Below are 55,524 nucleotides of genomic sequence, written 5' to 3' on the forward strand. Positions count from 1 at the left end.
GTCAAACCGCCGAAAAGCGTGGCGGTTTGACACCCCTTCTCTCATGCAGCAAGAGCTGTGGCGCGACTCGTGATGGGACCCCACCGCCTGGACCGCTTGCGAAAGACGAAGGACGGACGGCTCGCCTTCGGCCTCGCTGTGTCAGGCGTATTTGGCTAGCAGGGTTGCTAGTTCTTCTGGCTTGCTCAGTGAGGCGCAGTGGCCCGCTGCCAGCTCTACCGGCTCGATGCCCAGGCGGGCTGCTATTACCTTGCGCATGAAGGTCGGGGGGAAGAAGCGGTCCTCTGTGCACAGGATGAAGTGTGTTGGTACGTCTGGCATTGCGTCTAGCGGCCATGGCTTTGCCATGGGGTTTTCGGCCATGCCTCGTTCCCGCTTCTGTGCCTCTTGAGCCAGGGGTGGTGGGACGTCGTGGAAGAACTGGTCTTCCAGGCCCGAGTCGGTGTAGCCGGTGTTCTCCCACCAGTCGTTCGGGGTTTCGCCTGGGGTGGGGAGCATTGCCGTTACGTAGACCAGGGCCTTGGCGTTGATCTTTGCTGCTGCCAGTGGGGCTACCAGGCCTCCGAAGGAGTGGCCCACCACCACTGCGTCCTCAGTGGACGGGAGGGCTTCTATCAGTGTTGTTGCCCAGTCGGTGAGGTCTTTGTCTTCGTCCTCGATGGGGAGGTCCGGGGCGATTGTGGTGTGGCCCTTGGCTTCTAGCGCTTGTGCTACCAGGTGCCAGGACCAGCCCACGTCGCCGCCTCCGTGCGCTATCGCGAAGGTCGTCATGGGGGGAGCCTATTCGCGGCGTTCGATTGGTAGGCGGGAACGGGTGAAGAGGGCTGCTCCCAGCATTGCCACTGCTGGTACCAGGAGTAGTGAGATGGCTATGTTCGGCCAGGGGATGGTCAGTGGGTTCAGTTCTGGTTGTGGCCAGATGGTGGCGTAGCCGGAGTTCAGGGCTGTTAGCAGTGCTAGGGCTGAGGCTGTTCCTGCTGCTGTGCCCAGGAGGCCGCCCAGGCCTGCGATCACTCCTGCTTGGCTCAGTGACAGGAGTTTGCGCAGGGTTGGGGTTGCGCCTACTGCCGCTAGGGTTGTGAGGTCTCGTTTTCCGTCTGCTGCTGCCAGGCCTGTGGCCAAGGCCGCTGCCGCGAGGGTGATGAGGCCTGCTACCAGGCCGAGGATGGTCAGGGCCTGTTGTACGTCTGATTCTGTCGGGCGGTCTACGTGTACCTCGTACTCGCCGCCCAGTGCTGCTGTCAGGGCGTCTTGTTCTTGCTCTGTGGGCATTCTTGTCGTGGTGGCGTACATGATGAACGTGGCCACGTCGAAGCCCAGGGAGCGTGCGGTTTCTTCTGTCATCACGGCCAGTGGGGCTTTGTGGCGTTGTGGGGTGGCGTAGCCCGGGACCGGAGTGGTGGTGGTCTTGATGCCGGTGGCCAGGAGGACCTTGTCGTTGGAGACGAGGTTCGGGTTGTTGACCACCACCTTGCCCTCGCGGAGGGCCTTTTCGGCTGCCGGGACGTCGTCTTGGGTTAGGTGGAGGAGGGACTGGACTGCTTCTGGGCGTGCTACCACCAGGAAGCCGTCCGGGGTGGTGTAGGTGCCGAAGTAGCGGTGGGTCTTGCCCGCGCCGGTGCAGCGGTGGTCGGCCAGGGCCGATTTTTGTTCTGCTTCTGTGGGTTCTCTGAGCAGTACGTCGTAAACGTACGGGCATTCGCGGTCCGCTGGTGGGCGGATGTGGGCGAAGCACTGGCCGCCGTCGCACGAGAGGAGTTTCAGCTCGTGGGCTTCGGTTGCCGGGGTGGTGTTGCGGATCGTGGCGGCCACCGAGGGGGAGATCGGTGTCGTGCTGATCTTGGAGAGGTCGTCCAGGCGGAAGACGCTCACGTCGCCCATGTTGCCCGCCAGTTGGGCCGCCTCCTGCTGGGACTGGGAGGTCAGCATGACGCTGACCGCCACCGCGCTGATCACCGCGGCCATGACCGCTGAGATCGCCGGGGCTGCCGCTGTTCGGTTTCTGGAGGCGTCTCGCAGGGCTATGCGGAGTGCTACCGGGAGCCAGCGGCCTGTTTTCGCCAGCAGGCCCAGCAGGGACGGGGTGCAGAGGACCAGGCCCACCTCGGTGAGGATCAGGGCTGTCAGGATGCCCACGAACTGCATCTGGAGCGCGCTGAAGACGCCGGTGGTGATGCCTGCCGCGATGAGGATCAGGCCCAGTGCCAGCCAGCGGCGGCGGGAGCGGGTGATGCCTCGTCTGCCTGCCAGGGCGGTCACCACGTCCTGGCGGGACGAGATCCAGGCCGGGACGAGGGCGGCCAGGACGCCGGTGACGATCGCCAGCAGGGCCAGTGCCACCAGGGCGGACGGGAAGAAGCGCTGGGCGCCGAAGCGTTCGGCCAGGAGGTGCTCGACCAGCGGGCGCGTGGCCGCCGCGGTGACGATGCCCAGGACGACGCCGCTCAGTGCGGCCAGGGTGCCGAGGACCACGCCGTCCGCCAGGACGATGCGGCGGATGTGGGCCGGGGAGCCGCCTACCGCCGCCACCAGGGCCAGGTCGCGTTTGCGGCGGCGGGCGCCCACCGCCATGGCCGAACCCGCCAGCAGGGACATCTCCAGCACGGCCAGGCCCGCCACCAGGACGAGGATCTCGGCGCCCACCTCGTTGGAGTCCGGGAACTGGGGGTAGCGCTCGGAGGCAGTCGGCAGGTTGTGCAGGACCGTGCGGGACAGGGCCGCGATGCCGGACTTGTTGAGTTCCTTGACCTTCGACCACGGGAGCGGTGTGGTCACGAGCCAGGAGCGGTCGGTCTGCTCGAACGTGCCGGGGAGCGCGACGACTGTGGTGTTGTCGAGCCTGTCCGGTTCCTCGATGACGCCCACGACGGTGAACGTGCGGTCGTCCTCGGTGGTCAGGGTGCCGTTGAGGGTGGTGCCGGTGCGGTCCATCGCCTTGCGGGACAACGTGATCTCGGTCTTGGTGGCTGCCGGGCGGCCCTCCAGGACTGTGATCATGCCGTGGGTGAGCGGGTTGTTCAGGTCGAGCATGCGGACCGCCGCGCGGCCCACGCCCGCCGTGGTGCGGATGTTGACGCCGCCGCGTTCCACCGGGACCAGTTCGGTGCCGGGGAGCAGCGCGCGGAGGCGGTCCTCGGACGGTTGTTCGCCCTCGGTGTTGGTGATCGGGATCGCGTAGTCCCTGGTCGGTTCCTGGATGACGGGGCCGCGGTAGGGCCAGTTGACCAGCGCCTCGGCGGTGCCCATGCGGCGGGCGGCGTCCTCGTCCGGGGTCAGGTTGGTCGAGTCCTGGACGATCGCGGTGAACGTGAGCGCGGCCACCGGGACCGCGATCAGGGCGACGACGAGGGCCGAGCGGCCGGCGGAACCGCGGGTCTCGCGGGAGGCGATGCGCAGTGCTGCGCGCCATCCGGTCACGGGGTGCTCAGCAGTTCTTCTGGCTGGTCGCGGGACGAGACGTCGACGACGACGCCGTCGCGCAGGAAGACGACCCGGTCCGCCCAGGCGGCGTGACGGGCGTCGTGGGTGACGAGGACGGCGGCGGCTCCGGCGTCCACCTTGGAGCGGAGCAGGCGCAGCACGGTCTCGCCGGTGCGGGAGTCGAGGGCGCCGGTGGGTTCGTCGGCGAGGACGAGGCGGCGTTCGCCGATCAGGGCGCGGGCGATGGCGACTCGTTGCTGCTGGCCGCCGGACATCTCGTCGGGGAACCGGTCGGCGTACCCGTCGAGGTCCACTTCGGACAGTGCCTGCTCCGCCTGCCGGCGGGATCCGCGGACGCCGTCGAGGTCGAGTGGGAGCGCGATGTTCTCGGCGGCGGTGAGGCTTGCGATGAGGTTGAGGTTCTGGAAGACGTACCCGATCCGCTTGCGGCGCCAGGCGGCGAGTTGCTTGCGGGACAGGGACTGCAGGCTCGTGCCGTCGACCAGGACCTGACCGCTCGTCGGGCTGTCGAGGCCGCCGGCGAGGTTCAGCAGCGTCGACTTGCCGGAGCCGGACGGGCCCATGACGGCGACGAGCTCGCCCGGTTCGACGGTCAGCGAGATGCCCTTGAGGGCGTTGACCGCCGTCTCGCCGGTGCCGTGGACGCGGTGCACGTCGCGCAGTTCGAGGACGGTCATCTCGGCACCTCGACGTCCGTCGCCGCGGGGACGGGACGCGGTTCGTAGCGCACCAGGCTCGCCTCGCAGTGGTCGAGCCAGCGCAGCTCCGCCTCCGCCTGGAAGATCATCGCGTCGAGCACGAGCAGCCACGGCAGGTCGCCGGGCTGGGTCTTGAGCCTCGTGTACTCCTGCAACGTGCGCATGGTGGCCGTGCGCTGCGTCATCACGACCTTGGCGACGTCGACGCCTGGTGTGGTGATGGCGAGCGCGAGTTTGATCGCCACCTCGTCCCGCGGGCGGTCACCGCGCTGGACGGGCGTGGCGAACCACTTCTTCAGCTCGTCCCGGCCCTGAGCGGTGATCTCGTAGGGCCGCTGGCCCTCGGTCTCGGGGAGTGCGGCGACCAGGTCGTCGCGCTCCAGGCGCGACAACGTCGTGTAGACCTGCCCGATGTTCAACGGCCACGTACCGCCGGTGGCCGAGTCGAACGCCACCCGCAGCTGGTAGCCGTACATGGGCCCGCGCTCCAGCAGCGCGAGCAGACCGTGTTTGACTGACATACCTACTGAGTATGCATACTGAGTATGTTCCTGGCAAACGGTGACGCCGGAACATGCGTGCGAGCAGGCCTGGCATCAGGAACCCTGGACGGTGCCGGAGACGTCCGGCGGGAAGCGGACCGGGGGAGGCCGTGGTGGACGCCGCGCGGGGGCGAACCGGGGAGGTGCGCCTGCTGGGGGCATCAGGCAGGTCCAGGGGCACGCCGGGACGTCCCGCGGAGATCAGGAGCTACGAACCGGCGGACGAGGCCTCGTGGCTGCGGTGCCGGGTGCTGGGATTCCTCGCGACGAGCTACCACGACGACGTCTGGCAGGCCAAGCGCCGCACGGACCTCGAACTCGTCGCGCTCGACGGCGACGTGGTCGCCGGGATCCTGGACGTGTCGGTACCCGGCGCGGAGGCGACCATCGAGACGCTGGTCGTGCACCCCGACCACCAGGGCAGGGGCATCGCGACGGCACTGCTCGCGGAGGCGGTGCCGCGCCTGGAGCGCTGCGGCGTGCGGACGCTCGACGCCTGGACCCGCGAGGACCGGCCCGCACTGAACTGGTTCGCGCGCAACGGTTTCGCCGAGGAGCAGCACTACCTGCACGTGCACGCGTCCGCCGCCGAGGCCGCCACGGCGGTCGTCGTGAAGCACGGGCTGATGCCGGCCGGGGCGTTCCTGCACGCCCGGATCGAGCGGGAGGCCGAGCTGCGCCAGCGGTTCGAGCGCGTCCACGTGTGCCGCAGGGCGGTGCGCGAACTCAGACCGTGATGCCGGTGAGCCGCGGGATCGTCGCGGAACGCCCGGCGAGCAGCATGACGAGCGCCTCGATCGGCCCGCTGATCTCGGCGCCGGAGCCGGCGGACCAGTCGGCGTCGGTGGCGACCAGCCGGTGTCCGGCGAACCGGCGGCGCGCGTGGAACGGGAACCCGATCCGCCACAGGTCGTCCGCCGCGACGACGGCGGCCTCGACGGGCATGTGGCGTTCGATGCCGAGCGGCAGTGCGATGTCCTGTGAGTGGACCATCGAGTCCATCAGCGCGTTCTTGAGCGTCTGGCCCGGAGCGAGCCGGTGGAAGCCGACCGCTCCGCGCAGTTCCTCGATGATGTCGGCCGTCGGTCTGCGTGCCTCGGCGCGTGCGGTCTGGTCGACCATCCGGTTGAAGCTCCCGCGAGCCCGGACGAACGCCTTGAACGCCCCGCCGACGCCGATCCGGTGTGCGAGCGACAGGTGGGCGGCGACCTCGCGCACTGTCCAGCCCGCGCACAGCGAAGGGTAGGTCCACTCGACCTCGGTGAGACCCGCCAGCAGGTCCGCCGTCGCCGCGCGCTCGGAGTCGATCGTCTGCCAGATCGTCGTCTCGTCCATCGGTCTCTCCTCTTGATTTAGTTCGAGAGGCTGACTACTTTAATCAGAGAATCTGACTAGAACAAGTGGGGGAAACGGGTGAACATCGGGCTGCTGCTCTTCATCCCGAGCCGCGAGGTGGAGAACCGGATCCTGGCCGCGGTCGTCGAGGCGGGCTTCGAGATCACGCAGGCGCAGGCACGGGTCCTGATGCGCGTCGGCCCGGACGGGACGCGGCTGACCGAGCTCGCCGAGGCCGCCCAGGTGACCAAGCAGACCGCCGGGTTCCTGGTGGACCAGCTGGAGAAGGCCGGCTACGTCGAACGCGTGCCCGACCCCTCGGACGGCAGGGCGCGGCTGGTGCGCGTGACCGAGAAGGCGAAGGAGGCCGTCCCCGTCGCGAACGCGGAGATGGCCAGGATCGAGGCGGAATGGGAACAGCACATCGGCAAGCGCCGCATGACCCAGCTGCGCGAGGCCCTGGAGATGCTCGGCGAGATCACCGATCCGTACCGCTGACCCGCGTGGTGCCGGTGGCGTTCGACCCGGTCGCGCCGACGACGGCGGCGGTCTACCGGGTGGTGTCGGCGGGGGAGCCGGCGTTCGTGAAGATCCTGCGGCGGCCCTTCGTCCCGGCGCGGTTCCGGGACGTGGTGGGTGACTTCCCGTGGCGCGACGAGGCGGACTTCCTGCTGTCGGAATTCGTGCTGCCGCCGGGGATGCGCCGGCCGCGCGTGCTGAAGGTGGACGACCTCGGCGACCGGATCGCGTTGTGGCTGGAGGACGTGCGCTGCGCGGACGTCGAGTGGGACCTGCCGCGGTACCGGCGGGCCGCGCTCGCCCTCGGCAGGTGGGCGGGACGCCGGTTCGGTGGCGCGCCGGGACGGGCGTTGCGCGCGTTGTACGAGGGAGGGCTGGTCAGGGGCGCGTTCCTGCGTCCGCACCGCACGGCGCTCGCCAACCGCATGCCCGAGCTCGTCGAACGACTGGAGGCACTGCCCCAGGCCATCGGGCACAACGACGCCTGCCCGCAGAACCTGTTGGTGCCGCGGGACGATCCCGAGTCGTTCGTGGTGATCGACGTCGCCTGGCAGAGCCCGACCCCGATCGGCGCGGACCTCGGTCAGCTGCTCGTGGGACTCGCCCACGCCGGGCGGACCCCGGTCTCGGACCTGCCGCGCATCCGCGAGTCGATCCTCGACGCCTACCTGGAGGGGCTGGAGCTCGAGCACCGTTCTGTGCCGAGGGAGCAGGTCGTGCTGGGGTGCGACGGGATGCTGGCGGTGCGCAGCGCGTTCCACTCGGCACCCGAACTGGCCGAGTACCTCGTGGAACGCGCCATGGCCCTCTAGGAAGCGAGCAGCTCCGACACCCGTGAACGCACCTCGGGCGAGTCCAGGCCGCGCACCATCACGGTGGTGCGGCGGCGCAGCACGTCGTCCACTTCGGACGCCCACTCGGTCCGGCGGGCGTGCTCGACCTGCGCCCAGATGTCCGGGCCGTCCGGGTGGACGCGCTCCAGCAGTGCCGGGTTCTCCAGACCCAGGGCGACGACCTCGTGCGACGTCGTGCCGTAGTGCGTGGCGAGGTGGCGGACCACGTCGTCGGGCAGCGCGTCGAAGGCGTGGCCCAGCACGGTTCCCACGGTGTCGGGCGACGCGGAACCGGGCAGTGCGACGCCGTCCAGCGGGCCGTCGAAGGTGCGGCCGAGCTCGGAGTTCACCCGGGCCAGGACGGTGGCGCCGATCTTGCGGAACGTCGTCCACTTGCCGCCGGCCACGCTGATCATGCCGCCGGACCCCGCGGTGATCACGGTCTCGCGCTTGGCGTGCGAGGTGTCGCCGGGGCCACCGGGCAGGACCCGCAGGCCCGCGAACGTGTACGCGATGCGCGAGCGGTCCAGGCCGGACACCGCGACGCCCGCCTCGCTCAGGATCTGGTCGATGTCGGCGTCGGTGCACGCGACCGCGGCCGGGTCGCCCTCGTAGGCCTCGTCGGTGGTGCCGAGCAGGAGGTGGCCCTCCCACGGGATCGCGAACGACACGCGCACGTCGTCGACGGGGATCGTCAGCGCGGCCTTCCACTCCGAGGTCTGCTTCAGCACCAGGTGCGAGCCCTTGGAGAGGCGGATCGACGGGTCGGCGCCGGAATCCTCCATGCGCCGCAACACGTCGAGCCACGGGCCGGTCGCGTTCACGACCACGCGGGCGTCCACACCGAACTCGCCGAGCGAGTCGCGCAGGTCCACACCCGTCACCTTCGCGCCGGTCTTGCGCAGGCCCACGACCGAGATGTGGTTGAGCAACACGGCACCGGCCTCGGCGGCGGCACGGGCGGCGGTGATCGCCACGCGGCTGTCGTTCATCTGGTGGTCGTAGTACATCGCCGCGCCGCGCAGACCGTCGGCGCGCAGGTCGGGCACCCACTCCCGCGCCTTGCGCGCGGACAGGACCTTGCCCATGCCGTCGCCGAAGCCCGACAGCGCCGAGTACAGCGTGACGCCCGCGCCCAGCACGAACCGGCTGTGCGGGCCGCCCTTGTAGACGGGGACGAGGAACGGCAGCGGGCGCACCAGGTGCGGGGCGAGGTGGTCGCCCAGCGCGCGGCGTTCCTTGTGGTTCTCGTGCACCATCGGCACCGCCGACGGGCCCATCGCGAGGTAGCGCAGGCCGCCGTGCACGAGCTTGGACGACGCGGACGACGTGGCGCCCGCGAAGTCACCGCTCTCCACGAGCGCGACCCTCAGTCCCGAACGCGCCGCGGCCCACGTGGTCGCGATGCCCAGGATGCCGCCACCGATCACGACGACGTCGAACTTGCCGTGCTGCAGCTCTTCGCGAGCCCTGTCCCGTTGCGAAAGATCAGTCATCGTCCTCGTCCATCCACCCGACGGTCCGCTCGACCGCCTTCTTCCACTTCCGGTAGCCCTTGTCGCGGACGGCCGGTTCCATCGACGGCTCCCACTCGGCCGCCTTGTGCCAGTTGGCCTTCAGTTCGCCGGTGCCGCTCCAGTAGCCGACCGCGAGACCGGCCGCGTACGCCGCGCCCAGGCACGTCGTCTCGGCCACGATCGGGCGCACCACCGGCACGTCGAGCACGTCCGACAGGAATTGCATGAGCAGGTTGTTCGCCGTCATGCCGCCGTCGACGCGCAACGTCGTGAGGTCCACACCGCTGTCGGCGTTCATCGCGTCCACGACCTCACGGGTCTGCCACGCCGATGCCTCCAGCACGGCCCGTGCGAGGTGCCCGCGCGAGATGTAGCCCGTCAGGCCGGCGATCACGCCACGCGCGTCACTGCGCCAATGCGGTGCGAACAGACCGGAGAACGCGGGCACGAAGTACGCACCGCCGTTGTCGTCCACGGTCCGTGCGAGCGTCTCGATCTCGGCCGCCGACGAGATCAGCCCGACCTTGTCGCGGAACCACTGCACCAGCGCGCCCGTCACCGCGACCGCGCCTTCCAGGGCGTACGCGGCGGGCTGGTCGCCGATCTTGTAGCCGACGGTCGTGAGCAGGCCGTTCTGCGAGTGCACCGGCTTGGCGCCGGTGTTGATCAGCAGGAACGCGCCGGTGCCGTAGGTGCACTTGCCCTCGCCGGGCTCGAAGCAGGTCTGGCCGAACAACGCGGCCTGCTGGTCGCCGAGCGCCGACGCGACGGGCACACCTTCGTAGCTGCCGTACACCTCGGAGGAGGACCGGATCTCGGGGAGCATCTCGCGCGGCACGCCCATCGTGTCCACGAGCTCGGAGTCCCAGTCGAGGGTCTCCAGGTTCATCAGCATCGTGCGCGAGGCGTTCGTGACGTCGGTGACGTGGCGGCCGGTCAGGTTCCAGATCAGCCAGGTGTCCATCGTGCCGAACAGGACCTCGCCGCGGTCGGCCCGTGCGCGCAGCCCGTCGACGTTGTCGAGCAGCCAGCGCAGCTTCGGGCCGGAGAAGTACGTCGCCAGCGGCAGGCCGGCGCGGTCGCGGAACCTGTCCTGGTCGCCCAGGGTCCTGATCAACGCGTCCGTGCGCGTGTCCTGCCAGACGATCGCGTTGTGCACGGGCTCGCCGGTCGCTTTGTCCCACACGACCGTGGTCTCGCGCTGGTTCGTGATGCCGAACGCCGCTATGTCGCTGAACGAGAGAGAGGCATGGGCGAGGGCGTCGCGCACGACGGCCTGCACGTTCGTCCAGATCTCGGTCGCGTCGTGCTCCACCCAGCCCGGCTTCGGGAAGATCTGGCGGTGCTCGCGCTGAGCGACCGACACGATCCCACCTGACTGGTCGAACACGATGCACCGGGACGACGTCGTGCCCTGGTCGATCGCCGCGATGTAAGCCACGTGCACTCCCTTGTGCGAGCCATTCGACATTGTCGAACGATTCCACACTACTACCAGGAGAGCCCGCCAAGCTCGCGGGAGACGCTGCGAGCTGCCTCACGTACGTAGGAGACGAGTTCGAGACGGGGCGGCTGGTCGGGGGAGTCGCAGAGCCGTTCGACCGGCCCGGAGATGCCGATGGCACCCACGACCACGCCTCGCCGGTCGCGGATCGGGGCGGCGATCGACGCCTCGCCCTCGACCAGTTCGTGCAGGTCGTAGGCCCAGTCGCGGTCGCGGACCTCGTGCATGGCGAACGCCAGCTGGTCCGGGTTGAGCGTGTGCCGGGTGAAGGCCGTCAGGTCGCCGTCGGGCCAGTCCTCACCGAACGCGACCAGCGCCTTGCCCAGGGCCGTCGCGTTCCACGGCAGCAACGCCCCGGTGTCGAGCGTCTGCCGGCTGTTGTCCGGCCGGAACACGTGATGCACGACGAGCACGTGCTTGCCGTGCATCACCCCGATGCGCACCGCCTCGCGCGCACGCATCGCCAACGTGTCCGACCAGTTCAACGCCTTGGCGCGCAGCTCGTTGCCGTCCAGGTACGACGTGCCGATCTGGAACAGGGCGGCGCCCAGGCGGTACTTGCCGCCCTCGACCTCCTGTTCGACGAACCCGACCTCCTGCAACGTCCGCAGGATGCCGTGCACGGTCGGTTTCGCTAGGTCCAGGGCACGGGAGATCTCGCCGACGCTCAACTGGTGCGCGCCGCCGTGCGCGAGCAGCTTCAGGACCTCGGCCGCGCGCTGAATGGACTGAATGGGTCCGGGCACGCACCCCACTCTAGCTGCGCACGTTCGACAATGTCGAACACTTACGGCCGATAGATGCCCAGCGCCGCCGCACGCGAGCGGAACTTGAAGTGGTTGCCCCGCTCGCGCACCTCGCCGTCCGTCGCGATGGAGATCGGCGCACCGTGCACCTCGACGTTCAACGAGGCGACTTCCAGGTGCTTGTACATCCGCGAGTGCTCCAGCGCCCCGAGCAGCGCGCCGATGAAGAACCGGGTCCGCGAGTACTTCCGGTCCGCCCGGACGTACCGGACGTCGAGCAGGCCGTCGTCGAGCCGAGGCCGCATCGTGGGCGCGAAGCCCTTCGGCCGGTACGGCCCGTTGCCGACGAACAGCAGCCAGACGAGGTGCTTGTCGCCGTCGATGGTGATGTCGAGCGGCTTGGCGCGTTGCAGCACGCGGAACAACGCCAGCCCGGCCGCGGGCCACTTGCCCCAGCGCTTCTCCATCTTCTCGCGGATCCGCACCATGTCCGGGTAGCCGCCCAGGGACGCCGTGTTGACGAACCACTGGTCGTTGACCTGCGCCAGGTCGACCCGCACGCCCACGCCGTCGGCCACCGCCTGTGCCGTGTCGTGCAGGCCGGTGATGCCCACGTCGCGCGCGAAGTGGTTCAGCGTGCCGGACGGGATGAGCACCATCGGCAGGTCGCGTTCGGCGGCGATCGCGGCCACGGCGGCCACGGTGCCGTCACCCCCGGCCACCCCCAGCGCCTTCGCGTCCGGCAGGTCGTCGAGCTCCTCGACCGACACGATCTGCGCCTTCGGCCACTCCTCGGTGATCTGCGGCGTCGGGTCGGGGCCGACGCCGGAGAAGGGGTTGACCACCACGACCAGGCCGTCGCCGTCCTGCAACGACGTCAGGTCGGCGTGTTCGTAGGCCGAGGCGGGCTCGTTCAGCCCGAGCGGCCACCAGCGGCGGGTCAGGTACGCGGCACCGACACCGACCGCCGCGCCGGCCGCGACGTCCGTCGGCCAATGAACGCCCGTGTGAACGCGTGAATAGGCGACGGCGGCGGCGATCGGCGCCACCACAGCGCCTGCTTTGGGTGATTCCAGCGCCACCGCCGTGGCGAAAGCGGCCGCTGACGCGGAGTGACCGGACGGGAATGACGACGACGTCGGCCGCTTGGAGAGCCGGCGCTCCATCGAGAGCAGATCAGCGGCGGGCCGGCGGCGCGGGAAAAGTGACTTCCCGACCAGGTTCGCGCTGGCAGAGGCCCCGGCGATGGCCGCAAGCCCCCGCAACGCACCACGCCGGAACGGGCCTTTCCGCGTTCCCAGAATCGCCGCGATCACGAACCACAGCAGACTGTGGTTGGCGGCTTTGGAAAGTCGCTTCAAACCCCTGTCGAGCCTGCTCGCAGGCAGTCCGGCAGAGGATGCCATGAGCTTCTTGTCGAGAGCGCTGACCCGTTTCCACACACCACCGACACTAAACCGCAACCGGCGTGCCGCCCGAACGGATCACCCTGCTCCGCCTGAGAGTCGCCTACTGTTGAGGCATGCAGCGGCGGATCTTCGGCATTGAGACAGAATTCGGGGTGACCTGCACCTTCCACGGGCAGCGTCGTCTGTCCCCGGACGAGGTCGCGCGGTACTTGTTCCGCCGGGTCGTCTCCTGGGGGCGTTCTTCCAACGTCTTCCTGCGCAACGGCTCCCGGCTCTACCTCGACGTCGGCTCCCACCCGGAGTACGCCACGGCGGAGTGCGACGACCTGGCCCAGCTCGTCACGCACGACAAGGCGGGTGAGCGGATCCTCGAGGACCTGCTCGTCGACGCCGAACGCAGGCTCGCCGACGAGGGCATCGGCGGCGACATCTTCCTGTTCAAGAACAACACCGACTCCGCGGGCAACTCGTACGGCTGCCACGAGAACTACCTGGTCGCACGGGCCGGTGAGTTCTCGCGCATCGCGGACGTCCTGCTGCCGTTCCTGGTGACGAGGCAGCTCATCTGCGGCGCGGGCAAGGTGCTGCAGACCCCGCGAGGCGCCGTGTACTGCCTCTCGCAGCGCGCCGAGCACATCTGGGAGGGCGTGTCGTCCGCGACCACGCGGTCCCGCCCCATCATCAACACCCGCGACGAGCCGCACGCCGACGCCGAGCGCTACCGGCGCCTGCACGTCATCGTCGGCGACTCGAACATGTCCGAGGTGACGACGCTGCTGAAGGTCGGCAGCGCGAACCTGGTGCTCGAGATGATCGAGCAGGGCGTCCAGTTCCGGGACTTCTCGCTGGACAACCCGATCCGCGCGATCCGCGAGATCTCCCACGACCTCACCGGCCGCCGCACCGTCCGCCTCGCGGGTGGCAAGGAAGCCTCCGCGCTCGACATCCAGCGCGAGTACTTCGAGAAGGCCGTCGAGCACTGCGCCAAGCGCTCGCCGGACCCGATGGCCGAGCGCGTCCTCGAACTGTGGGGCCGCACGCTCGACGCGGTCGAGGCGCAGGACCTGACCAAGATCGACCGCGAGATCGACTGGGCCATCAAGAACCGCCTGATGAACCGGTACATGGAAAAGCACAACATGGACCTGTCCAACCCGCGCATCGCCCAGATCGACCTCGCCTACCACGACATCCGCCGTGGTCGTGGCGTGTTCGACCTGCTGCAGCGCAAGGGCCAGGTCGAGCGGGTGACCGACGACGGCGAGATCGAGGCCGCCAAGGACACCCCGCCGCAGACCACGCGGGCCAAGCTGCGCGGTGACTTCATCGCCGCCGCGCAGGCGGCCGGTCGTGACTTCACGGTCGACTGGGTGCACCTGAAGCTGAACGACCAGGCGCAGCGCACCGTGCTGTGCAAGGACCCGTTCCGGGCGGTGGACGAGCGCGTGGAGCGCCTCATCTCCTCGCTCTAGGCGAACTCCCGCGAGGGGCGTGCTCCAGACCGGAGCGCGCCCCTCGCGGCGTTTCGGTGGGATTACCATCGGAAACGTGGACGTCGAGCACGTCGTCGGCCTGCCGCACCCGCGGCTGCGACCCTTCGTGACGCGGTACTCCGGGTATCGGATGCGCACCGAGCCCGGCGTGCACCGCGGCCTGCCGTCGCGCTCGCTGACCCTCGTGGTGACGATGGACGGCACGGTCGACCTGCCCGAGGGCCGGTTCGCCGCGCTGTGCGGCGGGCTGCACGACGAGGCCGTGCTCATCACGCACGACGGGTTCCAGCACGGCGTCCAGTGCGACCTCACGCCGTTGGGCATGCGAGCGTTCTTCGGCGTGCCGGCGGGCGAGTTGTCGGCGCTCACCGTGGGGCTCGACTCCCTGGACGTCCCGGCGATCGAGTTGCGCGAACGGCTGCAGGACGCGCCGACGTGGACGGACCGGTTCGCGCGCCTGGACGAGGTGCTCGGCGGGCTGGTCCGGCCCGTGCGGCAGCAGGTCGAGGTGGCGTGGGCGTGGCAGCGGCTCGCGGCGGGGGCGCCGGTGGCCGGGATCGCCGCCGAGGTCGGGTGGAGCCGGCAGCACCTGAGCGCGCGGTTCGCCGCGGAGTACGGGCTCACGCCCAAGGTCATGGCTCGTGTGATGCGGTTCGAGCGGGCGAACCGCATGCTGCGCGGCGAGCGGCGGCCCACGCTGACCGAGGTGGCCGCGGCCTGCGGGTACACCGACCAGGCGCACTTCAACCGGGACTGGCGGGCGCTCTGCGGGGCGACCCCGACCGAGTGGATCGCGGCCGAGCTTCCATTCGTACAAGGCAGCGAACACGGTCAGAGCGCAGAGTTGCCGTCATGAGCACACCCGCACCCACCTGCTGGCCCACCCTGTCCTACCAGGACGCTCCCGCCGCGATCCGCTTCCTCGTGGAGGCGTTCGGGTTCAAGGAACATCTCGTCGTGCCGGGGGAGGCCGACGGCGAGGTCGTGCACTGCGAGATGGTCTGGCCCGAGGGCGGCGGCGTCATGCTGGGCTCCGTCGTGCGGTCGGTCGGCGAGGTCGAGGCGACACGCGCCGGCGCCGGATCCATCTACGTCGTGACCGACCGGCCGGACGAGATCCACGCCCAGAGCCTGACCCGCGGTGCCACCGAGATCCGCGGACTGCGCGACGAGGACTACGGCTCGCGCGGCTTCACCGTCGCCGACCCCGAGGGCAACCGCTGGAGCTTCGGCACCTATCGCGGAGCGTGAGGCAACCCGCACGCTGAGTTCGGAGTCTTCCTGGGAGGAGAGGTTCACACCCAGGGGAGGACACGTGCGTCCAGCACGATGTTTGGTGATCACCGCTCTCGCCGCCGGGCTGCTCAGCCCGGTGGCGGTGGCGCAGGCGGAACCACCGAGAACCCAGAAGACCTCGGTCATCACGCTGATCAGCGGTGACAAGGTCGTGGTCGGGGAGAAGGGCGAGTTCGTCCGGGTCGAGGGGCGGCCCGGAATGCAGTTCGCCCAGTACGTGAAGGACGGCCACCAGTACGTGGTGCCGGCGGACGCCGTCGACGCGGTGGAGCAGGATCGCGTCGACAAGCGCTTCTTCGACGTCACGTCGCTGCACGGCTACGGGTACACCGACGACAAGATCGACCGCATTCCGTTGCTGAACAACGGTTTCCGGTCGGCCGGCGCGGTCCAGAAGAAGGACGCGGCGGCTCAGTGGACCGGGCGGCGCGCCAGTGCGTCGCGCGCCGGGAAGCTGTGGCTCGACGGCAAGTCGCAGATCTCGCTGACCGAGAGCGTGCCGATGGTGGGCGCGCCGGCGGCGTGGCAGGCCGGGTTCGACGGCACCGGCGTGACGGTCGCCGTGCTCGACACCGGGTACGACCAGAAGCACCCGGAACTCGCGGGCGTCGTCTCCGCGGCGAAGGACTTCACGCCGACCGGCATCCAGGACGACATCGGTCACGGCACGCACGTCGCGGCCACGGTCGCCGGTCGCGGCAGCCAGTACGTCGGCGTCGCGAAGGGCGCCTCACTGGCGGTGGGCCGGGTCTGCGAGGCCTCGTACTGCTTCGACAGCGCGGTGATCGCCGGCATGGAGTGGGCGGCGCGCGAGGTCAAGGCCAAGGTCGTCAACATGTCGCTGGGCGGCGACCAGTCCGACGGCACGGACCCGTTGTCGTTGAAGGTCAACGAGCTCACCGCCGAGACCGGCGCGCTGTTCGTGGTCGCGGCGGGCAACGCGGGGACGTTCCGCAAGGTCTCCGGACCGGCGGTGGCGGACGCGGCGCTGGCCGTGGCCAACCTGACCAAGCAGGGCGCGGTCGAGGAGATGTCGTCCCGCGGTCCGCGGCTCGGTGACCACGCGGTCAAGCCGGACATGGGGGCGCCGGGCACGGACATCGTGGCCGCCCGCGCCGAGAACACCTTGTGGGAACACGCTGTCGACGACCTGCACGCGCGGCTGACCGGCACGTCGATGGCCGCCCCGCACGTCGCGGGCGCGGCGGCGGTGCTGGCGCAGCGTCACCCGTCCTGGACGGCCGCCGAGCTCAAGGCGCACCTGATGGCGACGGTGAAACCGGTCGCGGACTCGCCCACGAGCACCGGCACCGGCCTGCTCGACGTCGGCCGCGCGGTCACACAGCAGGTGCGGGCGTCGGTGGGCAGCCTGTCGTTCGGGCTGCTGGAATGGCCGCACACCAAGACGTTCACGAAGACGATCACCTACTCGAACGCGGGTTCCGCGCCGGTTTCCCTGGAGTTGCGGCACGACCTCGGCGCGGACTTCTCCGTGCCGTCGTCGGTGACGGTGCCGGCCCAGGGCAGTGCCGCAGTCGACGTCGTGCTGGACCCGCGCAAGGGCAACGGCACGTTCTTCGGGCACGTCAAGGCTTCCGGCCCGGGCGTCGAGCTGACCACCTCCGTCGGCGCGTACGTGCAGGAGGAACGGCACGCGCTGACGTTGTCGATGATCGGCCGTGACGGCAAGCCCGTGCCGGACGAGTTCGCCGTCGTGGTCAACATGACGACCAAGGAGGCCTCGGTGCTCGTCATCGGACCGGACGGCACCGGATCGGCGCGGCTGCCGGTCGCGGACTACGCGGTGCTCAGCCGCATCGACGAGCGGACGCCGAACTACGACTGGTTCGTGCCGATCGCCGGGACCGAGGTGGCCGGACGCGTGTCGCTGGCGGCGGACGTGTCCGTGACGCTGGACGCCAGGCAGGCCGAGCAGATCGGCGTCGAACTGCCCGAGCGCGACTCGGTGGTCTGGTACCGCGACGCCCAGCTGCGCGTGCCGTTCGCGCCCGGCAAGATCAGCGGTGTCGCGAGCATCATCGACGGCCGGGTGCCGTTGTACGGCCTGTCGTTCGGCGCACCGCTGCCGGAGCTGACCTACGACACCGGGCTCAAGGGCGGGCAGCCGCTGGTCTCGGTTCCCGGCGGGTTCCCCGTGCGGTACTACGAGAGCAGCAAGTACCTGCCGCCGGGCGAGCACAGGTTCGACGTCGCCGAACGCGGGTCCGACGTGCGCGGGAAGCTCGCTTTGGTACGTCCGGTGAACGAGGACGTCTACGCGGTGGCGCAGGTGATGAAGGACGCCGGTGCGGTCGCCGTGCTGTGGGCCGGGCCGGTGCCGTTCGGGTACGACGAGCAGACGGCGATCCCGGTGATCGCGGCGGCGGAACACCACGTGGCCGTGACGCCGTCGAAGCTGACGGTGCGGGCCATCGCGGGCTCACCGGTCTCGTACACGCTGTTCCTGCAGAACAAGGGCGCGCTTCCCTTCGGTGTCAAGAAGTTCCGGCACTCGGAGCTCGCCCGCGTGAAGGCGAGCTACCACACGTCCGGCGGGGACGGCTCGGTCAACCAGCGGAACAACCCGGTCGTCAACGGTGCCCTCGGCGTGACGCTCGACGAGCGGTTCGCCGCTCCCGTGCGGCGCACCGAGTACTTCACCCCCGGTACCTGGTTCCAGGAGGGCTTCGACGGGCGCTCGTACGGAGGCGGCGACGACCCGATCACGACCTCGTGGGCGCACGTGGAGCCGGTGACCTTCAAGGCGGGCAAGAGCTACGAGCGCACGAACCTGCACGCCGTCACCTCACCCCGGCTCAGCGGTCCGTCGCTCGTGCCGTGGGCCGACGGAGGTGGTGTCGAACGGGCCGGCGACCTGATCAACGCGCGGATCTCGCCGTTCGGTGGATCGGGCTGGGTGGAGAACTGGCGGCAGACCGGCGGTGGAAGCCTCGAACTGTTCCACGACGGGGTGTCGCAGGGCTTCTCCGACGTCCGCAGGGGTTCCTTCTACGCGCCCTCCCGCGACGGCCGGTACAAGCTCGTGCTGGATGCGTCCCGCGACTCACTCGCGTTGTCCACCAACGTGAAGACCACGTGGGAGTTCTCAGGTTCCGTCGAGGGCAGGCTGCCGTTGCTGGAGGTCGACTACGCGCTGCCGCTCGACCTGCGCAACAGCGGGAAGGCCGGAGCGCCCATGCCGGTGAAGTTCACCGCCAAGTCCGGCAAGGCCTCGGCGCGCTCGCTGCGGGCGTACGCGTCGTTCGACGACGGGGCCACGTGGGTCCCGGTGAAGTCGGTCGTTCCGCCCGGCGGGAAGGCGGGCGGGTTCGTGTCGTTGCGAGTGGTCGCATCGGACGCGGACGGCAACACGGTCGACCAGACGGTGCTGAGGGCCTATCGGCTGCGATGAGTTCCCTCTAGAGAGTGACTATTCAACAATAGTCCGAACGGTCGTGCTTGTGTTGCGCCTGAGGGCGTAACCGCGCGGCCGTTCGGTCGTTGTAACCCCCTGCGGCACCTGCCCCGCCGTGCGCGAGACGAACCAGGGACGCGGCGTCTCTGCGCCCGGGGTAGGTGCCGCCATTCTCGGTGGCCGCTTCCCGGCGCTTGTGGTGGCATTCCCGCCCATGGGGACTTTCGAGGAACTGGTGGCCGAGGGCGCGGCCGTGCCGTTGGACGGGTGGGACTTCTCCTGGTTCGAGGGCCGCGCCACCGAGGAACGCCCGCCGTGGGGCTACGCGTCGCTGATCGCCGCACGGTTGGGAGCGGTCTCATCGGCTCTCGACCTGCAGACCGGCGGGGGAGAGGTGACGGCGTCGGCAGGAACGTTGCCACCGCTGATGGCCGCCACCGAGTCGTGGCCGCCGAACGCCCTGGTGGCGTCGCGGAACCTGCCGTTCGTGGTGCGCGCGCCGGATGCCGGGCCGCTGCCCTTCCGGGCTTCCTCGTTCGACCTCGTGATCTCCCGGCATCCCGTCGTGACGCCGTGGGCCGAGATCGCGCGGGTGCTCCGGTCCGGCGGGACCTACTTCTCGCAGCAGATCGGGGCCGGCACGAACCGGGAGCTCACGGATTTCATGATGGGACCGCAGCCGGTCAGTGAGGCTCGCGGTGTCGCTTCCGCCCGTGCGGAGGCCGAAGCCGCCGGGCTGGAGGTGCTGCGGCTGGAACCGGTCGCGTTGCGGGTGGCGTTCTTCGACGTCGCGGCGGTCGTGCACTTCCTGCGGAAGGTGCTGTGGACCGTGCCGGGGTTCACCGTGGAGGGGTATCGGGATCGGCTCCTGGACCTGCACGCGCACATCCAGGAGCACGGGGAGTTCGTGAGCACTTCGACGCGGTTCCTGGTCGAGGCGCGCAAACCCTGAGTCACTCGCGGACTTCGATCAGTCGTAGGGCGGTTTCCTCGGTGATGGGCACCAATTCGCCGCGTTCGCGGCCATCGAACATGTCACTTTGGATGTAGCTGGCGTTCCAGGCGTAGCCGGGGCCACCTACGTGCTGTTGCTCCTTGTGGTGGCCGTTCGGGGCGATCCACGTGCGGACCACTGATGTCGGGGCGTCCACCGAGGTGCCGCTTTCTACCTGCGCGAAGTAGGAGTACTTGCCGTCCGCGGGATCGTCGGCGTGGACGCGCGCGTACTTCGCGGCTTCGTAAGCCGCGACGGCCTCCTCCGGGATCGGACGCGCCTCCGCCTGCCACTCGCCGTTCTCGATCATGACGAGGTCACGGGTGCTCTCCCAGACAAGTCGCGACGAGTAGTACTCGTCGTGGACCTGGCCCGCTTCGTCGGTCCACCTGCGCACGATCCCGTTCGAACCGTCGAGCTCGGGGTGAAAGTCGGTCAGCAGGGCGTAGTAGTCGTACTGCGGGCTCAAATCAGTCCTCGTTCCGCTGGGATGGGCCGTGTCTCCAGACCAGAAGTCCGGAAGCAGGTGTTACGGCTGCCCTGCTCGTCCGTCCACTGGCGACAGGCGAGGCGGGGAGCCGATGCCCACCTCGTCTCCCCGCAGGGAGATTGAGCACTATCGGTACTCGGGATCCATCTGAACCTCGTTCCCCCGGGTTGCACTTCTCTGAACGCGAAACAGCCCCCGCCGAGCCGTGGCGGGGGCTGTCTCATGTTCGAAGCCTAGCGGGGCTGGCGCTCGCGGCGGATCGTCACGCGCTTGCCCTTGATCGTGGCGTCGCGCAGCTGCTCGATCACGTTGTTCGCGGAATCGCCCGGCACCTCGACCAGCGAGAACCGGTCGGCGATCTCGATCGCGCCGATGTCGCGGCCCTTCAGGTCCGTCTCGCCGGTCAGCGCGCCGACGATGTCCTGCGGCCGGATGCCCGACGAACGACCCGCGCCCAGGAACAGGCGGGTCATGCCCTCGGACGGGCCACGGCGCTCGCGGCGCGGGCCCGCGGGGGCACCGTCGCGGCGCGGGCGGTCCTCGCGCGGGCGGACCTCCGGGATCTCCTCCTCGTCGGCGGCGGCACCGGAGGCCTCGTGCGCGAGCTTGACCGCGGCGAGCGCGATCTCCATGACGTCGAACTCGTCGGCCAGCGTCTCGACGACGACGCGGAAGCGCGACAGGTCGTCCTCGAGCAGCGACTCGTGCAGCGACGAGCGGGTCAGCTCCAGCTGGCGGGCGCGCAGGTCGGCGACCGTCGGGACCTTCTCGACCGGGATCTTGGTCTTGCTGACGCGCTCGATCGTCTTGAGCATCGAGTTCTCGCGCGGCTCGACCAGGGTGATCGCGACGCCCTCACGGCCGGCGCGGCCCACGCGGCCGATGCGGTGCGTGTACGCCTCGGGGGCGGACGGCACGTTGTAGTTCACGACGTGCGTGAGCTGCTCGATGTCGAGGCCTCGGGCGGCGACGTCGGTGGCCACCAGCAGGTCGGCGGTGCCGGAACGCAGGCGGGCCATGACGCGGTCGCGCTGCTCCTGGCTGATGCCGCCGTGCAGCGACTCGGCGCGGTAGCCGCGGCCGTTGAGCGTCTCGGTGAGCTGGTCGACCTCGTCGCGGGTGCGGCAGAAGACGACGGCGGCGGTCGGCGACTCGACGTCGAGCACGCGGCCGAGCGCGGCGGGCTTGTGCTCGCGGCGCACCAGGTACGCGGTCTGCCGGACGCGCGGGGCCTCGCCCGGCTCGGTCTTCTCGCGCTCGATCTGGATCAGCACCGGCGAGCGCAGGTGGCTCTTGGCCATGCGGTCGATGCGCGGCGGCATCGTGGCCGAGAACAGCACGGTCTGCCGCTCGGCCGGCGTCTCGGTCAGGATCGCGTCGATGTCCTCCGCGAAGCCCATGTCGAGCATCTCGTCGGCCTCGTCGAGCACGACGACCTGCAGGTCGCTCAGCTGCAACGTGCCGCGCTGGAGGTGGTCGATGGCGCGGCCGGGGGTCGCGACCACCACGTCGACGCCGCGCGACAGTTCACGCAGCTGACGGCCGATCGGCTGGCCGCCGTAGATCGGGAGCACGCGGGCGCCCATGTGGCGGCCGTAGCGGTGGACCGCCTCGGACACCTGCACGGCCAGCTCACGGGTCGGTGCGAGCACGAGAGCCAGCGGCTTCTCGCCCTTGCCGATCCGGTCGGCGATGCGCTCGAGCAGCGGCAGCGCGAACGCCGCCGTCTTGCCCGTGCCGGTGGCCGCCTGGCCCAGCAGGTCGTTGCCCGCGAGCAGGGGCGGGATCGCTTCGCTCTGGATCGGCGTCGGCTCCTCGTAGCCCAGCGTGGTGAGTGCGTTGAGGATGTCGGAGCGCAGCCCCAGGTCGGCGAAACCGTTGTCGGCGGTGGTCATGGGGAGTATCTTCCCCCACCGCCTCACATCGCACTCACTCAGACCAGCTCAGAGGCTCTCCGACGCCTCGACGCGCACGTCCGCGCTGCTCGTCGCGCCGTTGACCGTGACCGAGATCTTCGCCTGACCAGGCCTGATCCCGGTGAGCACGCGGCTGTCCGGTTCGAGCCACACGACGTGCCTCGGCCGGATCCCGGACTCGGCGCCGACGTGCACACCACGTGACCCTTCCCACACCGCGCCCGTCGGATATCGCACCGGCGCCGACCTTGATCCCTGTTTCACCGTCGCCGCAAGCGTTTCCGCCGCGCCGGGCCGCAACGTCGCCGGCGCCCGGAGCTGGAGCACGTCCACGTGCGGGCGGATCTCGGCCCGGACACCGTTCCCGGTCACGCCGGCGAGCGTCCGGCCGGAGAACCCGCGGGCCTCCGCGGGTGCCTTGCCGGAGTTGCCGTTGATCACGTGCGGGGACGCTGTCCACAGTGGACGCGAAGAACCCGCCGACGAACGCCGTGGGTTCGTCCCGTTCGGACTGGAGTCGTTCGAGACAGGACGCTTTCAGCGGGTCGGTGAGCTGGCTCGTGCGGGCGGGTGTGGGGGCGCGCGGCGGGGGTGATCTCGGGCGGGACCCCGGTGGGACCGGGCCGGTGCGGCCGTCCGGCTCCGGTTCCACCTCCCCGGTCGCCCTTGGCGGAGTCGAACGTCCACTGTGGAGCATCGTCGAACCCGGCGGCCGGCCGGTCGGTTGAAGCCGCCGATTCCGTCCGCGTCGATCCGCGCGCTGTTGAGCTGCGTCAGCTGTGCGTTCCCTCGAAGAACGTCTCCATGACGCTGCCCCCGCCCGCCGCGATGATCACCGCAAGTGCACTTCCCGTCACGCCCCGGAACCTAGACTGGCCCGGTGAAGAACCGACTGACGGTCTGCGCCTCCCACCTCGTCACCCTGCCGAGCGCGCCTTTCGGTCCGGTGCGCGAGGCGATCGGCACCGCGCGCGAGGCCGTCCGCGAGTTCGACCCGGAGCTGGTCGTCTTCTTCGGCACTGACCACCGCCGCGCCTTCCGCGCCGTGGTGCCGACCTTCGCGGTGGTGCTGTCGGCCTCCGCCCAGGGCGACGTCGCCGGGCCGGTCGGCTCCTACGACGTGCCTTCCTCGCTGGGTCGTGCGTTGGTCGCGGACCTGGTGGAGGGTGAGTTCGACATCGCCACCGCCTACGAGGCCGCCCTGGACCACGCGTTCGGGCACACGACGCGGGACCTGCTGGGGTCGATCTCCGCCAAGCCCGTGCTGCCGGTCTTCGTCAACTGCGCGTCACCACCGCACGCGACGTTCCGGCGTGCGGCGGCGCTGGGACGGCGGGTGGGGGAGTTCTTCGCGGACCGCCGGGTGCTGTACGTCGGGTCGGGCGGGCTGGCGCACGACCTGCCCGGGTTCCGCGAGCCCGAGACCGGGGTGGTGCTGTCGGAGGAGGAACGGCAGGTGTGGATCCGGTCGGTCAATGAGCGGGCGCGCGCCGAGGGGACCGTCCGCGAGTTGGTGCGGGCCTGGGACGAGGAGTTCCTCGCCGGGATCGGTGGCACGTCCCGGGAGTGGCTCGACTCGATCGGGGTGGACCTGGTGGAGCGCGGCGGGAACGGGGCGGCCGAGTGCCTGACCTGGACGGCAGCGTGGGCCGCCGGTGGACAGCCGTTGCGGACGCTGGCGCACGAGTTCGACACCAGCGGACGCGCGGTCGTGATGTCCGCGTAGCGCGTCCGTTCGGCTGAAGCCGGCAACCCTCCGCGTCGGGCGATTGGTCGTTCGCCGACGAGGAGGCCGGCATGACGAAGCGAAAGTGGGGAGAGCTCTCGCCTCTTCCGGTCAGGATCGGGCAAGGATGAACGGCTTCAGTCCGGCGGCGACTCCACCGTGCTGAGCAGGTCGGCCTCGGCGTGATAGAGCCGGCCGAGGTCGGTGAGCAACGTGCCGAGCTCGCGGTAGTGCTCTGCTCGCTCCAGATCGGGAATCAACCCACAAGTGCGCAGCATGTTCTGAGCGAGTAGCTCACCGAACTGTGGATAAGTCTTCACCACCTCACGTGAGAGGCGCTGAAGAGATATGCGCAGCAGGTCCTCGGTCAGGATTTCCGCGGCCATGGGAGAATCCCCTCGCTCTCTCGCCAGATGCCGTCGCAGTCCAGGCACGTCGGCCACACGTTCTTGCTCGTCCACAGGTCTGGTTCTTGCGGTACAAAGGGATCCCCGCACAGGCTCTCGATGAGCCGCCCCCTGTCCGGCTCATCGGAGATTGCGTGTCGCAGCCCCTCGTGGGGCAACCATCGGAACTTCACGGAATTAGTTTCCAACTTGGACCTGCTCCAAGCCACCGCCCTTTTGGGTTGTGTTGACATTGAATGTTTCGAAGCGTCCGAGAATGGGGCTAACGTTCTCGGACATGCCGAAAAGATTCTCCACTGTGAGGGGCCGTGAGTTCGGCGACGGTCTTCGGGCGGCCGTCGCCGCCACGGGAATGACCTCGCGCAAGGTCGCCGAGCTCGTTGGCTGGCAGGAAGCGAAACTGTCCGACCTGATCAACGGCAAGGGCGGCGCGAACGAGCTCGAGCTGGCCCTGCTGCTGGGCGCCTGCCGGACGCCGCCCGCAGAACGGGACCACCTGCTGTCGCTCTTCACCGGTACGGGCGTGAGGGGCTGGTGGCAGGAGCACGGCGCCTGTGCGCCCATCAGCCCGCGCACGCTGGTCGAGCACGAGCGGCTGGCCGAGAAGCTGGTCAGCTGGCAGACGATGTTGCTGCACGGCACGTTGCAGACCTCGGACTACACGCGTGCGGTGATCGCCGGGTGTGTGAACGTGCCGGCGGACGAGTGCGAGGAACGGGTCGCGGCGCGGGCGGAGCGGCACGAGGTGTTGAGCGGCGGGATGAAGTCGGTCTTCTTCATCCCCGAGGCGGTGTTGCTCAGTCAGGTCGGTGGGCCCGCGGTGATGCGCGAGCAGGTCGAGCACCTGGCCGGGCTGGCCGCGCGGCCGAGCGTCGTCATCCGGGTCGTGCCGCTCGATGCCGGTGCGCACGCCGGGATGGCCGGGTCGTTCGACCTGATGACGTTCGACAGGTACGAGGACGTCGTGTTCCTGGAAGCGGAGAACTCCAGCCTCATCATCGAGGCGCCGCCGGCCGTCAAGTCGTACGCGCGGGTCGTCGAGGGTCTGGAACTGGTCGCCTTGGATGCGGAACAATCGAAGGAGCTGATCAAGAAGCTGCTGACGTGAGGAGTCCTCGATGGCCGCGTGGCGCAAGAGCACCCGCAGCGCGAACGCCAGCGCGTGCGTCGAGGTGGCCGCGGGAGTCGGGATCCGGGACAGCAAGTCGCCGGCCGCCCACGTCGAGGTCGGGCCGGGCGCGTGGGTCTCGTTCCTGGGGGCGGTCAAGCGCTCGGGCTGAGTCGTTACCATCCGGACCCATGACGATGCCCGCAGCGATCGTGGCCGTGAGAGAAGCGTTCGTCGGGCTCGCCGCGGAGGAGTTCGACCTGCCGCCGCGGCACGCGTTCGGTGACAGCAGGTCCCTCGTCATGGCGGTGCACCACCGGCCGACGAACTCCACCGCGGTCAAGGTCGTCAGCATCGAGGTCGAACGGGATCCGGTGATCGCGGGCACGGTCGTGTACTCGCACCCGGACGGCCAGTTCGTCACGGACGCGGTGTCGCTCACGACCCTGCGCACCGGCGCTGTCGTCGGTGTGGCAACGGATCTGCTCGCCGACGAGGGCGCCTCGCACCTGGCGTTGCTGGGAGCGGGGGCGCAGGCCGCGGACCAGGTCCGGGCCGTGCACGCGGTGCGGCCGTTGAAGAAGCTCGTCGTGTTCAACCGGGACGCCCAGAAGGCCGAGGCGTTGCTGGAGAGCCTGAAGGACGAGCTGCCGGACACGGTCATGGACGTGGCGGCGCAGGCCGAGGAAGCCGTGCGGGATGCCGACGTCGTGTGCTGTGCGACGGCGTCGACCGTGCCGCTGTTCCGGTGCGACGCGCTCAAGGAACGGGTGCACGTCAACGCGATCGGCTCGTACCGGCCGGTGATGCGGGAGCTGCCCGAGGAGCTGCTGGCGACCGCCGGGGTCGTGGTCGTGGACCAGGTCGAGGCGGCGCTGAGCGAGGCCGGAGAGATCATCCGCGCGGTCCAGAGCGGCGTGCTGCGGCTGGAGTCGCTCGTCGAACTCGGTGCGGCGCTGGGGAATCCGCCACTGCGCGAAGGCCGGACGGTGTTCAAGTCGGTCGGTGTCGCGGTGCAGGACTGGGCCGTGGCACGGCTTCTGGCCTGACCCCGCCGACGAGAAAGCGCTGGACGTGAACCCATCCGCCGCGGGGGTTCACGTCCAGCGCCGTACTTCTCCCTGTCAGGTCATGGGCGACCCGGCGGGGAGAGATCTCAGACGGCCCACTTCTGGCTGGCGACGCCGAGGCAGTCCCAGATGTGGGTTCTCGTGCCGTCAGCCGAGGAACCACCCACGGCGTCCAGGCACTTGTTGGACTGCGGGTTCACGATGTCCTGTGCCCCGCTGACGGCCCATTGCTGGGCGCCCGTGCCGTTGCAGTCCCAGAGCTGGACCACTGTGCCGTTGCTGGTTCCGCTGCCGTTGACGTCGAGGCACTTGCCCAGCGCGCGGATCGTGCCGTCTCCTGGACGGCTCCACTTCTGGGCGGCGTTGCCGTTGCAGCCGACGATCTGGATGGGCGTGCCGTTGGCCGTGTTGGCCCACGGAACGTCGAGGCACTTGCCGCCGATGCCGCGGATCTCCGAGCCGCCGCCCGGAGGCGGGCTGTCGGTGGAGGAGGCGCGGACCCAGTCGATCACGAGCTGCTGCGGGAACGTCGTGCTGGCGTCCGGGTAACCCGGCCACTCACCACCGACCGCGAGGTTGATGATGATGAAGAACGGCTTGTTGAACACCCACGGGTTGCCGTTGACGTCCGTCGGCGTGTTGCGGGCGTAGACGTTGCCGTCCACCGACCACGTGATCTCGCCGGGCTTCCAGTCCACTGCGAAGTTGTGGAAACCGTCGGAGAAGTTCGGGCCGTTGTAGGCGTGGGACTTGCCGCCCGCGCCGGAGTAACCAGGACCGTGGATCGTGCCGTACACGGTGTTCGTCTGGTGTCCCAGGAACTCCATGATGTCGATCTCGCCCGAACCCGGCCACGGGTTGCCGGTGTTGATGTCAGCGCCGAGCATCCAGAACGCGGGCCAGATTCCCTTGCCGCGCGGCATCTTCATGCGCGCTTCGAACCGGCCGTAGGTCTGGGTGAACTTGTTCGCGGTGTTGATGCGCGCGGACGTGTACTGACACCGGCCGTACCAGCAGTTGTAGTTGCCGGGGTTCTCCTTCTTGGCGGTGATGACGAGGTTGCCCTGGCCGTCGTGCGCCGCGTTGGAGGTACCCGACTGGTACCACTGGTGTTCCCTGTTGTTGCCGTTGTTGTTGCCCACTTCCATGTTCCACTTGCCACCGTCGACACCTGAGCCGGCGGGAGCGTTGAATTCGTCGGCCCAGGTCACCGCCGCGTTGGCAGGGGGAGCTTGGCTGGTGGTGGCGACGGTGATCCCTGCGGCCACCATCAAGGCGGCAGCGAGGGCCGTCCCGATGCGTCGCTGCATCGAACCGACCTTTCCGGGTGTTGAGTTGTGCGCCCAGTGGTTCGGAAGTGTTGTCGCGCCGTGACCCTCGGTCAACGTGTAAAGGTTTTCACGAATTTGTCAGATGAGAGCGCTCTCAAGTGATCTACGTCCATACCAGCGGATTTAAGGCTACTTAAGTCGAAAACGCGTCTCCGGAGGGCCTCGAACCAGGCCCTCCGGAGACGGTGATCAGCCCTGCGGAGTGGTGATGACGTTGAAGACCGACCCGCCGCTGATCTGGCGGGCGCTGAGGTCCTCGAGGACCGTCGAGAGCGGCGAGTAGTTGTTCAGCTCGCCCAGTTGGCAGGCGCCGCTACGGGCCTGCTGGCTGCCGTTGAGGATGCCGAGACCCGCTTTGGTGACCTGGCTGAACAACGGGCTGCCGCTGTCGCCGTTCCTCGCGCACACGTCGGTGTTGATGCCGACGTCGGTCGAGAGGACCCGGCCGCACCGGGTGCCGACGAGGTAACCCTCACCGGCGCCGCTGTCGACGGAGTCCGGGTAGTTCACCGCGCTGGAACCGGACCCGGTGGCGCACACGATCGCGCCGGCCAGGATCTGCTCCAGCGGGGTGACCGAGGTGATCTCCTGGTTCTGGGAGGTCGCCTGCGGGCCGCACGGGGTGTCGCCGTTGCTGTCCAGGCCGCCGTTGCGGCAGTACTTGAGGACCGTGTTGCGGTTGGTCTGGCCCTCCAGCCAGGTGTTCGCAGTGGCGGCGTTGACGTACCTCACGGCGTTGTAGTCGTACGGGTAGGCGTTCTTCCAGACGTAGCGCTGCTCCAGGATCGGCTGGTTGTTGTGCTGGGTGGGTGTGCCGTTCGTCTTGGTGCTCACGCAGTGGCCCGCGGTCAGCACCCAGGGGACACCGGGGAACGCGCCGCCCGTGGTGCGCAGGTTGAACCCGACGGTGCACCCGCCCCAGGTGGGAACCTCACCGAGGGGCGCGTTGCGCTGCATGTCCAGGCGCAGGCCGCCGCGCATGGGGCCGTAGTTCGTGCAGTAGAGCGGGTGGCAGAAACCCCAGTCGACCGGGTTGCCCGCGTACGGCGTCGGCTTCTGCAGCGTGCGTGCCGTGACCAGGTTCGGGTCGGCGTCGAACGTGCGTGCCTCCGCCTGTGCGGCCACGCCCGGCTTCCTCAGCCACGAGCGTTCCCAGACGACGACCTTGTTCTCGGTCTGGCTGATGGCCGGCAGGTACACCGACTCGGCCTTCTCCCCGACCTGGCCGCTGATCCGGTCGTACGTCGTCCGCAGCGAGGCCAGCGAGTTCTTCACCGTGCGCACGGTGACGTTGGCGCGGTCGGGCAGGGCCGCGATGTGACGTTGCGCGGCAACGGGCTTCGTCATGGCGACGACGAGCTTGCCGCCCGCCTGCTGGTCGATCCACATGCCGCCGTACTCGCCGGCGGCCTCCTTCTTCAACGTGGCGTCGAGCTTCGACGCGTCGTTCTGGAGCTCGAGTCTGCGCAGCGCCTCGCGCTCGCTGACCCGATAGGTCTGCATCAGGTACTCGATCGACTCCTTGACGGAGCCGGGATCGATCGAGTTCTGCAACGTCGGACCGGCGGTGGCCGGTGCAGCCGCAAAGGTCGCCGCGAACAGTGCGCTCGCGGAGACCGCCCCCAGGATCTTGGCTAATCGCAATGGATTCTCCTTGCCGATGCGAATGACCTCCCCTTCATAGCGCCGAGGGCACCGACTCCGCCGAGGATCCGCAAGATCTTCACAAAACCTGCGCTGGACACTCGCAGGCTAATGATGTTAGCTTTTTAGCTATGGCCGTTCGATCTCGTCTCACCACCGCCAAGGTCGTGGACGCCGCGCTGGAACTCGTCGACGAGCACGGTGTCGACGCCCTGACGCTCGCCGCCGTCGCCGCGCGGACCGGTGTCGCCACACCCTCGCTGTACAAGCACGTCGCGAGCCTCGGCGAGCTCAAGGGCCAGGTCGGAGTGCGGTTGATCGAGGAGATGACGGCCCGGTTCACCGACGCGGTCCTGGGCCTGTCGGGCGACGAGGCGGTGAGGGTGTTGATGCACTCCTACCGCGCGTACGTCCAGGAGCACCCGAAGCGGTACACGGCCATGCCGATGGACCCGTTGCACGACGAACTGCAGCGGGCGGCCGGCCTGAAGTTCATGGAGGTCCTGCTCGCCACCCTGCGCGGCTACGGACTGGAGGGCTCCGACGCCATCCACGCCACACGGCGGCTTCGGGTGATCGTGCACGGCTTCGCGTCGATCGAGTCCGGTGGCGGGTTCGGCCTGCCGGAGGGCCTCGACGACACCTACGACCAGCTCGTCCGGATGTATCTCGCCGATCTCAGGGGGCAATCATGAAGTGGACGCTGACCGCCGCGGGCCTGCTCTTCCTGCTGTACCCGGCGTTGAGACCGTGGCACGACGAGACGACGGCAGCCGGAGCCGCGGCCTCCATGGGGTCGACCGCCTGGGTCCTGTCGCACCTGTTCGCGATGATCGGCTTCATCCTGGTGCCGATCGCGTTGCTGGAGATCCACCGCACGGCCGCGATCACGTTCTGGGTCGGCGCCGGCCTCACGCTGCCGTACTACGGCGCCGAGGACTTCGGCCTGCACGCCGTCGCGCAACAGCCGAACGTCCTCGAACTGGCCGAGGCCGTGCGCTACAACCCGTTCGCCGTCACGATGTTCGGGCTCGGCCTCGTCACCATGGGCGTCGCGGCGGTCATGGTCGCGCTGAAGCTCCGCACCGCCGCGGCGATCGTGTTCGCGGCCGGGTTCGTGTTGTTCCTGCCGCAGTTCTTCACGCCGCCGGCGGTGCGCATCGCCCACGGCGTGCTCATGGTCGTGGGCTGCGTGTGGCTGGCTTGGGACTCAGCGCGCAGTCAGGCGGAAGACCCGCAGCTCGCGGCCGCCTGAACGCTCCACGTAGTCCTGGAACGCGGGCCAGGCCGCCACCATGCGAGTCCAGGCGGCCTCCCGCTCGGCCCCTTCCAGCAGCGTGCCCCGCACGTCGCGGACGTCGCCGCGCACGTTCACCTGGATGTCCGGGTTCTTCAGCAGGTTCGTGGTCCACGCGGGGTGGTGGGGCTTGCCCCAGTTGGACCCCACGACGAGCATCGAGTCGCCGTCGGCCACGTACTGGACCTGGTTCTCGCGCCGCTCACCGGACTTGGCGCCGACTGTGATCAGCGTCAGCCCTGTCTGCTTCGACAGTGAGACGAGGGTGAACTTGCCGCCGGTCAGCTTGTAGAGCAGGCGATCGGTGCCGATCACGGCCTTCTCCATCAACGACATCTAGAGCGCTCCCGTCGACCTCGCCGCGTGGACGGCGGCGGTTCTGTTGTGCACCCCCAGCTTGCGCATCGCGCCCCGGAGGTAGGCCTTGACGGTTTCGGTGCTCAACCCGAGCTCGGCGGCGATCTCCCGGTTGGACGCACCGACCGCGGCCAGCCGAAGCGTATCGAGTTCCCGGGGCGTCAGGCCGGTGGGGACGCTGACGGGAGCCTCACCGCCGAGGTTCTGGTGCACCTTGCGAAGTCGTTCGCGCAGCACGGGATCGCCGACGAGCTTGGCGACCTCGGCCAGTTCCCGGAGTGCGGCCTGCGTCTGGATGGAAGGCATGTCCAAGTCCTGTGCGAATCCCTGTGCGATGGCACCGGCCATCCTGATCGCCCGGTCACCGACGGTCGCTAGTCCGCGCACGGCGCCGTAGAGGACGCCGTGCACGGTGCCGCGCACGGTCACCGGGTAGGCGAACACCGAGGTCAGGCGTTCGTTCACCACCACCATCTGGTCGAACTCGTGGGTGATGGCACGAGTGGTGGCGTAGTCGTTGACGCGGACCGCGGTGCCCATCGCTATCGCAGTGCCGCCGAGGCCCCGGCCGGTGCCGACGCGCAGTCCGTGCAACGAGGTGCCGTGGGTGCCCTGGAAGCTGGTCAACAGCAGTTCGTGGCCGGGCGTGACCGCGCCGCCGAACACGACGGGCAGCCCGGTGGCTCGGCGGAGCATGTCCAGGCGTTGCGGGAGCAACGTCTGGAAACGGTCTGGCAGCACGCCAGCAGTTTCGCTGACGGCCGCACCCTCGAAAAGGGGTACACCCCCATCCGGGGGTATCCGGTGGCCCCGGCCCTCTCCACCCTCTGCGACATGTCCAGTCACGACATCTACCGCGCGGCCCGTGACCTGATGCTCACGGACCCCGGCGCGTTCACCTGGCCGAGTTTCGACGGCGCCTTCAACTGGGCGCACGACTGGTTCGACGTCATCGCGGAGGGCAACTCCACCACCGCGCTGCACATCGTCGAGGAGGACGGCTCCGAGCGCGCCTACTCGTTCGAGGAGCTGCGCCGCCGGTCGAACGGCGTCGCGCGCTGGCTCGCGTCGCACGGCGTCGGCCGCGGCGACAGCGTGATGATCATGCTGGGCAACCAGGTCGAGCTGTGGGAGTCGATGCTCGCGGTGATGAAGCTCGGTGCGGTGATCATGCCGACGACCACCGCGCTCGGGCCCGCCGACCTCGCCGACCGGCTGCACCGGGGTTCCGTGCGGCACGTCATCGCGCGCGCCGAGGACGCCGGCAAGTTCGAGGAAGGACCCGTGCTGATCTCCGTCGGCGGCACGGCGGCGGGCTGGCTCGACTACGCGGAGACGGCCGAGGCGCCCGAGAACCCGGTGCCGCACCCGGAGACCGGCGCCGGCGACCGGTTGCTGCTCTACTTCACCTCCGGCACGACCAGCCGCCCCAAACTCGTCGAGCACACCCAGGTCTCGTACCCGGTGGGGCACCTGACGACCATGCACTGGATCGGCGTCGAGCCCGGCGACGTGCACCTCAACATCAGCTCGCCGGGCTGGGCCAAGCACGCCTGGAGTTGTTTCTTCGCACCGTGGATCGCCGAAGCGACGATCTTCGTCTACAACTACGCCCGGTTCGACGCGGCCGCGTTGCTCGGCCAGATCCGCGCGAAGGGCGTGTCCACGTTCTGCGCGCCGCCGACGGTGTGGCGGATGCTGATCAAGGCCGACCTCAGCGGTGGACCGGGCGGGCTGCGCGAGGTCGTGGCCGCCGGCGAACCGCTGAACCCCGAGGTGGTCGAGCAGGTCCAGAAGCAGTGGGGTCTCACGATCCGCGACGGCTTCGGCCAGACCGAGACCACCCTGTCCGTCGGCAACGTGCCGGGTGCGCCGGTGAAGCTCGGCTCCATGGGACGGCCGCTGCGGGGCGTCCCGGTGGTGCTCGTCGACCCGATCACCGGTGCACCGGCCGACGAGGGCGAGATCTGCGTCGACCTCGCGCAACGGCCGATGTCGCTGATGGTCGGCTACTTCGGCGACGACGAGCGCAACGCCGAGGCGATGGCCGGCGGTTACTACCACACGGGCGACATCGCGAGCCGTGACGAGGACGGCTACCTGTTCTACATCGGGCGCACGGACGACGTGTTCAAGGCGTCGGACTACAAGATCTCGCCGTTCGAACTGGAGAGCGTGCTGATCGAGCACCCCGCGGTCACCGAGGCGGCGGTGGTGCCCGCACCCGACCCGCTCCGGCTGGCGGTGCCCAAGGCGTACGTCGCGTTGAGCGCGGGGTGGGAGCCGAACCGCGAGACGGCGCTGCAGATCCTGAAGCACGCCCGGGAGAACCTGGCGCCGTTCCAACGGATCCGGCGGCTCGAGTTCTCCGAACTGCCCAAGACCGTCTCGGGCAAGATCCGGCGCGTCGACCTGCGCACGCGCGAGGAAGAAGGCGTCGGCGGAACAGGGGAGTGGCGCGATGACCAGTTCCCCGAGCTGCGCCGCTAACGTGAGTGCTCCGCCGTCCTCGTCGACAGGAGCAGACACATGGTCCGCAGGATCTCAGGGCGTCCGGCCGTGATCACCGGGGCGGCCTCGGGAATCGGCCGCAGCCTCGCGCGACGGCTGTCCCGGCACGGTTCGCCGGTGGTCATCGCCGACGTCGACGAGATCGGGCTGGAGGAGACCGCCGCGTCGCTGAAGGGCCCGGTGCTCAGCCGGATCCTGGACGTGCGGGACGCCGACGACGTGCAGCGGTTCGCCAAGGAGGTCCAGGCCTGGCTGGACCTGCCGCTCGCGGCCGTGTTCAACAACGCGGGCGTCGCCACGTCCACGAGCGTGCTGAACTCCGTGGCGGAGGACGACTCCTGGCTGTTCGACGTCAACTACTGGGGTGTCGTGAACGGCACGCGGGCGTTCCTGCCGTTGCTGGTCAAGCAGAACTACGGCGTCGTCGTCAACACCTCCAGCGTGTTCGGGTTGTGCGGCATGCCGAACCAGAGCGCCTACTGCGCCGCGAAGTTCGCCGTCCGCGGTTTCACCGACTCGCTGCGCCAGGAACTGCGCGGCACCGGCGTCTCGGCCGTGGCCGTGCACCCCGGCGGCATCAAGACCAACATCGTCCGCAAGGGGCGCTTCCACACCGAGCTCGACGAGCAGGGCCGGTCGCTGGAGCAGATCGCTGCGGACTTCGACAAGATCGCGCTGACCACCCCGGACAAGGCCGCCGAGGCCATCCACCGCGGGGTCGAGAAGGGCAAGTCGCGCATCCTGGTCGGACCGGACGCGTACGTGTTCGACGCGCTCGCCCGCATCACGCCGACCCACTACTACTCCATCATGGCGCGGCTGTTCGAACGGTGAGGCATGATCCACCGCATGATCTCCCCGGCGGTGGTGCGGCGAACCGAGCAGTGGTTCGTCCGGCAGGGCGCGCCGACGATGATCGAGGGCTACGGCTTCCGGTCGCACGTGCTGCCGCGGATGCTGCCGGCACTGACGTTCGTCGCGGTCGGCAGCTTCGCGTGGCTGGTGCTGCAACAGTTCACCGGGCTGTCGCGTGGGTTGTTGCTCGGGGTGATCGTCGCGGTGATGGTCTCCGCGTGGGTGCTGCTCTCGTTGTTCGTGCGGCGGATGCCGAGCTTCTCGCCCCGCATGACCGTGCTGGTGCTGATCGTCTACGCGGTGATCCCGGTGATCACGCCGCTGATCCAGTACGCGCTGGAGATCCGGTTCACCGCACCGGACGGCGACGCGGAACCCGAACCGGTGTGGGGAGCGCTGGCCTGGTTCGTCGTCGTGTTCGGGCTGGCGTTCGTCGCGACGATGCTGGCCACGACCTACGGGCTGGGCGCGTTGCTGAAGGCGGCCATCCGGCATGTGATCGCGGACCTGCGCAACAGCGTGCACCTGATCGGCCGGGCGTTGCCGCCGATGCTGTTCGTGACGCTGTTCCTGTTCTTCACCGGTGAGCTGTGGCAGGCGATGAACCGGCTGCTGTGGCCGCGGGTGAGCCTGGTCGTGCTGCTGTTCGCCTCGATCACGGTGCTAGCCGCGGCCGCCCGCCTGCGCGACGAGATCGGCCGGGTCGAGCAGGACCTGCGGCCGGAGGTGCTCACCGTCGCCTGCAAGGGCACCCCGCTGTCCGGGGTCGAGATCGCGGAACCGTTGCCGCCCAAGCGGTTGAACGGCCGCCAGTCGCGCAACCTGCTGGTGATGCTCGCGATCCGGCAGCTCGTGCAGGCCGCGGTGATCGGGCTCTCGCTGTTCGTGTTCTTCGTGATCCTCGGCCTGATCGTCGTCACGCCGGAGATCGCCGAGCAGTGGATCGGGTCACCGGCGATCGAGTCGATGATTCCCGGTGTCCCGTCGGCGATGCTGCGCAACGCCACGCTGTTCGCGGCGTTCGGCAGCATGTACTTCTCGGTGATCTCGATGAGCGACGCCGAGCACCGGCGTCAGTTCTTCGCGCCCGTGATCGAGAAGGTCGAGCGGACGCTGGAGGTCCGCGCGGTCTACCTGGACGTCAGAGAGCGTGCTGGAGCGTGAGTTTCGCGTCCTGGCTGGGCGGCGCGCCGAACTGGCGGCGGTACTCGCGGCTGAACTGCGACGGGCTGTCGTAGCCGACGCGGTGGCTGACGCTCGTCACGTCCCTGGTCGTCGCGAGCAGCAACCTGGCCTCCTGCAGGCGGATCTGCTTCTGGAACTGGATCGGGCTCATCGCGGTGACGGCCTGGAAGTTGCGGTAGAACGCCGACTCGCTCATGCCGGCGATCCGCGCGACGTTCCCGACCTTGAACGACTCGGCGTAGTTCTCCCGGATCCACCGGACCGCCCGCGCGATGTGGCTCAGGCTGCTGTCCTGCGTGCCGAGCTGGCGGATCACCGCGCCCTGCTCGCCCGTCATGACCCGCCAGAGGATCTCCCGCTTGATCAACGGGGCGAGCGCCCGCGCGTCCCTCGGCCGGTCCAGCAGGCGGGCGAGCCGGGTGACCGCGTCGATCAGTTCGGGGGAGGCGTCGCTGACGGCCAGGCCCTCCGGGGTGCCCGCGGGTTTCGGGAAGTCGTCGGTCAGGAGGAGTTCCGCGACCATCTCGGGGTTCAGGACCAGGCCCAGGCCCAGTGCGGGTTCGGACGGGCTGATGTCTACGTAGTTGCCGGTGATCGGCATGTCGATGGACGCCACGAGGTACTGGCCGGCCCGGTAGTCGTAGACGCGCTCACCCAACGCGATGCGTTTGCGGCCTTGGGCGACGAACGCGAGGATCGTGCCGGTCATCGACGGGGCGGGCGGGCCGCCGACCGTCGTCCTGGACACCAGCACGTCCGGGATGGACGTGGTCAGGTCCGGGCCGGCGTGCTTGCTGATCAGCGCGCGTAGTTCGTCCACGTCCCCGATGGTCCACCTCGGTGGGACGATCAGGCAAGTGTGAGCGCTTCGGAGAGGGGCTTGCGGCGCAGGTCCGGCACCTCGCAGTCGTCGGCCGGGTAGCCGATCGGGAAGAGGACGTACGGCCGTTCGCCGGGGCGTCCGAGGAGATCCTGCAGGAACGTCATGGGGTTCGGCGTGTGCGTGAGGGTCGCGAGGCCCATCGAGTGCAGTGCCGCGATGAAGAAACCGCAGGCGATGCCGACGCTCTCGTTGGTGTAGTAGGTCTTCCTGCCGTCCTGCTGCTTCTGCGCGAACGCGACCACCAGCCAGGGCGCGACCTCCAGGAACTCCTTGGTCGCGTCGGTCTCCAGTCGTGCGAGCGCCGCGCGCCACTCCGGGATCTCGCGCTCGTGGTAGAAGCGGCGTTCCTCTTCCTCGGCGGCCTCACGGATGCGGCGCTTGAGGTCCGGGTCCTGGGTCGCCACGAACCGCCACGGCTGCTGGTGCGCGCCGCTCGGGGCGGTGTTCGCGGCCAGGACGGCGAGTTCGATCGCTGTGGTGGGAACGGGATCGGGGGAGAACCAGCGCACGGACCGGCGTGCGTCGAGCAGGCGGTGGAACGCCCTGCCGCGGTCGAGTCCCACCTCGATCGGCAGGCGCGGTGGTGTGTACGGGACGAACGGGTGGGTGTGCGATCGGGTCACGGTCGCGACGATGCCGGGGCGCGATTGTTTTGGCCAGTTCACGTTTCTCCGGCCAGCTATAAGCTCAGCTCATGAATCTGCCCAACGTGACGGTGCGGCAGTTGGAGTACCTGATCGCGGTGGCGGAGACGGGCTCGCTGACCGCGGCCGCTGCGAGATGTCACGTCTCCCAGGGCGCGATCTCACTGGCGTTGAGCGAACTGGAACGGGTGCTGGACCTGAGGCTGGTCGTCCGGTCACCGCGCCGGGGTGCCGTGCTGACGGCCGCGGGGGCGCGGGTGCTCGCCGACGCCCGCCGCGTGGTCGGGGCGATGGGGGAACTCGGGGCTGAGGCACGCGGGCTCAGCCGGCACGTCAGCGGCGTGCTGACGGTCGGTTGTTACGCGCCCATCGCGCCGTTCCACCTCCCCGCCGCGATCGCGACGTTCGAGCGGGCACACCCGGAGGTGTCCGTGCGGTTCGTGGAGGGGAGCCTGCCGGAGATCGGGGAGGACCTGGTCGCCGGGCGGTGCGAGATCGCGTTCCTCTACGACCAGGACCTGGTGCCGGGGATCGCGACCCGCACGTTGTACGACCTGCCGCCGAAGATCCTCCTGTCCGCCGGTCATCGATTGCGGCGACGGCGTGCGGTCGCTTTGCGGGAACTCGCCGAAGATCCTTTTGTGCTGCTCGACGTGCCGCCGAGCGAGCAGTACTTCCGTTCGGTGTTCGCGGCGGCCGGGGTCGAGATGGTGGTGACGCATCGGGCGCGCAGTTTCGAACTGGCCCGGTCCCTGGTGGCGCGGGGAATCGGTTATTCGATGACCGTGCAACAGCCGGTGGTGAACGCTTCGTACGAAGGGCTCGAGGTGGTGGCGGTGGAGTTGCGCGACACCGTGCCCACCACCCCTGTCGTGCTGGGATGGGCAGCGGGAGGCCCGCTCACGCGCCGTGCGCAAGCGTTCGCCGAGCACTGCTCGGACCTGTTCCACGGGTAGCCGTCAATTCCTTTGAATACTCCCATCTTCCCGATTTGCCAAGTGGTGCAATCGATCGGTGAATGCCGGTATGGTCCAGACCAGGTGGTCCACCAATCAAGACGGTCGCACGTTGTGTCAATTGGCCGGAAGGCACTGTCGAATGACGAACAGTGGTCTGCTCGAGGAGATTCGCCGCACCCGGTTCGACCTGGTCCGAAATGGACGCTGGAACGAAGCCGATCGGCTCGCCGGGGACGCGGCGGCTCAGGGGCTGGAGCCGGGCGCGCTCACCTATCTGCCGGGAAGTCCGGGGACGTGCCGGCGGGCGCTCGTGTTCCGCGCGGTGCAGGCGGCGAACCGCGGCACCGGCCGGGCCGAGGCGGTGGCGACCGCGCGGCAGGTGCTCGCGAAGCCTGTGGACGACGGCACGTTCTGGCAGGCCGTGACGGTCTTGACCCATGCGGGTGAGAGCGCTCTCGCGCACCGGCACTGGATCACGGCCACCGGTGTCGGCCGTGATGTCCACGACCTGCTCGGCTCGCGGATCATGCTGCTGCGCGGCGATCCTCGTGCGGCGCTCCGGTTGCTCGCCCGCGACGTCCGTCCACGGCTGCGGGGCGTGGCCGGCGCGTGGCGGGTCCTGGCGCTCACCGAGGCCGGTGAGCTCGACCGTGCGCGCGCCACCCTGGTGCCCGGGCACCAGGACGACGCGGAGCTGCGCTTCGCCCGCGGGCGGCTCCTGCTGGCGGAGGGACAGGCCGCCGCGGCACTGGACGAGTTCCTCGAATGCGGGCGGCTGCTCGCCACCTGGGGCGTCGCCAACCCGGCGGTGCTGCCGTGGCGGTCGTCGGCCGCGCTGGCCGCCGCCGACACGGGAGACCTGGTGCTCGCGCGGATCTGCGCGGACAAGGACCTGGTCGCGGCGAGGCGGTGGGGCGCGCCACGGGGCATCGGGCTCGGCCTGCACGCCTCGGCGCTGGCACGCGGTGGTGACGACGTCCTGATCGAGGAAGCGATCACCCTCCTGGCCGGGGGCGAGGCCTTGCGGGCACGTCACGACCTGGCGCAGCTCCTGCTCACGCGTGGGGAGACCGGCCGTGCCCGCACGCACGCCCGGCACCTGCGCGAGGCCGCGTCCTGTCCCCGGTGGACGCAGGCGGCGGAGGCGCTGACCTCGCGGTTGCTGCGCACCGATGGCGAAGCCGCGTTGAGCGGGCAGGAACGCAGGATCGCACTGCTGGCGAGAGCCGGGCGGTCGAACCGCGAGATCGCCGCCGAGCTGGGACTGGTGCTGCGCACCGTCGAGTTCCACCTCACCGCCGTCTACCGCAAGATGGGGGTGGCGGGCAGACCAGGGCTTCGCCGGGCGTTCGTCCCCGCCGCGTGATGAGCGGGACGTGCCCGGCCGCCGTCGCGGCCGGACTGCTCGCCGCCGGGGAGAAGTGGACCGAGGCCGTCGAGGCGGCCGAACAGGCGTTGGCGTCCCCTGCCTGCCGGACGAACGCGCGATGCACGTCGCGTGCGCTGGCGACGCTGGTCTGCGCGGGCGAACTCGTCGCCGCCGACGCGCACAGCCTCGCTCTGCTCGAAGAGAACCCCGGTGACCACGTGCTGCTCGCCAGAGCCTGCGTCGCACGCCGCACCGGTGACCTCGCGCGGCACTCGTCCCTGCTCGCACTGGTGCGCCGAGACGCCGAGATCCGCCCGCTGGTGCTGCTCTGGACGGTGGAAATGCTCGTCGCCCGCGGTGATCCCCGGGGTGCCGAAGCGGTGCTGCCCGCCGACGCCGGCAGTCCGTTGCTGCGGGAGGCCGGGGCGGTGGTGGCGATGGCGCTGGGCCGTCCGCAGGAGGCGTTGGAGGGTCATCTCGCGTGCGGCAAAGCGTTGGTGGAGTCCGGTGTCCTCAACCCCGCGGTCCTGCCGTGGCGTTCCCGCGCCGCACGAGCCGCGCTGGCGTGCGGTGACACCGGTGAAGCACTGCGCCTGGCGATGGAGGAGCACACCGCCGCGGCCCGCTGGGGTGAGCCCGCCGCACTCGGCTGGAGCCTGGCGGTCGTCGCGGGAGCGAGTCCTCCCCACGGCGAGGACCTCGTGGCCTACGAGCGCGCGATCCGCTTGCTGGGCATGGCACACGCCCGGATGGAGCTCGCGGAGGTGCTCTGCGACTACGGCGACCGCCTCACCGCGCACGGCAAACAGGCAGCAGCGTGCGAGATCTACGCACGAGCGCAGGCCACGGCCGTTGACATCGATGACATCGTGCTGGTGAAGCGGATCGAGGAGTCCACGAGCGGTGCCACGACTCCCGAACCGGCGCTGATCCCCGTCGAGGCCGAGGTCGCCCGGCTCGTGTGCTCGGGCCTGAACAACAAGGAGATCGCGGCCCGGCTCGCGATGGCGACGCGGACCGTCGAGCTCCACCTGACGAGGGTCTATCGCAAGCTCGGGCTGTCGGGCCGCCGTGAGCTGCGGGCCACCCGGTGGGCCTGGCTCCACCACGAAACCTTGCGGACCGACCGTGGTGCCCCCGGAGGCCTCCCCGAGTGATCGTGGAGGCATTGAGGGAGGAGCCCGCAGATGCCCACACGATTACTCGCGGCCCTGTTCGCACTCGCTTTCGCCGTCTCCGGCGTCACCACCGCGAACGCGGCGATCGACCACACCGTCACCCTGGTCAACAACACCGGTCAGACGATCTGGGTCGGCAGCACCGTCAACGCGGACGGCTCACGGGCGTTGACGAACCTGCCCATGCTGCACAACGGCCAGTCCGCGACCGTCACGATTCCCGAGACCGCCTCGCCCGGCCATTGGCGCGGCACGTTCTTCGCCCGGCAGGGGTGCACCGGCACGTCCGGCGCCAACTTCCGTTGCACGGTCGGCGACTGCGGTGTCCAGGCGGCCCGCTGCGTCACCGGAGAACAACCGGCGAGCCTCGCGGAGTTCAACTTCGACACCCGCGACCGGCTGGCCCCCTGGTACAACGTCAGCTACGTCAACGCGTTCTCCGTGCCGGTGAGCATCTCGCCGGTCAACGCGACCGGGCCACCGGGTTCGTGCGGCACCGCCGGGTGCACCACGAACATGTTGCCGCAGTGCAACCCCGCGTACGTCAAGTACGGCGCGGACGGCCGGCGCGTCAACTGCGTCAACCCCAACCGCGACGCGCAGACCGACTACAGCAACACCATCAAGTCGCGCTGTCCCAAGGCCTACGCGTGGTCGAAGCAGGACACCGAGCCTGGCAACCAGACCGTGTTCCAGTGCGCCAACTGCAGTGGCTTCAAGGTCACGTTCCACTCCGTGGCCTGAGCCCGTTTTCCCATCCCTGAAAGGAAAACAATGAAGTCCACCGCCAAGGTGCTCGGCGCCGTCGCGTCGGCCGCGGTCCTGTCGTTCGTCTTCTCCGGCACCGCCTCCGCCGTCAGCGGCACGGCCAGCTACTACAACGACGCCGGCTACGGCGCGTGCGGCACCCAGATCAACGCGGCGACGCAGATGCTGGTCGCGGCCCCCGCCGCGCTGTGGACCACGCCCAACCCGAACAACGACCCGTTGTGCCGCAAGTCGATCCGGGTCACCCACAACGGCAAGACCATCACGGTGCCGATCAAGGACAAGTGCCCGAGCTGCGCGAGCAACAAGATCGACCTCAGCCAGCCCGCGTTCGCCAGCCTGGCCAACACCTCGGTGGGCATCATCAACGTGACGTGGCAGATCGTCTGAGCCGCTGAGGACGAGGGGAGCCCGGGAGTCGAACCCGGGCTCCCCCTTCTCCTCCGTGCCGGGCGGATCTGTCCAGTGGACATCGCGTCTCAAAAGGACGCGCGGCGCACCCTCCGCGCTCTGCCCGGCGTTTGTCCTCCGGGGGCCCTGCAACCCCGCATCTCGTTCCAGAGGAGAACAACCATGCTCGCGTTACGCGCTTCCCTGCTCGCCGCCACGACCCTGGCGCTGGCGGCCACGTTCGCACCCGCCGCCACGGCGGCCACGGTGCAGGAGAACGTCATCGCCCTCACGAACGCCGAACGCGCCAAGGTGAACTGCCCCGCGCTGAAGTCGAACGCGGCGCTGAACACCGCCGCACAACGGCATTCGGTGGACATGGCCACGAAGAACTTCATGGGCCACACCGGTTCCGACGGCAGCACGATGGTCGTCCGGATCGAACGGGCGGGCTACACCCGCTGGACCAGGGCCGCGGAGAACGTGGCCGCCGGGTACGGCACCGCCGCAGAGGTCGTGCGCGGGTGGATGAACAGCTCGGGACACCGCGCCAACATCCTGAACTGCGCCCTGCGCGACATCGGCGTCGGCCACCAGTACCGGCAGGGCACCACGTACGGCCACTACTGGACGCAGAACTTCGGCACGCGCTGACCCGTCAGGCGAACGGGTAACGCCGGTCGTAGCGCTTGACGGGTTCGGCCGGCACGTCGTCGCGGAGGCGGGTGACGAGGTCGGTGATCATCGCGCGGGGCGACTCCGCCACGACGTGCACGAACTCACCCGCCTCCGCGAACGCCTCGAACACCCGGAAGGCGGACGCGGGCGTGTGGTCGACGACGAGCAGGCCACCGCTCCCGTCCGAGCCGATCGGCACCCACTCCGGCCGCCACGGCGCGTACGGGTACGCCTCTCTGATCGCCTGCTGCTGGTCCCACGTCCGCGCGGCCGAGTCGACGTCCATGAACGTGCAGGACGGCGCGATCTCGAACGGGGACGGCACGTGGTGGTCGATGCCGTCGTGCCACTCCCACAGCGTCACCAGGTCGGGGTGCAGCGGCACGGGCAGCCTCGCCGTCAGCGGGCCGAAGTCCGAGGTGCCCGGCAGCAGCGTCGAGTGCTGGTGGGGAGCCTTCCTCGCCAGCAGTTCGCCGAGCGTCGTGAGCAGAGCCTTCACACCCACCGACGCTACCCGGCGGCTGATACGTTGCCTGGTGGTCGGGTCGCTGAGGATCCAGCGCCCAGCGAGAAGGGTTGGCTCGATGAGCTTGCTGCGCAGCTACGTGTCGGGTGGGTGGCACACGCCCTCGGTGGAGGGCGCGCCGTTGCACGACGCCGTGACGGGCGAGGAGTTCGCGCGGATCTCGTCGGCGGGTGTCGACATGGGTGCGGCGCTGCGGTACGGGCGCGAGGTCGGCGGGCCCGCGTTGCGCGAGCTCACCTTCCACCAGCGCGCGCAGCTGCTCAAGGCCGTCGGGCTCTACCTCAAGGAGCACAAGGCCGAGCTGTACGCGCTGTCCGCCCGGTCGGGTGCGACGAAGTCCGACTCGTGGATCGACATCGACGGCGGCTTCGGCGTGCTGCTCGGGTACGCGTCCAAGGCCAAGCGCGAGCTGCCGAACGACAAGGTCTACGTCGACGGGCCCGTCGAGCCGCTCGGGCGTGGCGGCACGTTCGTCGGGCAGCACATCTGCACGCCGCTGCACGGCGTCGCGGTGCAGATCAACGCCTACAACTTCCCCATGTGGGGGCCGCTCGAGAAGTTCGCGCCCGCGTTCATCGCCGGGGTGCCCTCGCTGATCAAGCCCGCGTCCCAGACGGCGTACGTGACCGAGAAGATGGTCGAGCTGATGCTCGCCTCCGGTCTGCTGCCCGAGGGGTCGCTGCAGCTGGTCTGCGGTTCGGCGGGCGACCTGCTCGACCACCTGACGCCGCAGGACCTGGTCGGGTTCACCGGCTCCGCGTCCACCGCCCAGCACCTGCGCACGCACCAGGCCGTGATCCGGTCGTCGGTGCGGTTCAACGCCGAGGCCGACTCGCTGAACTGCTCGATCCTCGGCCCGGACGCCCAGCCCGGCACGCCCGAGTTCGACCTGTTCGTCGGGCAGCTCGTGACGGAGATGACGACGAAGGCCGGCCAGAAGTGCACGGCGATCCGGCGCGCGCTGGTGCCCGAGTCGCTGATGGACGCGGTGGCCGAGGCGACGGCGGCGAAGCTGGGCGAGGTCGTGATCGGCAACCCCGCCGACAGGTCCGTGAAGATGGGTGCGCTGGCCGGACTGGAGCAGCGCGAAGAGGTCCGCCGGTCGCTGAAGGCGTTGCAGGAGAACGCCTCGGTCGTCTACGGCGACGGCGCTCTGTCTCTTGTGGACGCCGACGCCGAGCGTGGCGCGTTCATGTCGCCGATGCTGCTCCGCGCCGCCGCCGACGCCGTGCAGCCGCACGAGGTCGAGGCGTTCGGCCCGGTGTCGACGCTGATGCCGTACACCTCCGTGGACGACGTCGTGGCGCTGGCCGCGCGTGGTGCCGGTTCGCTGGTCGGTTCGATCGTCTCCGCCGACACGGACTTCGTGCGCGAGGTCGTGATCGGCGCGGCGCCGTGGCACGGTCGCCTGCTGGTGCTCGACCGCGAGGACGCCGCCGAGTCGACCGGCCACGGCTCACCGCTGCCGATGCTCGTGCACGGCGGCCCCGGCCGAGCCGGTGGCGGCGAGGAGATGGGCGGCATGCGCGGCGTGATGCACCACATGCAGCGCACGGCCGTGCAGGGCAGCCCGCGCGCGTTGGGCGCCATCACGAACCGCTGGGTCACCGGTGCGCCGCGCCACGAAGAGGCCGTGCACCCGTTCCGCAAGACGCTGGCCGAGCTGAAGATCGGTGACACGGTCGTGGCGGGCCCGCGCGAGGTGACGCTGGAGGACATCGAGCACTTCGCGACGTTCACCGGCGACACGTTCTACGCGCACATGGACGAGGAGGCCGCCGCGGCGAACCCGTTCTTCGGCGGCCGGGTCGCCCACGGCTACCTCGTCGTGTCGTTCGCGGCGGGCCTCTTCGTCTCGCCCGAGCCCGGCCCGGTGCTGGCGAACTACGGGCTGGAGAACCTGCGGTTCGTCACGCCCACGTTCCCCGGCGACCAGCTGACGGTGACGCTGACCGTCAAGCAGATCACGCCGCGCGAGGACCAGGAGTACGGCGAGGTCCGCTGGGACTCGGACGTGACGAACCAGAAGGGCGAGTCGGTCGCGAAGTACGACGTGCTCACCCTGGTGGCCAAGAACTAACGGGGGTGGCCAAGAACTAACGGGCTTCCTTGCGGGGGAGGGGCCGGGTGGCCGGTCCCTCCAGCACCGCGCCGTCGACGTCGAACCGCGACCCGTGGCACGGGCAGTCCCAGCTGCGTTCGGCGGCGTTGAACCGGACCAGGCAGCCGAGGTGCGTGCAGCGCATCGACACGCCGTGCAGCTTGCCGTCGTCGTCGCGGTAGACGCCGGTCTTGCCGAGGCCGTCCCGGACGACGTGGGCGTGACCGGGCTTCAGGTTCTCGCTGGACGTCGCGTCGGCGGGCACGATCCGGTCGCCCACCATCTCCACAGCCACTTCGGCGTTCTTCTTCACCAGCTGCGGCAACGACTTCAGCGACAGCCGGTGCGGGCTGAACCGCTCCGCCAGCTCGTTGGGCTTGTCCGTCACCAGGTCCGCGAGCAGTGACGCCGCGAACGTGCCGCTGGTCAGGCCCCACTTCATGTACCCGGTGGCGGTGAAGATCGTGCTGTTGCCCGGCGTGTAGCTCCCGATCATCGGCAGGTGGTCGTAGGCCGTCGGGTCCTGCGCCGACCAGCGGTGCGTGATCTCCTCGACCTGCCAGTGCCGGCGCGCGAAGTCCTCCAGCCTGCGGAACGGTTCCACGGTGGGCTTGCCGGTCGGGTGGCTCTGCCCGGCGAGGATCAGCTTGTCCTCGTGCGCCGAGATGGACCACGAGGGGCTGCCGGTGCTGATGGCGAGCGCCTGCGTCGGCGCGTGGACGCGGGCCGCGATGCAGTACGCGCGGGTGAGTTCGAGGCGCGGGAAGTACAGGCCCCGGTCCAGCGTCGGGTAGTGCGTCGCGATCACGATCTTCTCGGCGTCGACGTGACCGTCCGCTGTGGACACGCGGTTGCCGCTCACGTCGAGCACCCGGCTGTGCTCGTGCACCACGCTGCCGTCACCGTCGACCGCGTCGGCCAGGCCCCGCAGGTACTTCACCGGGTGCAGGGCGATCTGGTCGTCGAGCCAGACCGCCGCGTACACCTCGAACGGCAGGTCGACGTTCTTCGCGTTGCGCACCGGGAGGCCGGCCTGACGAGCCGCGATCAGCTCGTTGTCGACGTCGCGCACCTCGGACTCGGAGTAGGCGTAGGTGACGGCGGGGGAGCGGCGCAGGTCGCAGTCGATCCCCTTCGCCAGCTCGGCGACCTGGGCCACGGCGGCCACGGACGCGGCGGCGTAGTCGGTGGTGGCGGCCAGGCCGTGGGTGCGGCGGATCTGCGAGTACACGGTGGACTGCAGGGCGGTGACCTTGGCGGTGTTGTTGCCGGACACCCCCGAAGCCACCCGGTCGGCCTCCAGCACGACCACGCGCAGGCCACGGCGCTTGAGCAGCAACGCGGTGGTCAGGCCCGTGATGCCGCCGCCGACCACGGCCACGTCGAAGGTGTGCTCGCCGGTCAGGGGCGGGCGGGAGGTCTCCGCGAGGGCGGCGAGCCAGAGCGACTGGTCAGCGGTGGTGGTCATGGCGGCGGATACCCCTGTTCGGGACGGGTATGCGGCCGGTCGGCCGGATAGCTTCCGCCGTCAGCGGGTATGCGACAGGGCATGAGCAAGCACCGGGTACTAGTTGTCGGAGGCGGGTTCGGCGGTCTGGGCGTCGTGCGCGGACTCAAGCGCGCGGACGCCGAGGTCACGCTGATCGACCGCACGAACCACCACCTGTTCCAGCCGTTGCTCTACCAGGTGGCGACGGCGTTGCTGCCCGCGGGAGACATCGCTCCGGCGTTCCGGGCGATCCTGCGCAAACAACGCAACGCGCACGTCCTGCTGGGCGAGGTGACCGGCTTCGACACGGCCGCGAAGCTCGTGCACGTCGACCTCCCCGACGGCCGGTCGCGGCAGGTCGCGTACGACACGCTGGTCGTGGCGGCGGGGTCGCGCGACAGCTACTTCGGCCATGACGAGTGGGTCGAGCACGCGCCGCCGATGAAGACCCTCGAACAGGCCGTCGACCTGCGCTCGAGGCTGCTGCGGGCGTTCGAGACGGCGGTGGCGGCCGAGGACCCGAAGCAGTGGCTGTCGTTCGCCGTCGTGGGGGCGGGACCGACCGGGGTCGAGCTGGCCGGGCAGCTCGCGGACCTCGCGCGCAGGGCGTTGAAGGGGCAGTTCCGGGAGATCGACCCGCGCGACGTCCGCATCACGCTGATGGACGCCGTGCCGCACGTGCTGCCGCCGTTCTCCGCCGAACTGCGCGAGCACGCGCGCGTGAAGCTGGAACGGCTGGGCGTCACGGTGATGACGAGCGCCATGGTCGAGTCCATCGACGCGGAGGGCCTGACCACCAAGGACGGCGACCGGGTCGAGGCGAGGACGATCATCTGGGCGGCGGGTGTCCAAGCCTCACCGCTGGCGCGCCGGCTCGCCGAGGCCACCGGCACCGAGACCGACCGCAAGGGCCGGATCGTGGTGAACCCCGTCGACTGCTCGGTCACCGACGACGTGTTCGCCATCGGCGACATGGTCAACCTGAACGACCTGCCGGGCATCGCCGAGCCCGCGCTGCAGGAGGGCCACCACGTCGCCCGCGTGATCAAGGCCCGCCTGAACGGACGCCGCGCCAAGCCGTTCCGCTACCTCGACCTCGGCACGATGGCCACGATCTCGCCCGGTGACGCCGTCGCGGACATCAGGAAGCTGCGGCTCAAGGGGATCATCGGCAAGGCGGCGTGGGCGATCGTGCACATCGCGTTCCTCGTCGGGTGGCGCAACCGGATCGCGGTGCTGACGCAGTGGGCGTGGAACCTCGTCACGGGCCGCCGCGCGCAGCCGATCATCCTGGAGCCGGTGCGGGCGCTGGAACGGCGGTAGAGAGGTTTGGCCAGGGGTAACCGGACGGCGTGAACATCGAGCTGCTGGGCATCTACCTCAACGACCACCTGGCCGGGGCGATGGCGAGCACCGAGCTCGCCCGCCGCGTCAGCCGCACCCATCCCGAGCTGCGCCTCCTGGCGGACGACGTCGAAGCGGACCGCAAGGAGCTGCTCGACCTCATGCGCGAGACCGGCGTCGAGCCGCGCCCGCACAAGGAGGCGCTCGGCTGGCTCACCGAGAAGGCGGGCAGGCTGAAGCTCAACGGCAGGGTGCTCGGCCGTTCACCGCTGAGCGACGTCCTCGAACTGGAGACCCTGCGCGTCGGCGTCGAGGGCAAGACCGCGCTGTGGCGGACGCTGCGCAAGCTCGGCAGCTTCGACGACACGAGGCTCGAGCGGCTGCAGCACCGCGCCGCGAGCCAGGCCGAGCTCCTCGACCAGTACCGGCTGCTCCTGGCGCCGCGGACGTTCAACTCGCCGCACGTCTCCGGCGTGGACGTCGAGCGCACCTTCACCGTCGCCTCCACGCCCGAGGGCGTGACGGAGTACCTGCGCGACTTCTCCCGCGCCGAGCAGTGGGACCCCGGCACCGTCTCGTGCACGCGCCTCGACAACGGCCCGGTCGAGGTCGGTTCGCGCTGGCGCAACGTGTCGTCGTTCCTCGGCCGCAAGACCGAGCTCGTCTACGAGCTGACCCGCGACGACGCGGGCGGCCTGCAGTTCGTGGGACGCAACGACACCGCGACCTCGACCGACGACATCTCGATCACCGCGGGAGACGCGCCCGGCACGGCCCGGATCGCCTACCACGCGCACGTCGAGTTCAACGGGCTCGCGAAGCTCGGGGCACCGGTCGCGAAGCTCGCGCTGGAGAAGCTCGGCAACGACACCGAGAAGAACCTGATCCGCGTGCTCGGCCCCGTGCGGTAAAGACAAAGGAAAAACGCAGGTCAGGCGCGATTCCGCCGTTCGGACGAGATCCCTAGACTCCCTCGGGCCGGTGAGTGAGACAGGCCTTCACCCTGCCGCCCCCGGCTTGGACGCAGAGGGAGTACTGGGGTGTTCGAGAACAACGTCACCAGGCGCGGCTTCGTCACGGGCGCGGCGGCCGTCGCCGGTCTCGCCGGTCTGTCCACCATCGCGCCGGGGCTGGCCGGTGCCGCCCCCACGCCCACTGACCAGCACACGCCCGCGGAGATCGAGGCCGCCGAGGTCGGCGCGCTGGCGATGATGACGTTCCAGAAGATCGACGGCACGCCCGTCTACTACTGGCGTTCCAACCGCGGCAACACGACCGCGCGCAACTGGCAGGCCACCGACGCGTTCTACAACGCGCTCGTCGCCTGGATCCGCGACCTGCGTTCGCTCTCGTCGAGCTACGGCTCGATCAGCTACATCGTCTCGGCGGGCTTCTACGTCGACAAGGCCGGTCAGCACGGCGCCGGCACCGCGATGGACCTCGACCACGTCCGCTGGTCAGGCGGCAACGTCACCTCGCCGCTCGACCAGCACCACGCCTCGGGCACCGCCGCCCTGCGCAAGCGTTACCTGGCAACGGAAGCAGTGTGCCGCCGCCGCTTCCGCTACGTGCTCGACGGCTGGTACAACGCCGACCACCGCGACCACATCCACGCCGACTTCGGCGGCATGCCGGTCCGCGTGCTCAAGAACTCCGAGGCCGACACGAAGTTCGTCCAGGGCACCTGCAACAACTTCCGCGGCTCCGGCCTCGCGATCGACGGTGTCTGGGGTCCGGCCACGACCAGCGCGTTCAACGGCCTCAAGTCGGCGCTCGGCGTGACCGGTGACCCGCACACCAGCACCGCTGTGTGGCAGGGCATGTTGTCGAAGATCGCGACCAAGGGGTTCGCGAACCAGAACATCTGATCCCCGCGGGGAACGGCGAGGCCGGAGCCCATGCCTCCTGGGCTCCGGCCTCGCCGTGTGTTCGCACCCGCTGCGGGTAGTCGCCGGTCTCGTGCGAGGCGAGCGCAGGTTCAAGTGGACAGATCGTGGACAACCGGCTGTTTTCGGTAACAGCCGGTTGCGGTTGTTCGACAACGGGATCTGATCGCTGAATGCTGCCCTGGAGGACTTCTCGCATGGACCGCCTCGTCTCCGGTGTTGTCGCCGCCCTGCTGTTGATGGCCGTCCCGGCGTGCGGTTCGCCGTCCCCGACAGGCGCCGCCACGTCCGCCACCGCCGCTGATCCCACGTCACAAGCCGTGACCCAGCCCGCGCCGCAGACTGCGGAGGACGTGACCAACGCGCTGGCCGCGAAGATCCCGAGCCTGAAGCTCACCAAGGTCTTCAGCGCCGAGGACGATCCGAACAAGCAGCTCGGCCGTCCGAACGGCTACACGTCGAAGTCCGCGTTCACCGACACCCGGATCGCGGTCGAGGGAATGGTCGCGGCCACCAAGGAGAACGACACCCTGCGCGGGGGCGGCGTCGAGGTGTTCCCCGACGGGACAGGGGCCAAAGCCCGGATGGAGTACATCCAGCAGTTCGGCAAGGAGATGCCGATGCTGGCCGAGTACGACTACGTGATCGGTGGTGTGCTGCTGCGGGTGTCGAAGGAGCTGACGCCGACGCAGGCCAAGGAGTACGAGACCGCGCTCAACGCGATCCTCGGCTGAGATCGGACACGACGACCGGCGAGGCCGGAGCCCATGCCTCCTGGGCTCCGGCCTCGCCGCGCGAGGGCGCTCCTACGTGCCTACTTCGGGCACTTCTTCCACGAGAAGTGGTAGATGGTCTCGATCGACCCGTCCGTCGAGTCCATCGCCATGAAGCTGGTCTTCTTCGGGTCGGACGTGCCCTTGTCCACCCGCAGCTCGGTGTTGATGTTGAAGTTCCGCTTCGCCCCGCACGGGTGGTAGATGATGGACGCCACGTCGGTCGAGTGCGTGACCTGCCAGTCGTCGCTCAGCGCGCCGTTCCAGGTCTTGGACCGCTGGTCGTTGTCCGACATGCCCTGGAAGTAGTAGCTCGCCTTCTGCGTGCCCTTGGCTCCTCTTTCCAGGTGCGCGAAACCTCTGTAGTCGGCCTTCGCGATGCCGTAGGTGAAACCGCCGGGGACGTTCACCTTGAGGTTCAGCTGGCAGTTCTTGCGGAAATCGGTCGGCAGCGACTGAGGGCCGACCTGCGCCAGGTAGTCGCTGTAGGTGACCGTGAACGCCTTGTTGTCGGGGGAGACGGCGATGGCGGCTGTGCCGGCCCGGCAGCCGGAGCCGTTGACCGTGACGACGTCGATGGTGATCTGACCCGGCGGGGGCGGATCCGCCGCAGTGGGAACGACGATGGTGGACAGAGCCAGTGCGGCTGCGGCCAGCGTGGAAATCATGGGACACCTTTCCGAATGTGCAGGACAGTTCGGGCGGCGTGGTACGAGACCGTATCGGAAAGGGTGTTGACTAACCGTCCGCCAAGCAGAGCAACATTGCGGGCGTGTGCACCAAGGAATATTTTCGGAAGTCGTGTGTTATTCGCAGTCCAGGACCGCTGGAAATCGGTTATTCCTGAGGTGTGAAACCTATAGGTGAAGTGTCCACCGGTATGGGAGCGCGCACACGACAAAGGCGCATCCGCGGCTGGATGCGCCTTCGTGGTGAAACGGGGTCAGCGCTGGTGGCCGTTGCCCATCGAGCCACCGAGGCCGAACAGGATGCGCTGGATGAGCTCGGGATCGACGTCCGGCTCGTCGCCCAGCGCCTCGGCGGCGGGGGAACGGCGCTTCTCGCGCCGGGGAAGCGGCACGGCGTTCGCGTTCACGCCCGTCGGCAGCTGCATCTCGCACCAGATCAGCTTGATGCCACCGGCGAGTTGCAGCTCGCCCGTGCGCACGTTGGACGAGGTGGGCGGCATGATGAACCTGGCTGCCTCCAGCTCGACGACGAGGTAGTCGCCGCTCAGTCGCAGTCGCAGCGTGATCAGCCGCGACGTCTTGGGGTCTGCCGACTCGACGGCTGCTTCGACCAGCGCGCAAGCGACGGCCGAGCACTCCGCGGTCATGTTGCGCAGCCGCCATTCACCGAGGGTGAAGCGCACGAACAGATCCGCGCAGTTCACCGCGGTGGGCAGCGCGATGAGTGTCAGGTCGTCGACCTGGGCGGTCTGGGCGTTCGCCTGCATGCTGCCTCCGTTTCGCGTCCGGCGCGCGAGTCCGTGACAGTCACCCGAATGGCCGTCACGGTGTGCGGGAATCTACATGGGTATACGCGGGAAGCAATGGGCTGGTTGACTCACCCGTCAAAAGTCACGTGTGGGTCACGAAGAGAGGGCCCAGTGCTCACGCTGAGTATAGCGCCGGGCCCACTCCGTGATCATTTCGGGTCAGCATCGCTTCCAGGCGAACTGATAGCGGGTGTTGATGCTCCCGTCAGTGGAATCCATCGACACGAACGCCGGTTGGTTCGCCGAGTTCGTGAAAGCGCGGACCTCCGTGTTCACGTTCAGGTGCCGGACCATCCCGCACGGCGCGAACACGATCTCCGCGACCTCGGTGCTGTCGGTGAACTGCCAGTTGTCGCTCGTCGGTGCCGCGATGTCGTGCGTGCTCGTGCCCGTGGACGACGAACCGGAGAAGTAGTAACTGGCGCGTTGCAGGCCGCGCGCGCCGCTGGGTAAGTGCGCGAACCCGCGGTAGTCGGCCTTCGCGATACCGAACGTGAAGCCCTGCGGGTAGTGCACGCGCAGGTTCAGCTGGCAGTTCTTGCGGAACTGCGTCGGTGTCGATCCGGAACCGGCCTGGGCGGTGTAGTCGCTGTAGGTCACCGTGAATGCCGTGTTGTCGTCCGAGACGGCCACCGCGGCCGTTCCGGCGGGGCAGCCGGAACCGTTCACCGTGACGACGTCGACTGTGATCCTGCCGGGCGGAACCACGTCGGCCGGCGCCTCGGGGGCTACGAGGAGGGAGAGTGCCAAACCCGCTGCTGCCATCGCACTGAGCATGAGTCGCCTTTCAATTGTGCGGACGGCGGCGGTGCGGGAGACGCTATCTTAAATGGACTTAAGTCGCGGACGACCGACCGGGCGAACTTAAAAATATTTAAAACGGATTAATCGTCTGAACGGTGGATTGGCGGCGATCGGCGGTCGGCTAACTTCATGTCAGATCACAAAAATGATCCGAACCAAGACTCACTGAATACGCCGGTCCCCACACCTGGCGCCGAGAGCCCCGGCAGATCCACCTCGTTTCACCGGTGTGGGAAGGCAAGCGCGCACTGCTCATCGGGTTCCTCCCTCCTGCTCGGGACTCGGTGGTGCGGCAGCGGTGCCGCGCAGCCGGCCGGTGCCCGCCGGCGGCGCTGGATCCGTCCCACGGTCCGCGCCGCCGGCGGTGTTCGTCCTCCCGCGCCCTTCTCCCCGCGGCACCCTTCAGAGCCTCCGGAGCCTCAATTGCACGCGTGCACCGCCCAACGGCCCGCGGTCGACGTGGAGAGACCCTCCCGTGCTCTGCGCGGCACGACGGGCGATGTCGAGTCCCAGCCCGGTGGAACCACCTCCGCTGGAGCCCCGCCGCACCGCCCGTTCGGTGTCCGCGATGCCGGGGCCTGCGTCCTCGACCACCAGCGCCACCAGATCGGCCTGGTGCACCAGCGTCACGGCGAACCGGGTGCCCTCCGGCGTGTAGCGGAAGACGTTGCCCAGCAACGCGTCCAGCGCCGCCGCGAGGTCGGCGCGGGAGAGCGGCACGGGGGCGGGCTTGTCGGCGCCCCGCACGGTCCAGGGCCGTTCCTGGTCGTCGGCGAGCGCGGACCAGAACACCAGCCGGTCGCGCACGACCTCCGCCGCGTCGGCGCCGGTGTCGTCGGGCTGCAGGCCGGAACGGGCCGCCTTGATGATCTCGTCGACCTCCCTCTCGAGGCCCTGGACGGCCTCTCGGACCCGGTCCGCGCCCGGACCCTGCCCGAGGGTGTCCGCGTCCAGGAGAAGGGCCGTGAGAGGGGTCCGGAGGCGGTGCGAGAGGTCGGCGACCACCTCGCGTTCGGCGGCGAGGAGGTGCCGGACGCGCTCGGCCATGGCGTTGAAGGCCTTGCCGACCTCCTTGAACTCGGGCGGTCCCTTCACCGGGACCCGCACCGAGAGGTCGCCCTGGCCCATCCGGCGCGCGCTCTCGGCCAGCGTCCGGGTCGCCTTGACGGCCCGCGCGCCCAGCCGGTCGGCCACCAGCACCGACCCGGCGACCAGGCCCGCCGCGACGCCCGCCAGCACCCACCAGGTGCCGACGACGCCGCGGGTGAGCTCCTCGTGCGGCACGAACGCCTCGACGATCACGATCCCGTTCTCGCTGGTGGCCAGCGGCTGCAGGTAGGCCACGCCGTCGGGCCTCTCGACCGTGGACGCCGTCGCGAGCCGTTGCGCCTCCTCCAGGTCCGCCGCGGTGATGTGCGAGTAGCCGTACGTGCCGACCGGTGTGCCGACGTGCACGGCCAGTCGCTGCTGACCGCCGTACCGGGTGAACCTGATCGCCTGGCGGATCTCCGGTGCCTTGCGGGTGATCAGCAACGCCGGCGTCATCGCGTTGGCCTGCTTCTCGGCCTCGCTCAACGCACGGGTGTACGCGGAGTTCTTCACGATGATCGCCAACGGGATGAGGAACGCCAACGCCACCATGCTGGTCGCCGCGAGAGCGACCAGCACCAGTGAACGCCTCATCTGGGGTCGACCAGACGCACGCCGACTCCTCGCACCGTGTGCAGATAACGGGGCTGCGCGGCCCGTTCACCGAGTTTCCGGCGCAGCCAGGACAGGTGGACGTCGAGCGTCTGGTCGTCCCGGTGGGACGGCCAGAGGTTCTGCAGGATCTCCGCTCGCGGCACCACTTCCCCCTGCCGTGCCGCGAGGAACGAGAGCAGCTCGAACTCCTTGTGCGTCAAGGAGAGCTCCTGGCCGTCCACAGAGGCCCTGCGGAGGTCGACGTTGATCTCCAGGCCGCCGATGACGAGCTGCTTGCTGTCGCGCGCACGCCGGAGCACCGCCTGCAGGCGGGCTTCGAGGTGCTCGCTGGAGAAGGGTTTGACGAGGTAGTCGTCCGCGCCCGCGTTGAGCAGCCGGACGATCCCGGCCTCGTCGTCGCGGGCGGTCGCGATGACCACCGGGGTGTTCGTGACGCCTCGGATCATCCGCAGCGCGTCACCGCCGTCGAGGTCGGGCAGCCCGAGATCGAGCACCACGACGTCGTAGCTGTTCGCGGTGACTTCGCGCAAAGCCTCGATCGCGAGCGCGACACCGTGCACGATGTGGCCCTGACCGGTGAGGGCGCGCGTGACCGCCGCCCGCACCACGGGGTCGTCTTCGACCAGCAGTACTGATGCCATGAGCCGCTACGGGAGGATCGTCGCAGTGAGAAGGTCCGTCGGATACCTGGTCGCCTGGGCGGTGGTGACCACGGTCGCCGTCGGCCTGTCGTGGTTCGGCATCCGGTGGGCGATGGAACCCGCACCGGTGGCCGCGATCGGGTCCACGACGAGCTCGGCCGTGCTGCCGATGCCGACCATCACGACCCTCACGGTGCCCGCACCCGAACCCGGTGCCTCCGCCGGCACTCCGCCGCCGCCTGTCACGCCT

57 protein-coding genes (1 of these 57 only partly in view) are annotated in these 55,524 nt (G+C 69.4%); 30 read left to right on the forward strand and 27 right to left on the reverse strand.

The window, feature by feature from the left end; translation table 11 throughout:
• Positions 1–141: 141 nt before the first annotated feature.
• From PV646_RS27170 to PV646_RS27185, 4 genes are read right to left on the reverse strand one after another with little or no spacing between them, the layout of a single operon-like run.
• Positions 142–771 carry an alpha/beta fold hydrolase gene (locus PV646_RS27170; protein ID WP_500345099.1) on the reverse strand — a complete coding sequence of 210 codons (630 nt, stop codon included), beginning with the start codon at positions 769–771 and terminating at the stop codon, positions 142–144.
• A gap of 9 nt (positions 772–780) precedes the next feature.
• Positions 781–3,417, reverse strand: coding sequence for an FtsX-like permease family protein (locus tag PV646_RS27175; protein WP_500345100.1), 2,637 nt, complete (start codon positions 3,415–3,417; stop codon positions 781–783).
• A complete protein-coding gene (locus tag PV646_RS27180) occupies positions 3,414–4,118 on the reverse strand; it encodes an ABC transporter ATP-binding protein (protein WP_500345101.1) in 705 nt (234 codons plus the stop codon). The genes PV646_RS27175 and PV646_RS27180 overlap by 4 nt, the downstream gene beginning before the upstream one ends.
• A complete protein-coding gene (locus tag PV646_RS27185) occupies positions 4,115–4,660 on the reverse strand; it encodes a PadR family transcriptional regulator (RefSeq protein WP_500345102.1) in 546 nt (181 codons plus the stop codon). Before PV646_RS27185 ends, PV646_RS27180 begins: the two co-directional genes overlap by 4 nt.
• A 134-nt stretch (positions 4,661–4,794) precedes the next feature.
• Here PV646_RS27185 and PV646_RS27190 point away from each other — a divergent pair, with 134 nt between their 5' ends.
• Positions 4,795–5,418 (forward strand): GNAT family N-acetyltransferase, encoded by a 624-nt coding sequence (locus tag PV646_RS27190; RefSeq protein WP_500345103.1) that lies wholly within the window; start codon positions 4,795–4,797, stop codon positions 5,416–5,418.
• Here the strand turns inward: PV646_RS27190 and PV646_RS27195 are convergent.
• Positions 5,408–6,016, reverse strand: coding sequence for a maleylpyruvate isomerase family mycothiol-dependent enzyme (locus tag PV646_RS27195; RefSeq protein WP_500345104.1), 609 nt, complete (start codon positions 6,014–6,016; stop codon positions 5,408–5,410). The genes PV646_RS27190 and PV646_RS27195 overlap by 11 nt on opposite strands.
• Positions 6,017–6,094: 78 nt before the next feature.
• Between PV646_RS27195 and PV646_RS27200 the strand changes: the two genes are divergently transcribed.
• Entirely contained in the window at positions 6,095–6,514 is a 420-nt protein-coding gene (locus PV646_RS27200; protein WP_500345105.1) for a MarR family winged helix-turn-helix transcriptional regulator, read from the forward strand.
• Positions 6,515–6,519: 5 nt separating this feature from the next.
• Entirely contained in the window at positions 6,520–7,347 is an 828-nt protein-coding gene (locus tag PV646_RS27205; RefSeq protein ID WP_500345106.1) for a hypothetical protein, read from the forward strand.
• On the opposite strand, the gene PV646_RS27210 is transcribed toward PV646_RS27205, so the two are convergent.
• The 4 genes from PV646_RS27210 to PV646_RS27225 are packed head-to-tail and all read right to left on the reverse strand — an operon-like array spanning position 7,344 to position 12,577.
• Positions 7,344–8,864 carry a glycerol-3-phosphate dehydrogenase/oxidase gene (locus tag PV646_RS27210; RefSeq protein ID WP_500345107.1) on the reverse strand — a complete coding sequence of 507 codons (1,521 nt, stop codon included), beginning with the start codon at positions 8,862–8,864 and terminating at the stop codon, positions 7,344–7,346. The two genes, PV646_RS27205 and PV646_RS27210, sit on opposite strands and share 4 nt — an antisense overlap.
• Positions 8,857–10,356, reverse strand: coding sequence for a glycerol kinase GlpK (gene glpK / locus PV646_RS27215; RefSeq protein WP_500345108.1), 1,500 nt, complete (start codon positions 10,354–10,356; stop codon positions 8,857–8,859). Before glpK ends, PV646_RS27210 begins: the two co-directional genes overlap by 8 nt.
• A 20-nt stretch (positions 10,357–10,376) precedes the next feature.
• A complete protein-coding gene (locus tag PV646_RS27220; RefSeq protein WP_500345109.1) occupies positions 10,377–11,135 on the reverse strand; it encodes an IclR family transcriptional regulator in 759 nt (252 codons plus the stop codon).
• A 41-nt stretch (positions 11,136–11,176) separates the two neighbouring features.
• The gene (locus PV646_RS27225; RefSeq protein ID WP_500345110.1) at positions 11,177–12,577 is read right to left on the reverse strand and encodes a bifunctional phosphatase PAP2/diacylglycerol kinase family protein; all 1,401 of its coding nucleotides are present in this window, start codon (positions 12,575–12,577) and stop codon (positions 11,177–11,179) included.
• An 80-nt stretch (positions 12,578–12,657) separates the two neighbouring features.
• On the opposite strand from PV646_RS27225, the gene pafA reads away from it, so the two are divergent.
• The 5 genes from pafA (at position 12,658) to PV646_RS27250 (ending at position 19,700) form a co-directional block, all read left to right on the forward strand.
• On the forward strand, positions 12,658–14,016 hold the full coding sequence (gene pafA, locus PV646_RS27230; protein WP_093587937.1) for a Pup--protein ligase: 1,359 nt from the start codon (positions 12,658–12,660) through the stop codon (positions 14,014–14,016).
• Between the two features lie 76 nt (positions 14,017–14,092).
• A complete protein-coding gene (locus PV646_RS27235) occupies positions 14,093–14,893 on the forward strand; it encodes a helix-turn-helix domain-containing protein (RefSeq protein WP_500345111.1) in 801 nt (266 codons plus the stop codon).
• Positions 14,890–15,288, forward strand: a complete 399-nt coding sequence (locus PV646_RS27240) for a VOC family protein (RefSeq protein ID WP_500345112.1) — start codon at positions 14,890–14,892, stop codon at positions 15,286–15,288. Before PV646_RS27235 ends, PV646_RS27240 begins: the two co-directional genes overlap by 4 nt.
• An 85-nt stretch (positions 15,289–15,373) precedes the next feature.
• Complete coding sequence (locus PV646_RS27245) at positions 15,374–18,745, forward strand: S8 family serine peptidase (protein WP_500345113.1); 3,372 nt, start codon at positions 15,374–15,376, stop codon at positions 18,743–18,745.
• A 217-nt stretch (positions 18,746–18,962) separates the two neighbouring features.
• The gene (locus PV646_RS27250; protein ID WP_500345114.1) at positions 18,963–19,700 is read left to right on the forward strand and encodes a methyltransferase domain-containing protein; all 738 of its coding nucleotides are present in this window, start codon (positions 18,963–18,965) and stop codon (positions 19,698–19,700) included.
• A gap of 1 nt (position 19,701) precedes the next feature.
• Here PV646_RS27250 and PV646_RS27255 read toward each other — a convergent pair whose 3' ends face one another.
• The 3 genes from PV646_RS27255 to PV646_RS27265 form a co-directional block, all read right to left on the reverse strand.
• Positions 19,702–20,211, reverse strand: a complete 510-nt coding sequence (locus PV646_RS27255; RefSeq protein WP_500345115.1) for a hypothetical protein — start codon at positions 20,209–20,211, stop codon at positions 19,702–19,704.
• Between the two features lie 254 nt (positions 20,212–20,465).
• Complete coding sequence (locus PV646_RS27260) at positions 20,466–22,127, reverse strand: DEAD/DEAH box helicase (protein WP_500345116.1); 1,662 nt, start codon at positions 22,125–22,127, stop codon at positions 20,466–20,468.
• A gap of 48 nt (positions 22,128–22,175) precedes the next feature.
• Complete coding sequence (locus tag PV646_RS27265; RefSeq protein WP_500345117.1) at positions 22,176–22,589, reverse strand: hypothetical protein; 414 nt, start codon at positions 22,587–22,589, stop codon at positions 22,176–22,178.
• A 20-nt stretch (positions 22,590–22,609) separates the two neighbouring features.
• Between PV646_RS27265 and PV646_RS27270 the strand changes: the two genes are divergently transcribed.
• Positions 22,610–22,876: a hypothetical protein gene (locus PV646_RS27270; protein ID WP_500345118.1), complete on the forward strand. Its 267-nt coding sequence runs from the start codon at positions 22,610–22,612 to the stop codon at positions 22,874–22,876.
• Between the two features lie 152 nt (positions 22,877–23,028).
• Positions 23,029–23,874 (forward strand): DODA-type extradiol aromatic ring-opening family dioxygenase, encoded by an 846-nt coding sequence (locus PV646_RS27275; RefSeq protein ID WP_500345119.1) that lies wholly within the window; start codon positions 23,029–23,031, stop codon positions 23,872–23,874.
• Between the two features lie 137 nt (positions 23,875–24,011).
• On the opposite strand, the gene PV646_RS27280 is transcribed toward PV646_RS27275, so the two are convergent.
• Together PV646_RS27280 and PV646_RS27285 are read right to left on the reverse strand one after the other, a co-directional pair.
• Positions 24,012–24,260, reverse strand: a complete 249-nt coding sequence (locus tag PV646_RS27280) for a hypothetical protein (RefSeq protein WP_500345120.1) — start codon at positions 24,258–24,260, stop codon at positions 24,012–24,014.
• Positions 24,242–24,514 carry an HC3 family zinc finger protein gene (locus PV646_RS27285; RefSeq protein WP_500345121.1) on the reverse strand — a complete coding sequence of 91 codons (273 nt, stop codon included), beginning with the start codon at positions 24,512–24,514 and terminating at the stop codon, positions 24,242–24,244. Before PV646_RS27285 ends, PV646_RS27280 begins: the two co-directional genes overlap by 19 nt.
• Before the next feature lie 44 nt (positions 24,515–24,558).
• Here PV646_RS27285 and PV646_RS27290 point away from each other — a divergent pair, with 44 nt between their 5' ends.
• The 3 genes from PV646_RS27290 to PV646_RS27300 are packed head-to-tail and all read left to right on the forward strand — an operon-like array spanning position 24,559 to position 26,438.
• Positions 24,559–25,389, forward strand: a complete 831-nt coding sequence (locus tag PV646_RS27290; protein WP_500345122.1) for a helix-turn-helix domain-containing protein — start codon at positions 24,559–24,561, stop codon at positions 25,387–25,389.
• A gap of 10 nt (positions 25,390–25,399) precedes the next feature.
• The gene (locus PV646_RS27295) at positions 25,400–25,561 is read left to right on the forward strand and encodes a DUF397 domain-containing protein (RefSeq protein ID WP_500345123.1); all 162 of its coding nucleotides are present in this window, start codon (positions 25,400–25,402) and stop codon (positions 25,559–25,561) included.
• A 19-nt stretch (positions 25,562–25,580) separates the two neighbouring features.
• Positions 25,581–26,438, forward strand: coding sequence for an ornithine cyclodeaminase family protein (locus PV646_RS27300; RefSeq protein WP_500345124.1), 858 nt, complete (start codon positions 25,581–25,583; stop codon positions 26,436–26,438).
• A gap of 107 nt (positions 26,439–26,545) precedes the next feature.
• Here PV646_RS27300 and PV646_RS27305 read toward each other — a convergent pair whose 3' ends face one another.
• Together PV646_RS27305 and PV646_RS27310 are read right to left on the reverse strand one after the other, a co-directional pair.
• Positions 26,546–27,769 carry a family 16 glycosylhydrolase gene (locus tag PV646_RS27305; protein ID WP_500345125.1) on the reverse strand — a complete coding sequence of 408 codons (1,224 nt, stop codon included), beginning with the start codon at positions 27,767–27,769 and terminating at the stop codon, positions 26,546–26,548.
• A 210-nt stretch (positions 27,770–27,979) separates the two neighbouring features.
• Positions 27,980–29,434 (reverse strand): trypsin-like serine protease, encoded by a 1,455-nt coding sequence (locus PV646_RS27310; protein ID WP_500345126.1) that lies wholly within the window; start codon positions 29,432–29,434, stop codon positions 27,980–27,982.
• Between the two features lie 131 nt (positions 29,435–29,565).
• Between PV646_RS27310 and PV646_RS27315 the strand changes: the two genes are divergently transcribed.
• Together PV646_RS27315 and PV646_RS27320 are read left to right on the forward strand one after the other, a co-directional pair.
• Positions 29,566–30,129 (forward strand): TetR/AcrR family transcriptional regulator, encoded by a 564-nt coding sequence (locus tag PV646_RS27315; RefSeq protein ID WP_500345127.1) that lies wholly within the window; start codon positions 29,566–29,568, stop codon positions 30,127–30,129.
• Positions 30,126–30,689, forward strand: coding sequence for a hypothetical protein (locus PV646_RS27320; RefSeq protein WP_500345128.1), 564 nt, complete (start codon positions 30,126–30,128; stop codon positions 30,687–30,689). The genes PV646_RS27315 and PV646_RS27320 overlap by 4 nt, the downstream gene beginning before the upstream one ends.
• Here the strand turns inward: PV646_RS27320 and PV646_RS27325 are convergent.
• Both PV646_RS27325 and PV646_RS27330 read right to left on the reverse strand, forming a co-directional pair.
• Positions 30,645–31,067, reverse strand: a complete 423-nt coding sequence (locus PV646_RS27325; protein WP_500345129.1) for a nitroreductase family deazaflavin-dependent oxidoreductase — start codon at positions 31,065–31,067, stop codon at positions 30,645–30,647. The two genes, PV646_RS27320 and PV646_RS27325, sit on opposite strands and share 45 nt — an antisense overlap.
• Positions 31,068–31,829 (reverse strand): helix-turn-helix transcriptional regulator, encoded by a 762-nt coding sequence (locus PV646_RS27330; protein ID WP_500345130.1) that lies wholly within the window; start codon positions 31,827–31,829, stop codon positions 31,068–31,070.
• Positions 31,830–31,922: 93 nt separating this feature from the next.
• On the opposite strand from PV646_RS27330, the gene PV646_RS27335 reads away from it, so the two are divergent.
• From PV646_RS27335 to PV646_RS27345, 3 genes are read left to right on the forward strand one after another with little or no spacing between them, the layout of a single operon-like run.
• On the forward strand, positions 31,923–33,578 hold the full coding sequence (locus PV646_RS27335; protein ID WP_500345131.1) for an AMP-binding protein: 1,656 nt from the start codon (positions 31,923–31,925) through the stop codon (positions 33,576–33,578).
• 39 nt (positions 33,579–33,617) lie between these two features.
• The gene (locus PV646_RS27340) at positions 33,618–34,433 is read left to right on the forward strand and encodes an SDR family NAD(P)-dependent oxidoreductase (protein ID WP_500345132.1); all 816 of its coding nucleotides are present in this window, start codon (positions 33,618–33,620) and stop codon (positions 34,431–34,433) included.
• 3 nt (positions 34,434–34,436) lie between these two features.
• Positions 34,437–35,618, forward strand: coding sequence for a hypothetical protein (locus tag PV646_RS27345; RefSeq protein ID WP_500345133.1), 1,182 nt, complete (start codon positions 34,437–34,439; stop codon positions 35,616–35,618).
• On the opposite strand, the gene PV646_RS27350 is transcribed toward PV646_RS27345, so the two are convergent.
• Positions 35,596–36,468 (reverse strand): AraC family transcriptional regulator, encoded by an 873-nt coding sequence (locus tag PV646_RS27350; RefSeq protein ID WP_500345854.1) that lies wholly within the window; start codon positions 36,466–36,468, stop codon positions 35,596–35,598. The genes PV646_RS27345 and PV646_RS27350 overlap by 23 nt on opposite strands.
• Before the next feature lie 20 nt (positions 36,469–36,488).
• Entirely contained in the window at positions 36,489–37,145 is a 657-nt protein-coding gene (locus PV646_RS27355) for a nitroreductase family protein (RefSeq protein WP_500345134.1), read from the reverse strand.
• 71 nt (positions 37,146–37,216) lie between these two features.
• On the opposite strand from PV646_RS27355, the gene PV646_RS27360 reads away from it, so the two are divergent.
• From PV646_RS27360 to PV646_RS27385, 6 genes are all read left to right on the forward strand, one after another.
• Positions 37,217–38,122: a LysR family transcriptional regulator gene (locus tag PV646_RS27360; RefSeq protein WP_500345135.1), complete on the forward strand. Its 906-nt coding sequence runs from the start codon at positions 37,217–37,219 to the stop codon at positions 38,120–38,122.
• A 142-nt stretch (positions 38,123–38,264) separates the two neighbouring features.
• A complete protein-coding gene (locus tag PV646_RS27365; protein WP_500345136.1) occupies positions 38,265–39,491 on the forward strand; it encodes a LuxR C-terminal-related transcriptional regulator in 1,227 nt (408 codons plus the stop codon).
• Positions 39,491–40,651 carry a helix-turn-helix transcriptional regulator gene (locus PV646_RS27370; protein WP_500345137.1) on the forward strand — a complete coding sequence of 387 codons (1,161 nt, stop codon included), beginning with the start codon at positions 39,491–39,493 and terminating at the stop codon, positions 40,649–40,651. Before PV646_RS27365 ends, PV646_RS27370 begins: the two co-directional genes overlap by 1 nt.
• A 30-nt stretch (positions 40,652–40,681) precedes the next feature.
• Positions 40,682–41,416 (forward strand): thaumatin family protein, encoded by a 735-nt coding sequence (locus PV646_RS27375; protein ID WP_500345138.1) that lies wholly within the window; start codon positions 40,682–40,684, stop codon positions 41,414–41,416.
• Between the two features lie 30 nt (positions 41,417–41,446).
• On the forward strand, positions 41,447–41,830 hold the full coding sequence (locus PV646_RS27380; RefSeq protein ID WP_500345139.1) for a cysteine/serine endopeptidase inhibitor: 384 nt from the start codon (positions 41,447–41,449) through the stop codon (positions 41,828–41,830).
• Between the two features lie 183 nt (positions 41,831–42,013).
• Complete coding sequence (locus tag PV646_RS27385) at positions 42,014–42,484, forward strand: CAP domain-containing protein (RefSeq protein WP_500345140.1); 471 nt, start codon at positions 42,014–42,016, stop codon at positions 42,482–42,484.
• Positions 42,485–42,488: 4 nt separating this feature from the next.
• On the opposite strand, the gene PV646_RS27390 is transcribed toward PV646_RS27385, so the two are convergent.
• Positions 42,489–43,007 (reverse strand): SMI1/KNR4 family protein, encoded by a 519-nt coding sequence (locus PV646_RS27390; RefSeq protein WP_500345141.1) that lies wholly within the window; start codon positions 43,005–43,007, stop codon positions 42,489–42,491.
• A gap of 85 nt (positions 43,008–43,092) precedes the next feature.
• Between PV646_RS27390 and paaZ the strand changes: the two genes are divergently transcribed.
• Positions 43,093–45,114 (forward strand): phenylacetic acid degradation bifunctional protein PaaZ, encoded by a 2,022-nt coding sequence (gene paaZ / locus PV646_RS27395; protein ID WP_500345142.1) that lies wholly within the window; start codon positions 43,093–43,095, stop codon positions 45,112–45,114.
• Positions 45,115–45,130: 16 nt separating this feature from the next.
• On the opposite strand, the gene PV646_RS27400 is transcribed toward paaZ, so the two are convergent.
• Positions 45,131–46,603, reverse strand: a complete 1,473-nt coding sequence (locus PV646_RS27400; protein ID WP_500345143.1) for an FAD-dependent oxidoreductase — start codon at positions 46,601–46,603, stop codon at positions 45,131–45,133.
• Between the two features lie 81 nt (positions 46,604–46,684).
• On the opposite strand from PV646_RS27400, the gene PV646_RS27405 reads away from it, so the two are divergent.
• The 4 genes from PV646_RS27405 to PV646_RS27420 all read left to right on the forward strand — a co-directional run bounded on the left by PV646_RS27405 (position 46,685) and on the right by PV646_RS27420 (position 50,588).
• On the forward strand, positions 46,685–47,947 hold the full coding sequence (locus PV646_RS27405; protein WP_500345144.1) for an NAD(P)/FAD-dependent oxidoreductase: 1,263 nt from the start codon (positions 46,685–46,687) through the stop codon (positions 47,945–47,947).
• A gap of 29 nt (positions 47,948–47,976) precedes the next feature.
• A complete protein-coding gene (locus PV646_RS27410) occupies positions 47,977–48,879 on the forward strand; it encodes an SRPBCC family protein (protein WP_500345145.1) in 903 nt (300 codons plus the stop codon).
• A gap of 129 nt (positions 48,880–49,008) precedes the next feature.
• Entirely contained in the window at positions 49,009–49,836 is an 828-nt protein-coding gene (locus PV646_RS27415) for an extensin family protein (RefSeq protein ID WP_500345146.1), read from the forward strand.
• Between the two features lie 215 nt (positions 49,837–50,051).
• A complete protein-coding gene (locus tag PV646_RS27420) occupies positions 50,052–50,588 on the forward strand; it encodes a hypothetical protein (RefSeq protein WP_500345147.1) in 537 nt (178 codons plus the stop codon).
• 80 nt (positions 50,589–50,668) lie between these two features.
• Here the strand turns inward: PV646_RS27420 and PV646_RS27425 are convergent, their stop codons facing one another.
• The 5 genes from PV646_RS27425 to PV646_RS27445 form a co-directional block, all read right to left on the reverse strand.
• On the reverse strand, positions 50,669–51,295 hold the full coding sequence (locus PV646_RS27425) for a DUF4360 domain-containing protein (RefSeq protein ID WP_500345148.1): 627 nt from the start codon (positions 51,293–51,295) through the stop codon (positions 50,669–50,671).
• A 275-nt stretch (positions 51,296–51,570) separates the two neighbouring features.
• A complete protein-coding gene (locus PV646_RS27430) occupies positions 51,571–52,083 on the reverse strand; it encodes an ATP-binding protein (protein ID WP_189158019.1) in 513 nt (170 codons plus the stop codon).
• Positions 52,084–52,284: 201 nt separating this feature from the next.
• Complete coding sequence (locus PV646_RS27435; protein WP_500345149.1) at positions 52,285–52,890, reverse strand: DUF4360 domain-containing protein; 606 nt, start codon at positions 52,888–52,890, stop codon at positions 52,285–52,287.
• 441 nt (positions 52,891–53,331) lie between these two features.
• The gene (locus tag PV646_RS27440) at positions 53,332–54,612 is read right to left on the reverse strand and encodes a HAMP domain-containing sensor histidine kinase (protein ID WP_500345150.1); all 1,281 of its coding nucleotides are present in this window, start codon (positions 54,610–54,612) and stop codon (positions 53,332–53,334) included.
• A complete protein-coding gene (locus PV646_RS27445; protein WP_500345151.1) occupies positions 54,609–55,274 on the reverse strand; it encodes a response regulator transcription factor in 666 nt (221 codons plus the stop codon). Before PV646_RS27445 ends, PV646_RS27440 begins: the two co-directional genes overlap by 4 nt.
• 25 nt (positions 55,275–55,299) lie before the next feature.
• On the opposite strand from PV646_RS27445, the gene PV646_RS27450 reads away from it, so the two are divergent.
• Positions 55,300–55,524, forward strand: the 5' end (the start) of a protein-coding gene (locus tag PV646_RS27450; protein WP_500345152.1) for a hypothetical protein. 333 nt of this gene lie beyond the right edge of the window; 225 of the gene's 558 nt are visible here — the first part of the coding sequence; it begins with the start codon at positions 55,300–55,302; its stop codon lies off the right edge, out of view.

This window comes from Streptomyces sp. ID05-26A (assembly GCF_033794685.1).
Taxonomy (GTDB): Bacteria; Actinomycetota; Actinomycetes; order Mycobacteriales; family Pseudonocardiaceae; genus Lentzea.

Excerpts from the sequence above, each read along its gene's own strand:
- pafA (WP_093587937.1), top strand. The coding sequence starts at position 12,658 with ATGCAGCGGCGGATCTTCGGCATTGAGACAGAATTCGGGGTGACCTGC.
- PV646_RS27285 (WP_500345121.1), bottom strand. The coding sequence starts at position 24,514 with ATGTCAACACAACCCAAAAGGGCGGTGGCTTGGAGCAGGTCCAAGTTG.
- PV646_RS27430 (WP_189158019.1), bottom strand. The coding sequence starts at position 52,083 with ATGCAGGCGAACGCCCAGACCGCCCAGGTCGACGACCTGACACTCATC.
- PV646_RS27180 (WP_500345101.1), bottom strand. The coding sequence starts at position 4,118 with ATGACCGTCCTCGAACTGCGCGACGTGCACCGCGTCCACGGCACCGGC.
- PV646_RS27300 (WP_500345124.1), top strand. The coding sequence starts at position 25,581 with ATGACGATGCCCGCAGCGATCGTGGCCGTGAGAGAAGCGTTCGTCGGG.
- PV646_RS27435 (WP_500345149.1), bottom strand. The coding sequence starts at position 52,890 with ATGGCAGCAGCGGGTTTGGCACTCTCCCTCCTCGTAGCCCCCGAGGCG.
- PV646_RS27250 (WP_500345114.1), top strand. The coding sequence starts at position 18,963 with ATGGGGACTTTCGAGGAACTGGTGGCCGAGGGCGCGGCCGTGCCGTTG.
- PV646_RS27335 (WP_500345131.1), top strand. The coding sequence starts at position 31,923 with ATGTCCAGTCACGACATCTACCGCGCGGCCCGTGACCTGATGCTCACG.
- PV646_RS27425 (WP_500345148.1), bottom strand. The coding sequence starts at position 51,295 with ATGATTTCCACGCTGGCCGCAGCCGCACTGGCTCTGTCCACCATCGTC.
- PV646_RS27240 (WP_500345112.1), top strand. The coding sequence starts at position 14,890 with ATGAGCACACCCGCACCCACCTGCTGGCCCACCCTGTCCTACCAGGAC.
- paaZ (WP_500345142.1), top strand. The coding sequence starts at position 43,093 with ATGAGCTTGCTGCGCAGCTACGTGTCGGGTGGGTGGCACACGCCCTCG.
- PV646_RS27295 (WP_500345123.1), top strand. The coding sequence starts at position 25,400 with ATGGCCGCGTGGCGCAAGAGCACCCGCAGCGCGAACGCCAGCGCGTGC.
- PV646_RS27400 (WP_500345143.1), bottom strand. The coding sequence starts at position 46,603 with ATGACCACCACCGCTGACCAGTCGCTCTGGCTCGCCGCCCTCGCGGAG.
- PV646_RS27195 (WP_500345104.1), bottom strand. The coding sequence starts at position 6,016 with ATGGACGAGACGACGATCTGGCAGACGATCGACTCCGAGCGCGCGGCG.
- PV646_RS27320 (WP_500345128.1), top strand. The coding sequence starts at position 30,126 with ATGAAGTGGACGCTGACCGCCGCGGGCCTGCTCTTCCTGCTGTACCCG.
- PV646_RS27420 (WP_500345147.1), top strand. The coding sequence starts at position 50,052 with ATGGACCGCCTCGTCTCCGGTGTTGTCGCCGCCCTGCTGTTGATGGCC.
- PV646_RS27315 (WP_500345127.1), top strand. The coding sequence starts at position 29,566 with ATGGCCGTTCGATCTCGTCTCACCACCGCCAAGGTCGTGGACGCCGCG.
- glpK (WP_500345108.1), bottom strand. The coding sequence starts at position 10,356 with ATGTCGAATGGCTCGCACAAGGGAGTGCACGTGGCTTACATCGCGGCG.
- PV646_RS27440 (WP_500345150.1), bottom strand. The coding sequence starts at position 54,612 with ATGAGGCGTTCACTGGTGCTGGTCGCTCTCGCGGCGACCAGCATGGTG.
- PV646_RS27405 (WP_500345144.1), top strand. The coding sequence starts at position 46,685 with ATGAGCAAGCACCGGGTACTAGTTGTCGGAGGCGGGTTCGGCGGTCTG.
- PV646_RS27170 (WP_500345099.1), bottom strand. The coding sequence starts at position 771 with ATGACGACCTTCGCGATAGCGCACGGAGGCGGCGACGTGGGCTGGTCC.
- PV646_RS27360 (WP_500345135.1), top strand. The coding sequence starts at position 37,217 with ATGAATCTGCCCAACGTGACGGTGCGGCAGTTGGAGTACCTGATCGCG.
- PV646_RS27445 (WP_500345151.1), bottom strand. The coding sequence starts at position 55,274 with ATGGCATCAGTACTGCTGGTCGAAGACGACCCCGTGGTGCGGGCGGCG.
- PV646_RS27340 (WP_500345132.1), top strand. The coding sequence starts at position 33,618 with ATGGTCCGCAGGATCTCAGGGCGTCCGGCCGTGATCACCGGGGCGGCC.
- PV646_RS27280 (WP_500345120.1), bottom strand. The coding sequence starts at position 24,260 with ATGGCCGCGGAAATCCTGACCGAGGACCTGCTGCGCATATCTCTTCAG.
- PV646_RS27370 (WP_500345137.1), top strand. The coding sequence starts at position 39,491 with ATGAGCGGGACGTGCCCGGCCGCCGTCGCGGCCGGACTGCTCGCCGCC.
- PV646_RS27290 (WP_500345122.1), top strand. The coding sequence starts at position 24,559 with ATGCCGAAAAGATTCTCCACTGTGAGGGGCCGTGAGTTCGGCGACGGT.
- PV646_RS27305 (WP_500345125.1), bottom strand. The coding sequence starts at position 27,769 with ATGCAGCGACGCATCGGGACGGCCCTCGCTGCCGCCTTGATGGTGGCC.
- PV646_RS27345 (WP_500345133.1), top strand. The coding sequence starts at position 34,437 with ATGATCCACCGCATGATCTCCCCGGCGGTGGTGCGGCGAACCGAGCAG.
- PV646_RS27185 (WP_500345102.1), bottom strand. The coding sequence starts at position 4,660 with ATGTCAGTCAAACACGGTCTGCTCGCGCTGCTGGAGCGCGGGCCCATG.
- PV646_RS27365 (WP_500345136.1), top strand. The coding sequence starts at position 38,265 with ATGACGAACAGTGGTCTGCTCGAGGAGATTCGCCGCACCCGGTTCGAC.
- PV646_RS27260 (WP_500345116.1), bottom strand. The coding sequence starts at position 22,127 with ATGACCACCGCCGACAACGGTTTCGCCGACCTGGGGCTGCGCTCCGAC.
- PV646_RS27375 (WP_500345138.1), top strand. The coding sequence starts at position 40,682 with ATGCCCACACGATTACTCGCGGCCCTGTTCGCACTCGCTTTCGCCGTC.
- PV646_RS27210 (WP_500345107.1), bottom strand. The coding sequence starts at position 8,864 with ATGACTGATCTTTCGCAACGGGACAGGGCTCGCGAAGAGCTGCAGCAC.
- PV646_RS27385 (WP_500345140.1), top strand. The coding sequence starts at position 42,014 with ATGCTCGCGTTACGCGCTTCCCTGCTCGCCGCCACGACCCTGGCGCTG.
- PV646_RS27325 (WP_500345129.1), bottom strand. The coding sequence starts at position 31,067 with ATGTCGTTGATGGAGAAGGCCGTGATCGGCACCGATCGCCTGCTCTAC.
- PV646_RS27380 (WP_500345139.1), top strand. The coding sequence starts at position 41,447 with ATGAAGTCCACCGCCAAGGTGCTCGGCGCCGTCGCGTCGGCCGCGGTC.